Source organism: Pedobacter psychrodurus, from assembly GCF_032678585.1.
GTDB classification, from domain to species: domain Bacteria; phylum Bacteroidota; class Bacteroidia; order Sphingobacteriales; family Sphingobacteriaceae; genus Pedobacter; species Pedobacter psychrodurus_A.
On sequence record NZ_JAVTSN010000048.1, the window covers coordinates 1 to 53,832 of the forward strand.

The following is a 53,832-nucleotide window of genomic DNA, read 5'->3' on the forward strand; positions in this document are numbered from 1 at the left end:
TAACCGTTAAATAAGGTCTACCATTGATATCTTTACCGGCATCCATCACAATAACACTATCCGGATAGGCATGATTTATAGCATTCTGGAGTAAGTTCCTCAATATAATGATTAATAAATTTTCGTCGCTACACAAGTTCTTTAATCCCACAGGACCTATTTTGATGCTGATGTTTTTGGCTTCTGCTTGTGCTTTCATGGATATAGAAACACTTTCCAACAATTGGAGCACATCTATTTCCTGCATATCAAGTTCAAAATTTTCCATCTGACTTTTAGACCAGAGCAATAAATCTTCCATCGTTTCTAAAAGATGTTTTGAAGAGGTAATTAACTTTTGTTGATGAACATTGCGTTCCTCTTCCGAAATCAGACTGGCATTTTTTTGTTGGAGCTTTAAAAAAGTAAACAATTGACTTACAGGACTGCGCAGATCGTGCGAAATAATACTGAACAGTTTTGTTTTGGTTAAATTGGATTCGTTAAGTTTTGTATTAATAATATCCAATTGTTGATTCTTTTTATCCAACAGTAAATTGGCTTTTTGTTTATTCCGATAATTCAGGTAGATCAGCGATAAAGCAAATAACATTAAAACTGAAGCCCCACCCAATAACCATTTGGTCCTTTTTTCTTGTTGAAGCTGAAGGTTTTTGATTTCATTTTCCTTATTCAGTACGCCAATTTGTTGTTGCTTTACTTCATTTTGGAAACGGGCTTCCATTTCTACAATATTCTTAGATATAGATTCCGTTTTCAAAGAATCAGTATATTTTGCATAGAGAACCATGTGCGAATAAGCTGCATTTTGATCCTTTTGCTTTTTCTCTTCTATCGCCAAACTATAATATAGCCTGGCTATTACCGATTTGTTTTTATAATAAAGTGCAAAAGGCAGGGCTTCCTGATAATAAACAATTGCCCGTTTGCTGTTTTTTGTTTTTGCATAAAAATCGCCTAAAGCAATTTTTACGGTGTAGAGATCCTCTTTCTCCTTACTTAGAAAAACATTTTTCTCTGCTTCTGATAAGATCTGGAAAGCTTGTTTTAAGTTATTTTTATTGATAAACGCTTTACCCAATTCGGCCTGCGCGTCAATTAAAATGGTAATATCTTTACTTTTCTCAACAGATTTTTTTAAGCGCTGATAATATAATCTGGCAGAGTCGAGCAGATCGATAGCAATGTACGAACTCACCAAATCTTTATAAGCCGTTTCCAATCCTTCCTGATAGTTATCTAAATAATTAATCGCGTCTTTAAAATACGGCAAACTTTTACTGGGCCGGTTTAAATTCTGATAAATTTCTCCAACGGCAAGATAACCTACACCAATATTCGACTTTGATGCTGAATTATTAGTCCGGGCATAATCTATTTTCAAATATTTGATGTAAATAAGATAATTTTCCAATGCCTTTTCGAACATGCCCGCATTAAAATAATACTCTCCTAGTACAATATTTGCACCTACCTGAATCTCTTCATCAGGATCAATCTTCGCAATGGCGCTAAGCTGGTTCCGCGTAGCATTGGCTTTTTGGGTGAGCTGTTTATTGTCGTATAATCCCGCCAACCGGCGCAGCGCAAGCACTATCCTCGAATTGCTTTTTGCTTTTTCACCGTAATTTTTAGAAAGCTCATAATAATGTATGGCACTATCAATCCTATAGGTAGATTCGTAGCCTCCAGCCAAATGAAAGTTAAAAACAGATTGGTAAAACCAGTTATCTGCTGGCGTCATTTTTATTCCTGCAAGCGCCGCTCTAATCAATTCAGGATAGTTTTCTACCCCAGAAGGGATACCTTTTAGCTTATCACAGTAAATATTCCAATCCCTTAGTTTCTGGTTTTCATTTTTACCATTTGATTGTGCAAACACAAAATTCGGTAGCAGGAGCACAAAAAATATTGTCGAATACCAAACCTTTGAGCGCATAACAGATCTATTAATTGTCTTTGCCTTTCCTATTTAGCCCAGGCTTAATTCTTTTCTGGCACTTTTATAATATGTTTTCCCAATAGGCAAAACCCTGTTCGAAATCGATATTTCCCTATTTCCAATTTCGTTTACCTTGCCTTTCAAAACAGCGTAACTTCTGTGGATACGCACAAACTTCCCTAATGGTAACGATTCTACAAATTTCGATAAGGTGGTTAAAGTGAGGTGCACCTTTTTGTCCGTTACAATTTTGGTATAGTCGCCAAAGGCCTCTAAATAAAGAATTTCATTAATATCAAGTTTAATGGTACTCAAGCCATCTTTAAATACAATATCTTCTTGCTCAAAAAGCACGTCATAGGCCTCAGCCTTGTTCTTTAACTGTGTAAAATCTAAAATACGTTTCACCGTTACATCAAAGCGATCTGTTTCTAATGGTTTTAAAATGAAATCGAAAACCTTTAACAAAAAACCTTCCAGCGCATATTCAGGGTGAGATGAAATGATTACGTTAACGGTAGCCGTATCATTAATGGTCCGAATAAATTCAAGCCCGTTAATATCCGGCATATCAATATCCACAAATAAAATATCTGGCTGATGTGTATTAAAAAAACTCAAAGCCTCAATGCAATTGTCAAAACTTCCTATAAGTTTCAAATCTGAAGAACTATTTATTTCATTTTCAACAGATTTCCTATCTAAGTCAGAATCATCAACAACAATACAAGATAAGGGGATATTCATGCGATTGGCCAATTAGCTGTATAAACATAGTAAAAAAACACAGTATTTGATTTAAAAAAATCGCTGGCAAAAAATTATCCACATCACTAAATTTTACTAATTTTTTTAGTAATTTTAATGTATGCTTGGTGAAGAAGAAAAACAATATTTTAAGGGACGGGGTGCCCAGGTTAATCCACACAACAAATTTTTAAAGGATGTTTATGTAAAAGAGCATCAGGAAGGGATAGACGATTGGGAAGAAAGCGACCGTAAAACCGCTTTTATTTTTGAAAATTCGAAAACCATCGTCAATAAGGTGGATAGCCCTGATGTGGGCATGGCCTATTCCTTAAATCCTTATCAGGGATGTGAGCATGGCTGTACCTATTGTTATGCCCGCAATTCTCACCAATATTGGGGTTATAGCGCAGGGATAGAGTTCGAAAGAAAAATAATCGTCAAAAAAGATGCACCAGAGCTATTTAAAAAGTTCCTGGAGAAAAAAGGCTGGAATGCCACTACCATTTCACTTTCGGGCAATACGGATTGTTACCAGCCCGCAGAGAGAAAATTTAAACTGACCAGGCAATTGCTGGAAATAGCCCTGGCTTACAAACAGCCTATCGGGATGATTACCAAGAATTCCTTAATCCTTCGAGATCAGGATATTTTGCAGGAAATGGCTAAACTGAACCTATGCATGGTATATGTTTCCATCAATAGTTTAAATGAAGATTTGCGGCAGGTAATGGAACCGCGTACCACAACTGCAAAACAACGTTTAAGGGTAGTCGAAGAGTTGAGTAAAGCCGGAATCCCTATGGGGGTTATGGTTGCGCCACTTGTTCCCGGATTAAGCGACCATGAAATTCCTAAGATTTTAAAAGCAGTAGCCAATGCCGGGGCGATTAAAGCAGGTTATACCGTAGTGCGGCTAAACGGTGCAATTGGACAGATATTCGAAGACTGGTTGCGCAAAAACTTTCCGGATCGTTTTGATAAAGTTTGGCACATGATCCAAAGTTGCCACGGTGGGAATGTAAACGATAGCAAATTTGGCGACCGGATGCGAGGTGATGGAAATATTTCTCAAATGATCAGGGATAATTTCAGGTTGCATTGTCGTTTAAATGGCTTGAATGTAAAGGATATTATTCTAGACCATAACTTGTTTAAAATTCCAAGTAATCAGGTGAGCCTGTTTTAGTTTGGCTATTTAGCAGATTAGACTTAGTTTTAGCCCCATGAACATTGCATTAGTAAGCTATCTTGATCAAGGCGCATACGATACCACTACCGTTGAAAGTGAAGACGATAAACTTTTAGATTTCTTAAAAGAAAAAGGATTAAAAATTGAAAAGGTAATCTGGAACGATCAAAATATAAATTGGGAAGATTATTCCCTCGCAATCCTAAAATCACCATGGGATTATTTTGACCTGATTGAAGACTTTTATAAATGGCTGAACCATTTAGAGGCGAAAAAAGTGAAGTTGCTTAATCCGATTGATATAGTAAGATGGAATTCGAATAAAAAATACCTTCAAGAAATTGAAGCAGCAGGTTTAAAGGTTACACCCAGTGTTTTTATCAGCAATCAGGAAAACATAAATCTGAGTTATTTCTTCCAAAAATTTAATACCGATCAATTAATTGTAAAACCCTGTGTTAGTGGTGGAGCAAAAAACACCTTTAAGGTAACAGCTGATAACGTTGATGAAATTAATCTCAAACTCCAAAAACTTGTTCAGGAAGAAGATTTTATTGTTCAACCATTTTTGACTGAAATATTGGAAAGTGGCGAATGGTCTTTTGTTTTCTTTAATGGCAAATACAGCCATTCGCTAATCAAACAGGCCAAAGCTGGCGATTTTAGGGTACAACCCGCCCATGGCGGTTCAGTACATCCGCAAAAACCAAGTGAAGAGCTGATTGCAAAGGCGCAGCAATATGTTGCTTCATTTGCTAAAAACTGCCTTTATGCACGGGTGGATGGCACTTTTGTAAACGGAGATTTTTTACTGATGGAATTGGAACTGATAGAGCCCTTTCTATTTTTGAACACTGCCCCAGAAAATTACCACCGCTATTATAAAGCATTAAAAGATTTAATTTGAAAAGATATTATTTTTTAAACTTCCTAACTTGATTGGAAATCTTGTTTATCCCCATGCCATTATTAGCAAAACCTGATCATTTTAAACCTAAACCGATAGCTATCGGATGGCGCGGTAGCTCCCGATTTCCTTCTAATCGAGGCTACAAGAAGAAAACAGTACGGACATTAATATGATTACTGCAACTGCTTTTCAAAACAAAGCAAATTGATCAGGCCAAATAATGATATTTGATTAAAGTCTTTTCCGTTCAAGTTGGGAAACGATACCCGAAACAATTTACCTCGCTGCAAAAACCTGCACCCAGTAATGATCTGTTTTAGCAGCACCCATCTCTTTAAAAGCAGCATTCATGATATTTTTGCAATGATCTGCGCTTTTAATCCAATCGTTAAAAACCTGTGCTTCGGAAGTTTGTCCTGATGCGATATTCTCTCCAACAGCCGTCCAGGTATATCCAGTGGCTTTAACCCTTGCACCAACATTATCGCCATTTGCAGAGGTATGCGATAGCGCTTTGATCGATGCAATATACTTACTATGCGCAATTGCAGCAGAACTCAAATTTACATTCCAGCTTAGTGCACCAACAGGGGGCATAACAGTTGTTCCGCAATTACAGCCAGCTAAACGGGTGTCGTTTACGAGCTTTAACAGGGCGTCGTTGTTAATATTGGTTGCTGTGGAAATTACTGGCGGATCATCTGTTGGTGAAGAATCAGAATCAGTTCCTTTTTTACAGGATAATGCAAAACATATCGTTATGCATACCAAGGGGTAGACGATAAATTTCATATATAGTAGATAGCTTAATGAAATATACGATGATTTTCTGAAAAAAAATAATTTCCATTCATCTGTTTTATCATCCAAAATGGATCAGTTGGCTATCCAATAGATATAAAACAAAAAACTCCCAATTTTCATCGGGAGTTTTTTTGTTATTTACTCGAAGAATCTTCTTCTTGTTTTGGCTCTTCTTTTTTCTTTTCGCCCTTTTTGTGAACGATTGAAATCAACTCGGTAGTTTTATCATAATCAATTTCTAAAACGTCCCCTTCAGTTAATTCACCTTTAAGGATTTCTTCAGCAATTGGATCTTCTAAATATTTCTGGATCGCTCTTTTTAACGGGCGGGCACCAAAGTTACTATCGAAACCTTTATCAGCAATATATTCTTTAGCGTTTTCAGTTAATGCGATTTCATAACCAAGGGTATGAACGCGACCGAACAATGCTTTTAACTCGATATCGATTATTTTGAAGATTTCTTCTTTACCTAAGCTATTAAATACCACTACATCATCAACACGGTTTAAGAACTCAGGCGCAAAAGCACGTTTCAAAGCACTTTCAATTACCCCACGACTGTGAGAATCGGCCTGGTTTGTTTTCGCTGCTGTAGAGAAACCAACACCCTGGCCAAAATCTTTTAGCTGACGGGCACCAATGTTAGAAGTCATGATGATGATTGTATTTCTAAAATCAACTTTACGTCCTAAACTATCGGTTAACTGTCCTTCATCCAAAACCTGCAACAGGATATTGAATACATCAGGGTGCGCTTTTTCAATCTCATCCAATAAGATTACCGCATAAGGTTTTCTTCTCACTTTTTCGGTTAACTGACCACCTTCTTCGTAACCTACGTATCCCGGAGGCGCGCCCACTAAACGTGATACCGCAAATTTCTCCATGTACTCACTCATGTCGATCTGGATCAATGAATCATCGCTATCGAACATGAAACGGGCCAATTCTTTTGCCAATTCTGTTTTACCTACACCTGTTGGGCCTAAGAAAATGAATGAACCAATTGGTTTTTTAGGATCTTTTAACCCTGCTCTTGTACGTTGGATGGCTTTGGTCAATTTTTTGATCGCATCATCCTGACCGATAATTTTCTCAGCTACTTTATCGTACATATTCAACAGCTTTGCACTGTCTGTCTGTCCAACACGTTGTACCGGGATACCAGTCATCATCGAAACCACTTCGGCTACGTTATCTTCTGAAACCTCGTAACGTTTAGTTTTGGTTTCAGCTTCCCACTCTGCTTTGGCTTTATCTAATTCTTCAATTAAATTTTTCTCTGTATCGCGTAGTTTTGCAGCTTCTTCGTATTTCTGGCTACGTACAACCTTGTTTTTCTCTAACTTGATATCTTCAATTTTAGCTTCGATATCAATAATGTTCTGAGGAACATGAATGTTGGTTAAGTGAACACGAGATCCTGCTTCATCTAAAGCGTCAATGGCTTTATCTGGCAAGAAACGGTCAGAAATATAACGTGATGTTAAAGTAACGCAGGCTAAAATTGCTTCGTCGGTATAAGTAACACCATGATGTTCTTCATACTTATCTTTAATACGGGTTAAAATTTCTACAGTTTCATCTGGTGTAGCTGGCTCTACCATTACTTTTTGGAAACGACGGTCTAAAGCGCCATCTTTCTCAATGTACTGGCGGTATTCATCTAAAGTTGTAGCACCAATACATTGAATTTCGCCCCTTGCCAATGCAGGTTTGAACATGTTTGATGCATCTAATGATCCTGATGCGCCACCTGCACCAACAATGGTGTGGATCTCATCAATAAACAAAATTACATCTGTCGATTTTTCAAGCTCGTTCATAACGGCTTTCATACGCTCTTCGAACTGTCCGCGGTATTTTGTACCAGCCACCAATGAGGCTAAATCTAAAGTCACTACACGTTTGCCAAAAAGCACGCGAGAAACTTTACGTTGTACAATACGTAAGGCCAAACCTTCAGCAATTGCCGATTTACCAACACCTGGTTCACCGATTAAAATCGGATTGTTCTTTTTCCTGCGGGATAAAATCTGCGATACACGCTCGATTTCTTTCTCGCGGCCTACAATTGGGTCTAAACGACCTTCTTCTGCAGCCTTTGTTAAATCGCGACCGAAATTATCCAAAACCGGGGTTTTAGATTTTATATCCGAAACCTTTTTAGGTGTACTAAAGCTTTCTTCTTCGCGATAATCATCATCGCCTCCTGTAGAGGCACTGTTTGAGATATCATCTCTGAAACCATTTTTATTCACTTCAACCTCCTGTTTAAAAACATCATAAGTAACGCCATATTGCAATAAGATCTGTGAGGCGATATTATCATCATCTCTCAAAACCGATAACAATAAATGTTCGGTGCCAATTAAATCGCTTTTAAATATTTTAGCTTCTAAGTAAGTAATCTTTAAAACTTTTTCTGCCTGTTTAGTTAATGGAATATTGCCTAAGTTTACTGTAACACTCGAAGTACCGCGAACAGCATCTTCAATTGAGCGGCGCAATTTACCGGTATCAACTCCTAACGATCGTAAAATTTTTATAGCCATACCATCGCCTTCGCGGATGAGGCCCAATAATAAATGCTCGGTTCCAATGTAATCGTGCCCCAAACGGAGAGCTTCCTCCCTACTAAAAGAGATTACATCTTTAACCTGTGGTGAAAATTTTGCTTCCATAATACCTTTCTTAACAGCTACGTCCCTAAACTATAAAATAAATTATAAAAAGCGACTGTACCATTTCGTTTATTTTATCAACAATTGCGCCATATGGGTGGATAAAAGGCAGTATACATATCCCCCAACCTAAAAAATACGGTAAGAATATCGTTTCAATAAATATATATTCCCTTATATCTATCTACGTAATAACTGTTTTATAGGTTTTAAAAGGGGCTTTATTCATTACCTCCCTTTCAAATTATCATTTTGTCGGTTTATTGTAAGGATTTTTTCGATTCGAATAACTGACAATTTGTTGCTTTTTGCTAAGGCAATTTACAAGTTTTGACAGAAAAACAAAAAGAACGTGACATCATTTAACAAATTCACCAGACAATTATCAATAACCTTTAGCCCTCCACCGTTAAATACGATATAATCATTACGAAGCTAACTGCAAATAGGTTGTTTTTGTTTTGAAACACGTAAGGTTTTTCAGACAATTTGGAAGCTTTCGATCTTTGTTTCTTAACTGTTAATGGAAACTATACAAGGCTAGCATTAAGGCAATACAGACATTAAGTGAAATGCGCCATAAAAAAGTTAAACATCCTTAATGTTTCTTAACTGCTTGATGGTAATAAGGAAACCACCATTAAGGCAATAAGGACATTAAGTGAAATGTGCCATAAAAAAGTTAAATATCCTTAATCTTTCTTAACTACTTAATGGTAAAAACTACAAAATCCACGATTAAGGCAATAAGGACATTAAGTGAAATGCGCCATAAAAAAGTTAAACATCCTTAATGTTTCTTAACTGCTTGATGGTAATAAGGAAACCACCATTAAGGCATTAAGGCCATTAAGTGAAATGTGCCATAAAAAAGTTAAATATCCTTAATCTTTCTTAACTGCTTGATGGTAATAAGGAAACCACCATTAAGATCATTAAGTGAAACGTGCCATAAAAAAGTTAAATATCCTTAATCTTTCTTAACTGCTTAATGGTAATAAGGAAACCACCATTAAGGCATTAAGGCCATTAAGTGAAACATGTCATACCTCATTTAAGCTTCATTGTAGAAACTTCTCAGAAACTGTAATGGCACATCTGACGGACCGGTTTTATTACAATGAGAGATGATGTCATTTAAGTTAAAATGTCCTGATACAGATTCAAAATTCTCACTGTCAGATTCCTCAAAACCTAAACTCCAATCGGTAAAGCAGCGATCATCGTATTTACCGAACTGTAGCAACACAACCGATTCGTGGCGGTCATCCCTTTCAATTTTTGTATAAAGTTTGCGGATAGTAAGTTCATTACCCTCGAGCAACTGCATAAACCGTCCTTTACTCTTTGTGATTTGCTGCCCTTTTACATACAATAATATACCTGTAATATTATTTTCCTGATTAAAATCCCTACTCTGGTTAAGTAAAATTTTAAGATGGTCTTCATCAAACAAAATTCTTTCTACGCTACTATAAATTAAATAGAAAATTGGCGCAACATTCTTATCCTGTGGTTCCATAAAGCCAAGTAACGCTAAAATTTTGGAATATAAGAATTATTCAGCCAAACTAAATTTTATCAAAAAAACATTAATAAAATACCAAATTATTTTAAAGGAAAAACACTATTGAAAATACTGATAAGTAGCTGTCCTTAAAATAAATTGCAAAAGCCTTCCAATCCTGAAAGGCTTTATACATTAACTAATGTTTACGGTATCTACTAAGAATTAATCCGTTTATTAAAAGTAAAACATTTTCGCTCCTTAACCGATAATTATGCTCTTTTTGAAAATACTTTGATAATTACATTAGAACAGAATTAGAGTTATTGATTCATTTGTTCATTAGCCACTGGTTCATTGGTTAGCATGACTCAGAAAAAATAATCCAGACCTAACGATGTGACTATACGCCTAAACTGGGGAATCTTATTATTTATCTTATCACAATTTCAATCGTTAGAACCGCTCCACAACGAACATACACTACTAAAACGTAATATTAAACTCACAAAAACAATATAACAAACTTACATTGGTAAGGATAAGGTATTGGAATTGGTTTATTGACCACTAGTGTATGGTATGATAACATGGGAGAAATTATGCTTTTCTCTATCCCTAATGCCTATAACGCATGAGCAGATCATTACCTAACTATATCACTAACCAATTAATTGAAAAACTTATGAGAAATGCAACAAAAACATGGCTTGGCATAATGCTTGCCTTAACCGTTCTTTATTCCTGTAAAAAATCAGAGATCAATCCCAATCAAGACACCGACCTGTTCGAAGGTAAAAAAAAGGAAATGGCTGTCGCCTCACTTATTCCAGGCACTTCTTTCAGAGTGGTGGGCTACATGCCTTCCTGGGCCGGTGCTGTAAACCAAATCCAGTTCAGTAAACTTACACACGTAAATTATGCCTTTGTATTGCCTACTTCTACAGGTGGACTTCAAGCCGTAGAAAACCCATCTAAATTGCAAAGCCTGGTGAGTTCGGGTCATGCTGCTGGTGTAAAAGTGCTTATCGCAGTTGGCGGATGGAACAATGGCAACGACAGTGCCTTCGAAAGTTTTGCTGCAAATTCAAGCTACCGTACCAATTTTACCAATAACATGATCAATTTCGTAAATCAATATAATCTCGACGGGGTAGATATCGACTGGGAATACCCAGATAATGGAAGTTCGGCCAATAATTATACGCTCCTGATGCAACAGTTGAGTACCGCACTACACAACAGTGGCAAACTACTTACCGCAGCCGTAGTTTCAGAAAATGGCGGGAGCATCCAAAGCGGTGTTTTTGCCGCAGTAGATTTTTTAAACCTTATGGCTTATGACGGTGAAGGTGCCAATCATTCTACCTATAATTATGCAGTAAATTCGATCAATTACTGGCAAGGGCGTGGACTTTCTGCTGCAAAAACCACGCTAGGCGTACCATTTTACGGCAGATCATCTTCTTCTTATCTCGATTATAAGGATATCCTCGCCCAAGGTGGAAGTGCAAACTCAGATACTTATGGCAATATTGGCTACAATGGCATTCCCACGATCAAAAGCAAAACAAACTTAGCTTTCGACCGCACCGGAGGAATCATGATCTGGGACTTGAACGCCGATGCCACCGGTGGCAATTCGTTATTAAGTGCCATTTATGATAGTATTGTTGCACGTGTCAACAACGGAGGCCCGAGCATTCCATTTGGGACGGTAATTTCGCTAAAAGGTTTCAACAACAAATTTGTCAGTGGGCAGAACGGCACCGCCGCCATGACCTGTACCACTACCACAGCCACATCAACTGAAAGGTTTACCGTTATAGATGCTGGCGGTGGCAAAGTGGCCCTAAGGAGCATGGGCAAATATGTATCTTCCGAAAACGGTACTCAGGCCATTACCTGTAGCCGAGCAACCATAGGCGACTGGGAAAAATTCGACTGGGTTGTTGCGGCAGATGGAAAAGTGGCTTTGAGAGGTAACAATGGTAAATTTATTTCTAGCGAAAACGGCACTCAGGCCATGACCTGTACCCGTGCAACTGCTTCGGGCTGGGAGTATTTTTCAATTAACTAATGATAAAATGGGCCGAGCCTATCCCTCTTCTTCCTGATGGAAAATTAACGCGGAACCAATGGTTCTGCGTTAATTATTTTGCAAAAGGACTAAATATTGTTACGTCAATTATTATTCTGGCTCAGAACGCCCTTTTATTGGCTGTTTTATACCCCATATATGCAGATTTGGATCTATAGCTTTGATAAGCAAATAAAAGACTATGAAAACCATATTTGATGAAAACCTGCGAACACAACTGATTGAGCGAATCAACACGCTTAACGTAAACAGCACTGCCTTATGGGGGAAAATGAATATTTACCAAATGTTGAAACACTGTAGCACATACGAGGAAATGATGTTAGGAAAGAATCAATATCAGCGGGTATTTTTAGGTAAACTGTTCGGCAAAATGGCGCTGAAAGAATTTACCCAGGATGAAAGTCCAATCAAACAGAAAACGCCTACCCTTAGCCAGCTCAAAATCAAAGAAAAAAGCGGCGATGTAGAAAAAGAAAGAAAAAAATGGATTGCTTTACTTAATGAATACGCAAATCCTTCAGATGCCGAAATTGTACATCCTTTTTTCGGGAAACTGAGCCAAGAGCAAGTTGGCCAACTGGTTTATAAACATACCGATCATCATTTGCGCCAGTTTAATAGTTAAGAAAGCTAAGCATCTTATTTTTCACTTTCTGAAAGCTAAATTCTTCTTAATGCGGCTTAGCGTTTCTGGTGCAATACCAAGGTAAGAGGCAATAAGATTCTGTGGTATTCGCGCTATAATCTGTGGATTCGATTCTACAAGTAAAAGATATTTTTCTTCCGCACTGTGGGTGATGGAACTCATCAATCTGCGTTCTTTTGTAATCAGGCTATTTTGATAAAGTATACGGAAGTAGCGGTCCATAATGGGTACGGCAAGTGTTAAAGCCTCATAGTCACTCCGCGAAATCAAAAGCAGTTCCGAATCTTCTATCGCATCGATATTGAACAATGCAGGCTCACCGGTTAAAAAGCTGTTGAAATCGGATATCCACCAACCCTCCCAACCAAAAATACTCATGTGTTCATCGCCTTTATCGTCAACATTATAAGTACGAAGTAGCCCCTTGGATACAAAGGTCAAATGTTTGCAAACATCACCTGCCTGTAACAGATATTGTTTTTTCCTCAATTTCTTAGGAGAAAAAAAAGATTGTACAGCTTCTTGATCCTGATCGCTGAGCGAAACCTTTTCCTGAATATGTTTGAAGAGTATATCAATCATGGCGAATAAAGCTTTACGGAGTACAAAGATAAATTTTTCAATGGATGAACGCTAAATATAAACTTGATCCAGGTCAAGCGCACTATTTGACGCAGGTCAAGAGTAGGACAATCACACAAAGCTAATTTTGCTTAAAATTAGAACATCATGAGCAAAATAGCATTAGTGGTAGGTGCAAGTGGCATAGCAGGTAGTAATCTGGCCGAAAGCCTGATAGCCAAAGGCTGGGAAACCTATGGTTTGGCCCGCACACCAAATAAAGAAATAACCGGACTTAAACCCGTGGCAGCTGATCTTTTAGATATGAACAGTCTTAAATCAGCATTATTAGAAGTAAAGCCCACCCACGTTTACATTACTACCTGGATGCGCAACGATACCGAAGCAGAAAACATAAGGGTAAATAGCCTGATGGTACGTAATCTGCTAGCTGTATTGTCCGAAAAAAAGTCAGTCGAACACGTGGCCTTGGTAACCGGATTAAAACATTATCTCGGCCCCTTTGAAGCCTATGCCAAAGAAGGCTTTCTTCCCGAAACGCCGTTAAGAGAGGAACATCCGCGATTAGAAATGGAGAACTTTTATTATGCACAGGAAGATGAAGTATATGCCGCTGCAAAACGCGATGGTTTTACCTGGAGCATCCACAGGCCGCACACCGTTATCGGAAAAGCAGTAGGAAATGCCATGAACCTTGGAACCACTTTGGCCGTATATGCCACCATCTGCAAAGAAACTGGTCGAATGTTTAAATGGCCAGGCTCAGCAGCACAATGGAATGGCCTTTCGGATGTTACCGATGCAAATATATTGGCAGAGCATTTAATCTGGGCTTCAACTACTAAAACAGCCAAAAACGAAGCTTTCAATATTGTTAATGGTGATGTATTTAGATGGAGCAGATTATGGAAACGCATAGCAGCCTATTTCGATGTAGAATCCCTAGGTTTTGAAGGTAAGATTCAATCGCTCGAAAAAGAATTGGCCAATGATACTCAGGTTTGGCAACAAATTGCTAAAAAGCATAGCCTAAAAGAAGAAAACTTAAGCCGTTTGGCATCAGCGTGGCATACCGATCTCGACCTTGGGAGGCCAATCGAAGTCATGACTGATATGTCGAAAAGTAGAAAACTAGGTTTCACTATTTATCAGGACACAGAGGAATCATTTTTTGAATTATTTGAAAGACTGCGAGCAGCAAAGTTAATACCTTAAACAACTGTTTAATTTTCAGAAAGAAGAGCTTGCAATCAGATGATGCAAGCTCTTTTTATTTATGATAATACCCAACAGATTATTAGGGAATAATGTTCTTATTTATTGAATTATATTTAAATCATTATCATGTGGTTTTCAATTTTATTATACCTGGATTTTAATCTCCATTAAATCAACTCTACTGTAGTGTTTGTACAAGTTGACCATTTTTCGTAAATTAGATGTGTGAAAAAAAGACAAAATATAGAACTCGATTTTTTCATTGATAAGTTGACCAATTCTATTGAAAATGTTGTTACAGGCGATTGTTTTCAAACTGAAGTCTCATTAGTATCTACAAGTGACCTAAAAGCTATTACAAAGAAAAATAATTGGCAGTTCGATTGGAAATATGAACATAAACAACCCGAAAGAGAAGTTTACAAACTAACAATTATAGGTAATCCGGCGATTATTCAAGGAATAATGTGTATTGAAATAAAGTCTGACCATGTTTATATGCATTTGGTGGAGAATGCTCCGTTCAATAAAGGAAAAGAAAAAATGTATGCAGGTGTTGCCGGAAATCTTGTAGCTTTCGCTTGTCGGCTTTCTTTTCAACGAGGACATGAAGGAAATGTTTCCTTCTTATCAAAATCACAACTTATTGATCATTACGAAAGAACTTTGGGCGCTATCCATTTTGGAGGACGTGTGATGATTATTGAAACAAAATCCGCATTAAAATTAATTGACAAATATTTTAAAAACCTAGGATTATGAAAAAGCAAACAATTGAACCTGACTTCATTGGTGGACAAGGTGCTCTAACAAAAGAAGAAGAAATTGCATTAACAAAATATTTTGCTAATAAAAAATCCAAAAATTTAAAGCCACAAGTTGAAACGAAAACAGCTTTATCATCCAAACAACAATTTACAGCACAATAATTGGAACTATCGTTATAAGTGTTATAACATTGGTGGGTATTGATCTTTTATTGGAAGTAGTGTAATTCTAATTTCAAAATCAAAACCTTACAATCAGGATATAGCTACCCAAATTTTAGAAGTATTTATTAAGCGACTTTCTATTTTCATCAACAGCGTCAGCACCTATCCACCAAAAGCACATCTTCCATTTTACCTCTTCCATCTTCCATTTTTACCCCTATCTTTGCAACCTAATTTAATAATATGTCAGACGAAAAAATCATATTTTCAATGGCAGGTGTAAATAAAATTTACCCTCCACAAAAACAGGTTTTAAAAAATATTTACCTTTCTTTCTTTTACGGGGCCAAAATTGGTGTTATCGGTTTAAATGGTTCTGGTAAGTCATCCCTTTTAAAAATTATTGCTGGCTTAGATAAATCTTACCAGGGTGAAGTGGTTTTCTCACCAGGTTACTCGGTTGGTTATTTAGCACAAGAGCCGATCTTAGATCCAGAAAAAACAGTACGCGAGGTGGTTGAAGAAGGTGTGGCCGAAGTAACTGCTATTTTAAAAGAATACGAAGAAGTGAACGAGGCTTTCGGATTAGAAGAGAACTACTCTGATCCTGATGCCATGGATAAACTGATGGCCAGACAAGGCGAGCTTCAGGATAAAATTGATGCTTTAGGTGCCTGGGAAATCGATTCAAAACTGGAAAGAGCAATGGATGCCTTGCGTTGTCCTGATCCAGACACTAAAATTGGTGTACTATCTGGTGGTGAACGCCGTCGTGTAGCGATGTGCCGTTTACTGCTTCAACATCCTGATGTGTTATTATTGGATGAGCCGACCAATCACCTGGATGCCGAAAGTATCGATTGGTTAGAGCAGTTCTTACAAAACTACGAAGGAACCGTTATTGCCGTTACCCACGATAGGTATTTCTTAGATAACGTTGCCGGATGGATTTTAGAATTAGACCGTGGTGAAGGTATTCCATGGAAAGGAAATTACAGCAGCTGGTTAGATCAGAAAGCGAAACGTTTATCTCAGGAAGAGAAAACAGAGAGCAAACGCCAGAAAACTTTAGAACGTGAGTTAGAATGGGTACGTATGGCACCAAAAGCACGTCATGCAAAATCTAAAGCACGTTTAGCCAATTATGATAAATTAGCATCTGAAGATGGCAGAGAAAGAGAAGACAAATTGGAGCTTTTTATCCCTGCCGGACCACGTTTGGGTAATGTAGTGATTGAAGCGACCAATGTAACCAAAGCCTATGGCGATAAAGTATTGTTCGATAACTTAAACTTCTCACTTCCTCCGGCAGGTATCGTGGGGATTATTGGCCCCAATGGTGCAGGTAAAACCACATTATTCCGTTTAATCACCGGACAGGAAGAAGCAGATACCGGTACTTTCCGTGTTGGTGAAACCGTAGAATTGGGTTATGTAGATCAGATGCACAACGATTTGGATGCCGATAAAACCGTTTACGAAAACATTACTGATGGCTTAGACAATATTCAATTGGGCACCAAAGCCGTTAACGGACGTGCTTATGTATCGAAATTCAACTTTAATGGTGGCGATCAGCAGAAAAAAGTAGGCATTCTATCTGGAGGTGAGCGTAACCGTGTACACCTGGCCATTACCTTGAAAAAAGGTGCCAACGTATTGTTACTGGATGAGCCAACCAACGATATCGACGTAAATACTTTACGTGCATTGGAAGAAGCCTTAGAAAACTTTGGTGGTTGCGCCGTGGTAATCAGTCACGATAGGTGGTTCTTAGATCGTATTTGTACACACATCCTGGCTTTCGAAGGTAACTCTGAAGTTTATTTCTTCGAGGGTAACTATTCCGATTACGAAGAAAACCGCAAAAAACGTTTGGGTGATGTTGCTCCAAAACGGATCAGGTATAAAAAATTAGATTAAAGCAAAGTCCCGGTGAAAACCGGGACTTTTTTTGAGGCGCAATTTTGAAAATGGTTTGTATAGGAAACTGTAAGCCCCGAAGAAGTCAAGTTTTTTTTAAACTTGACTTCTTTTCTCACGCATTATATAGACGGCTGAAAAGGTGCAGGTCTTTGATTTTCTTTCGCCTTGCGTTTACCCCTAAAAAAGAAATACAGGTTGATAAACAACATGATGCCCAGGTAAATGGCAAAACCACCAATTTTAGAACTTAAAGCTTCAATTAAGTTGCGGTAATCTTTTGTGCTAATGGTGATCTTCATAATGAGTAGTGCAAAACCAATGTTTAGGAGATAAAAGCCTGTTTCGAAAAGTTTGTTGGTCGCATTGGCAATCTCTTCCCGCCCTTTAAAAATATCTAACATATAAACCTTACTATTTTTAAAAAGCGTTTTTGAAACATAAAAAGTCAAAAAAAGTGCAATTGGTAAATAAACTGCATAGCCGATTAAAATTTTTGTCGTTTCCATAATGAAAATTTTAGATTGTTATTTTATTAATTTATGTATGATATTGGTAAGCAAATAGATATTTAAATAATGAAGAACAGATAGTATGCAAACAATGGTTGCCACTTTTATAGCCATTACTTCTATCAGCTGTTGCGATGAAATAATCGTTTCCCACCCAACCAAAGTCATGGCGCAGTAGCCGATATTCACCAGGTAATAAGAAACCAGTAGCGATTTATTGATCTGTTGACAAAGGTCCAAATGATCGGGAATCAGTTCGGCCACAAAAATATTTCCGTTCCGGTAACATATCTTCCCTACTACTACAATAATAAATGCAATCACCGTAATAAAAATGCCGTATCCGAGTATATTGAAATCCATAACTGATCGCTTTAATTATTTAACTTTCAGGAAAAAATGAAAATATAGATTAAAAAAATAAGCCTCTTTTAAGGCATTTTTAGCATGTTATATCTCCCGCTTTCCCTTTCACGATGTAAAAGTAAATAAATGTTATTAAACTTTCAAATATTATTGAAAGTTTATAAAAATAAAAAAGGCATATCTTAAAATATGCCTGATATTTAGCTAATGGCGGTTCTTCAAAGCTTTTTTGATGGCAATCTCTGTTACACCTTCCATTATTTTATAGCCGGCAAGGTTGGGGTGAACACCATCAATGGTTAGTTCAGGGCGCTGCCCCTTCCGTTCATCAACCAGGGGTGTCCAATAATCTAAAACTGTATAGTTTCTCTCTTTGGCATAAGCTGCGATCATTTCATTTAAGGATACGATGATTTCTGCTGGTTTAATGCTTTTGTTCCAGGCATATTGGTAAACAGGAAGATATTTACAAAGTACCACTTTAATATGATGTAACCTCGCCAGTTCTGCCATCGATTTAATGTTATCCATAATTTTTTCGTTGGTAACATGTCCGGTATTTCCAGCGATATCGTTACTTCCCGCCAAAATAATTACCACTTTAGGTTTAAGGTTAATCACATCCTGCCTAAAGCGGATGAGCAACTGCGGTGAAATCTGCCCGCTTATTCCCCTATCCAGGTATGGATTATTGTTGAAATATTCGGGATCCTTTTGCTTCCAGAATTCGAAAATTGAGCTCCCTAAAAAAACAACTCTTTTTTCATTTTTGCCTGAGGGCGGTAAGAGTTCATTCTCTTTCTGGTACTTAGTGAGGGCGGCCCAATCATCGGCAAAATTTTCTTTCTTCGGTTTATTGTTTAATGAATCTGCTTTCTGATCCTGCGCAAACAGACTACCAGCAGTAATCAGCAAAAGAAAAAATAGTAATTTACTTTTCATGGTATATTGAATAGGTAAGCGAGCGAAATGCTAAACTAAATAATTTGAGTTTAATTATTTAATTCGTCTGCATTAAAGTTACCATTCGTCTTACTTTTTTTATTGCCGAACTGACTCAGGTTATAACCTAATGTGGCCTGCACAAAACGGCTGATAAAACGTGTCCTGTTTTCGGAAATCGAGTTATTGCTAATACTGGTACTAAAAAGTGCACCCTGATTAAACAAATCGTTCGCCTGGATTGAAAAAAGGAGTTTATTCCCTTTAAGGAAAGATGTATTTAATCCCATGTTCACCAACAGGGGGTTTCCGGCATAAAGGTTATATCCAAAATTTAAACTTTTAGAAGCCGATGCATTTACCCTCAAGCGTTTACTGGGAATCCAGCTCGCACTCCCATTTAAAGCCAAAACCTGAACATTTCTGATATTTTGGTTCATCACCGAATAGGTATTCGAACTAAAACTATAGGATACACTGGTGTTAAAAGAATATTTTTTTTCATTCAGGTTAAACCTAACTCCATTCGAAATATTAATTCCGCCACTTCGGTTCAGTATATTATCGGTGTAAAAAACATTGCGGCTATAAGCAATATTACCATTTATGGATAAGGAAAGTTTATTATCCAACATCCTTTTATTGAGTGAGTAATTGCCGCCAACATTGTAAATACCATTTACATTTTCGTAAGTAGTTTGCTGTTTTAAACTGTTCAGCGTATCGCGGAGGAAAACAGTATTGCTCACTACACTATTAAAGGCAAAAGTACCCGATAAACCAGCCATAATACTTAAACCCGATTTAAGGCCAAATTTATTGTAACTCAGATCAGCAGTATGGCTGGAAGTCGCTTTTAGGTCAGGATTACCGATTATCAGATTCTGCACATCGTTATTGTTTCTAATGGGCTGCAGTTTATTAAAATCAGGCGAACTGGTATAACCGTTATAACCAAAACTTAAATTCCCGTTATCTTTAATCTGATAACTTAAATTGGCAGATGGCGAAAAATTTAACTGATAATTTCTTAGTTCCTGCCCTGTATTCTGGTATTTACCGATAATAATGCTCGGCGAAAAATTAAGTCCGAAATTATAACTGATCCGCTTTGCATTGGTATTAAAACCAACGCTAAAATTCTGATTGATGAAATTCGACACATAATCCTGCCCAAGCGAATCGACAACAAAACTGTTTCCTAATGGATTGGTTACTGTTGTAGTTTGCAAGTTCTGGCTTCTGCTAACCGAAAAACGGTACGATAAATTGATAAAACTATAATTTCCCGTACTATCGTTGGCTTTTTTTAACGAGTTCGAAAACTGGATATTTCCACCAAAATTGGAGCTTGAAGTATTGTTATCTACCAATCTGTTCAGGAGCGAATCTTTAACCAATACATTAGTTGTTTCGTTATAATACCGGATGATATCGTTAATCGTACTGTTAGAATTCCCGCCGTTTGTACCAAAGTTAAAGCCCATAGATAAGGATCTTTTGTTATTGGCCAGGCGCCGCGACCAATTGATACTCCCGTTAAGATTTGGATTGCTGTTCTGCGAAGCTGTATTGGAAATGAGATCCTGTTTAATAAATCCGGTTTTTTTTGAGGTAGAGAAAGCTTCATTCTGCGTATCGGCCAATGAACCTGTAAGCGAAACATTAAAGTAATTTTTCTTTGTAGCTCCATTTAAACCAAGGTTAATGTTATTGTTTAACGACCTGGAGTTATTAGCGCTTTCCCTTAAATCAAAGATCGTCCCCTGTGGGTTAAAGGTTTCCAGATAATTGCTTTGAATCGATTTGTTGGTACCATTACTAAAATTGTAACTGCCATTCACACTAAATTCCTTTGAAATTTTATCACGGATATTCCCATTTAAGGCTCCATTATTCAATTTGGAAAACTCGTTGTTGGTAATGCCGTAACGGCCACCAAAACCAATCTGTTTTGTTTTTTTCCAAAGGCTACCATTACCGCCTAAATTATGGGCATTATTGGTTGCAGAATTCATACTTACCCCACCAAAGGCTCCTTTATCCATGCCAGGCTTGGTTACCAGATTTAACATCTTTTGTGGCGTACCTGTCTTGATCCCCGTAAAGTTGGCTTCATCACCATAATCGTCAATCACCTGAAGTTTGGCTATAATATCGGCGGGTAACTGCCTGATGTAGTCCTCCACATTACTGGTAAAAAAATCCTCGCCATTTACACGCAGCTTGGTCATTTTTTTACCCATGGCGGTAACTGCACCTTTTTCGTCTACTTCAATACCCTGCAGCTGTTTTAGCAGGTCTTCTACTTTATCGTTTTCTCTTACGGTATAGGCTCCGGCGTTATATTCAATGGTATCTTTTTTGATTTTGATCGGATCTACTTTTACCTTAACCTCTACATCTTCTAAGCGGATGGTTTCTGTTTTGAGCATGATGGGTTCCAATACTGAAGTTTTTTTCGAAGATTCTACTTCGTAAATCGAGGCAAATGGCTTGTAACCCAAAGCACTAACAATAAGATAGAACTTGTTGTGACTTACCTTTGCGAATGTGAAGTTCCCTTTCGCGTCAGCATTGGAGCGAAGGGTATCTTTATCGGTAATTAACCGGATACTTACGCCCTCAATGGGCTTTTTCAAAGAATCGATTACATTACCACTTATTTTAAACTGAGACTGAGCGAGAGCGTTAGAAGAAAGAGTAATCAGTATAAAAAATATTAAAAAGCATATATTATTGCTTTTTCTCATCCCTCGGACCTCTTTTGTAAATAACAAGACCGTTTAAAAAATTACGCAGAATCTGGTCGCCACAGGGTTTAAAATTCTCGTGGTCTTCGTTTCTAAAAATATCACCCAGTTCTGCCTTGGTTACTTTAAAACCAACCAGATCGCAAATGGTAATAAAATCTTCAGTTCTTAGTGATAAGGCTACTCTTAGTTTTTTTAAAATATCGTTGTTGCTCATTTTTTAATTATTGAATGATAGAAGGATTGAGTTAGTGAATGCTTTAAAGTTAAAGGTTGTAAAGTTGGAATGTATTAATTTGTAAAATGCTTAAAACGCTCAGTTTAGCTAACCCAGACTTCCGACTCCGGACTTCCGACTTCGGACTCATTTCAACTCGCTACTTCTAATTTAAGTTTTTTTCCTTTAATTTTTTCTCCGTTTAAGTCTTTCAGTAATTTTTCTACTTTGTTTCTTTTAACGGCCACATAACTGCTGGTATCTTTTACTTCGATCAGGCCTAAATCTTCTTTTGTTAAATTCCCTTTCTGCAAAAATAAACCAACAATATCAATTTTGTTTATTTTATCCTTCTTGCCATGTGCAATATATAAGGTTACCCAATCGCTCGCTTCTGGCAATTTATATTTCTCTGATAAAACCTCTTCTTCGATATCATCAGGCAAATATTTATAATTTTCTTCGGTGGTTAAAATGGCGTAGGCTGTCCCTTTTGCGTGCATACGGGCTGTTCTACCATTGCGGTGAATATAAGCATCTTCAGTATAAGGCAATTGATAATGCACAATATGTTCTACTTCAGGAATATCGAGTCCACGGGCGGCTAAATCTGTGGTAATTAAGATCCTGTGGCTACCGTTCCTAAATTTGAGTAAAGCTTTTTCACGGTCGATCTGCTCCATACCACCATGAAACACATCATGTCCTAAACCATTTTCGAAAAGCAAATCGCTGATGCGGTCTACCGTTTCCCTATGGTTACAAAACACCAATGTATTTTTACTGCCGATTTTACTGAGCAACCTAAACAGATAATCCAATTTATCAGCTGCTGGTACAGTTATTTTTTTAAGCTTTAAGTCAGGTTTAGCTTCGATATTTTTTGAAAAATCTACTTCAACTGGCTGGATCAATTTCACAAAAGGTGGAATCTCTTCCATTTTGGTTGCCGAAGTAAGCATTCTCTGTTTTAAAGAGAGCAGCGAACCAATGATATAAGACATGTCTTTTTCAAAACCAAACTCCAGCGACTTATCAAATTCATCTAAAACCAGGGTTTCGATAAAAGATTCGTCAAAATTCTGATGTTCTAAGTGGTAAGCCACTCTACCCGGGGTTCCGATCAGTATGGCCGGTGGATGTGCAAGGTTATTTTTTTCTATCCGTACCGCATGACCACCGTAACAGCAGTTTACTTTAAATGATGTACCCATCTGTTTAAAAACCTGTTCAATTTGAAGGGCTAATTCGCGCGAAGGTACCAAAACCAAAGCCTGTACTCCTTTAACCCCGGTTTTTAAATTGGAAAGCAATGGCAATAAAAAGGCTAACGTCTTCCCCGAACCTGTTGGCGCAATTAATATTACATCTTTACCAGTCTTAGCTGCTTTTACAGAAGACTCCTGCATCTCATTAAGCGCAGAAATATTTAATTTTTTTAAGGCATTTTCTATCATTCCGCCATAAAGGTAATCATTTCTCTTTAGGGCTAAAATGATGCCTCTGCTTAGGGTTTGAAAAATCTGTTCCTGAGTTTGCGGAGGGTAGAGAAATTTAATCTTTTATCTAACAACATGAGCATGTTGCCACGTTTAGACATGGAGGATAACACTTTTTCATTAACCGCATCAACTGAAGATAAAATCCTATCAGCCAGTTCATCCGCGAATTTATTGGCTCTGCTATTTTGCAATAATTGAAGTTCTTGAATTAATTCTGCTCTCATAATTAAGAATTTTTAATGAATGTACAAATATTAACGAGCCTATTTGTGTTTTGTTTCAATAAATTATAAGTTGATCCAAAGTATTATCACTAACTTGTTGATAACTAACTTTTTGTTAGCAAATAAACAATCTACACTTAACATATATTTAATTCTTAGCACCTATTTTTATAAAAACCTGATTACCATTCGTCCCAAAGGGATTCCTTTGGAATTAACCTCAAAAACATAAATGTATGACGTGGAAAAAATTTAGTGGTGAAATTATTCAGTCTTCCATCCTCGAAGAAGTAGAAAACGCGATTATCAGAGAAACAGAAAACGGCTATAAGCTTAAAGTTTGCATCGGTACTGATTCGCAGGTTAAAGGTGCGGTAACCGATTTTGCAACCGTGATTGTTTTGTTAAGGGAGCACCATGGTGGTTTTATGTACATCCACCAGGAAAAGAGCACACAACAGGTCAGTATTAAAGAAAGAATGTTAATGGAAGTGCAGAAATCAATCGAAACTGCTTATTCCATCTGCGACTTACTGGATATTTATGACGTGGCTTTAGAAGTTCATGCCGATATCAATACCAGCCCATCCTTTAAATCGAACAAAGCACTTAACGATGCCATGGGTTACATTTTAAGTATGGGCTTTATCTTTAAAGCAAAACCAGAAGCATTTGCAAGTTCTACCTGCGCCGATAAAATGGTGCATTAGCGAAAAGCTTTGACAAATTTCCTGGCCAAATGCTATAAATTTGTCAAAGCTGATCATTTTTCATCGTCCTCGTTTTTAACGAGGATGTATGAGAAAAGCGATTTTATCGCTTATCCATTTTCTCTGTGTGCATTAAAAATGCACTTCTCAATAATCCTCGTTGCAAACGAGGACTATACCGTTTATTTACGATTCCTGTGCGCGCTAGCCTTTCATCGCATTTTGTTAGGGATTATGGACCTCATTTTGCGTAATGCTGTGATCTCTGCGCTTTTCTTGGCATTCTTTGCGGTTAAGTCTAACAAAACCGCATATTTGCTGTTGTCTTCTTAAAATAAGAACTTGAAAACGTACAGATTAGAATTTACGCAAAAACTCCCGGTTGATTTAGATACGGCATGGGATTTTTTCTCTTCACCATTAAATTTGGCAGAGATTACGCCAAAAGATATGACCTTTGAGGTAACCTCACCGAAGATGAGCAATACTAAAATGTACCCTGGTTTGATTATTACCTATAAGGTTTCCCCTTTGTTTGGTATCAAATTAAATTGGGTAACAGAGATTACCCATGTTAAGGATAAAGAATATTTTATCGATGAGCAGCGTTTTGGCCCATTTACATTCTGGCACCATCAGCACCATTTCGAAAAAATAGATGGTGGCGTGTTAATGCACGATACCTTACACTACAGTATTGGCTGGGGGCCAATTGGTATAATTGCAAATGCAGTTCTGGTAAACAACAAAATCAACGAAATCTTTAAATTCCGCTATCACAAAGTTGAAGAACTATTTGGCAAATTATAGTCTTAAGCTTACCACTTTTTAGTGGAAATACTTTCAGTTTTCTTTTTGGCTTTCTCTACCCTATTGGTGGCTAAATATTTTTTAAACTCATCGCCAAATTTTTCAATTTTATTATAGGTGCTGTTTAGAATATCTTTCCACGCACCTGCGTTCAGTTTACCTGGAATACGCTCCAAAGGCACACCGATTTTTGTAGTGGCTACAAAATTTCCATAACGGTCTCTCTGATATGGAATAAACAATAGGTCGGTTAACCAAAATCTATATTTGCCATTACGCGCCTCAAAAACAAAATTATAACTCACTTCGCCACTCGGGTGGCCAGCAACCAAAATTGTTTTATCAATCACCATTGTCCCTTTGGCCAGGATTGAAGAATCGGTGATACTTTCTTGTACTATCGATTTTTTATACCATACATTCACAAACGATTTGGCCCTTTGCAGCAAAGTATCCTTATTTACCATTTGCGAATCTACAACCTTATAATAGATAAATTTACCGTTATCATCTTTCGAAAACTGTTTCTGTTGTGCGGACAATTGAATTGAAAAAAGGGCAAGAATAATAAAAAGAAGCTGTTTCATCTGAAATCGGTTAATCGGTAAATCTAAATATTTAAAGGTAAGAAAAAGCCGTTCCGATTTTACATCGGAACGGCTTAATAATTAACAATTTTATTTCCTTAAAAAGCGTAAACTGCCGCTAAAGAGAACTGGCCACCATTTGGTGCCGCCGCGCCACTTTTATTAAAGAAGGGTTTATCACTGTTATGGTCTAACCGCACCTCTGGGATAAAGGTTAAGCCACCTGATTTAATGTTTGCTGTAAGCGTTAGCGCTGTGAAAGAAGTAGCCGGAACCGCTCCCGCTTCTTTATACTTAAAGTATTCTCCCCTTAAACCTATAGTTACCGCATCTATCACTGCATATTGAGGATATAAAGCTCCGCCAACATAACTTCCCGGTACCGAACTATCCTTAATATCATAGTTAGCAGCATTTAAGCCTAACTTAAATTTTTCTGTAATTTGATATGCGGTTGTTAAATCGATAATGGTTCCATATCCACCAAAACCAGCACCCGATAGCGCATTGATATAAGCTGTCCAACCTTCAACCGGCGCAACCATTAACTGACCACCAACTGCAGAAACACCACGTGATGCACTGTACACATTCCAGTCGTTAAATAAACCAGCCATTAAACTTACTTTATCACTGAATTTATAAGTCGCTTTAATACCCGCATTTTGGAACGGACCATTGGTAAATAAATATGAAGTTGAATAGTTGAAGTTTCCAACCGGGGAAATTACTTCGTACCCGATAAATGTACCCATGTAACCAGCAGTCATGCTAAACTGATCCGTAAAATCATAGTTAACATATAAGTTCTGAATATTGAAAGACGAACCTCCCGAAGCAGCATCAGGAATAGATTGCGATTGTCCCCTTGGGCCAAAAGAAAGCTCACCAACAAATGAAGCTTTGCCTGTTTTTTTCTTCAAAGCAATATCAATCATACCTAATGATACCGAATTGTGATCCGTTACAAAAGATGTTTTTCCGTTTAATGGATTTTTAGCAAAATCATATTTAAAATACGTATCAACCGACCCTGAAATTTCAAGTGGTGATGTAGTGGTCTCTTGAGCCAGGGCACACGTCGTGCTGGCCATTGCGAAAATAGCGGTTAAAAGTTTCTTCATGTTTGAGCTTGTTTTGAGTTTAGATATATAAAATCCTTAAGATACTGATTCGGTTAATGGACTGTTTTTTTCGATATAGATCGCTCTTTCTTCAACCAACAAAGTACCTTGAGAGTATTTCTCGTCGTGTTGAGATGCATCAAGACCCATTTCTTCTTCTTCTTCTGATACGCGGATCGGTTGAATTAAGTTGATGAATTTGAAGATGATGAACGATACCACAAAACTGAAGAGGATTACGATTAACGCACCTTTTAACTGCGTTACAAAGAAGGCTGGGTTACCATAAAACAATCCGTCAGCACCAGCAGCATTAACTGTTTTTGTGGCGAACACACCTGTTAACAACATACCCACTATACCACCAACACCATGACAAGGAAAAACGTCTAAGGTATCATCTAAACTTGTTTTTTGTTTCCAAGAAACAACAAGGTTTGAGATTACTGCGGCAATAGCACCGATGAAAATACTAGATGGAATACTTACAAAACCTGCACCTGGCGTAATGGCTACTAAACCAACTACTGCACCGATACAAAAACCCAATACTGAAGGTTTTTTACCTCTTGCCACATCGAAGAACATCCACGATAAACCTGCAGCACCAGCCGCTGTATTGGTAGTTAAGAATGCTGAAACAGCTAAACTATTTGCGCCCAAAGCAGAACCTGCATTAAACCCGAACCAACCGAACCATAATAAACCTGTACCGATTAATACATATGGAATATTTGCAGGTGGAACTTCTTTGTGCTCCAAGTGAGATTTTCTACGTTTTAAAACCAATGCACCAGCTAAAGCAGCCATACCAGCAGAAATGTGAACTACGGTACCTCCGGCAAAATCCAATACACCCATTTTAAACAAGAAACCTTGTGGATGCCATGTCCAGTGCGCCAATGGCGAATAAACGAATATTGCGAATAAAACAATAAATAAGATGTATGAAGTAAAACGGATACGTTCTGCAACCGCACCAACCACTAAACCCGGGGTAATAATGGCAAACATTAATTGAAATACAGCAAATAAAGAAAGCGGAATGGTTAAATCTGCTCCTCCCTGAAGATGTGGTGCTCCAGAATTTACACCTTTAAAGAATAAAAAGGTAGATGGATTTCCGATAAAGCCACCAATGGTATCACCAAAGGCTAAACTAAAACCAACAACTGTCCATAAAACTGTAATAACTCCTGCTGCTACAACACTTTTAATCATTGTAGATAATACATTTTTACGGTGAACCATACCACCATAAAAGAATGCAAGGCCTGGAGTCATTAAAAATACAAGCGCAGCGGCGATTAATATGAACGCAATATCAGGTGCACTATACTTGCCTTCATCAAAATTAGGAAGAAGTGGAATAAATAGAGCGAAAATTGCGACAATCATCAATATCGCAAAAGGCGCGTACTGTTTAAAGGAGAATTTACTCATAGTTTTTAGTTTAATTTGTTTGTATTGTTTAATTATTGATTAAATGTTTGATTTATTTTTCTAAAAATACGACTTAATGTAGTTTTTACACTATTTAATTGAAATATTTTAACAAAAACGAGTGATTTTTATAAAACAACACAAAAATTAAGGTCAAAATTAAAAATAACAAAAAATAAAGACGTTTTTAATGTAAGTTTTTAATAAAAACAAAATCACATATTAACCATCATTTATATGATTTTACCTAAAATTTATAAAAAATTAGCCTAAAAAACTCCCATATAACAGAAAAACCCATGAAATTTCATGGGTTTTTAAAAAAATTTTATAAAAAATTTAACTTTTTACGAAAAATAAGCAGAACCTTGAACCACGCCTCTTTTTTCGATTTCTTTATCCATATAGGTTTGAATTGCCGATTTGTTAAGTCCCCAGTTAGGTGCAATTAACAAATCCCAATCTGAAATCCCAAAAAGTCGCTGAATAACAATATCGGGCCGTAAAAGTGGGATCAATTCGCAAAGCAGATCGGTATACTCTTCTAAAGAAAAGAGTTTAAAAGGTTCCTTTTTATACTTCGCACCCATTATAGAACCTTCTACCACATGAAGGTGGTGAAATTTCACAAACTTGATCTGAGGGAAACGGTTAATTTCGTGGATATAACCATACATCTGTTCTCTGGTTTCCCATGGGAAGCCAAAAATGGTATGCACACACAAATCGAGCTTACTGTCTTTTAAAAGTTCTACCGCGGCAACGAACTCGCCATGACTACAACCCCTATTGATCTGATCGAGAGTTTCATCATAAATAGATTCCATCCCCATTTCTAAATCTACATCGAAGCGATCGGTATAACTTTCCAATAAAGCCACCTTTTCGGCGTCGATACAATCAGGCCGTGTACCAACCGCAAAACCAACAATATCTTCGGTATTCATAGATAAGGCTTCATCGTACATCATCTTTAAATAATGTACTGGCGCATAAGTATTGGTGTTCGGTTGAAAATATACGATATACTTATCGGCCTTATAAGAAGTTTTAGCCCTTAACATGCCTTCGGCAAGCTGATCTTTAATATTTGGATTTTTACGCGAAGGCTCTGGAGTGAAAGAATCTACATTACAATAAGTACACCCACCAAATCCTTTGCTCCCATCGCGGTTGGGGCAGGTAAAACCACCATCCACAATTACTTTAAATACACGCTGCCCTTTATACTTTTCACGTAAATGCGTACCGTAATTTTTATATCCCTTTATGCCTGAATCTACTAGTGTTCCCATTTAGCTACAAAAATACGGTTTTTGTTTGAGACGGAGGATGAGATTTGAGAGATTAGACATGAGATGTGAGATTAGGCGTACAATTTGGGTTTAGGGGTTAGGGGTTAGGGGTTAGGGGTTAGGAAAAACAACATGCAATGGACCTAAGTTTACAATAACAGTTCTTTTTATTTCTTTTTTTTAAGAAAAGCAATTACAGTATTTCATGGCAATGTTAGTCCCGCCACTGGCTCATACCTGCCCGTTCGTTCAGGCGGGCTCCTGCAGGCCTTAGGCGCGAGGCCGGTATCCGCCATGTCGGGTTTAGGTTGGTTAGTTTACTGCACAGATTTACGTTAGCTAAACCCGGTAGTAGCGAACACCTCGACGTAAAGTCGGGATAAAGCGGATAAGGGGACTGTCGGAACCGATTGAAACAGAACCCTGCTTTTCAAAAAACCACTAACAAACCCTGAGCATTGTAAACAAAACAGGAGCAACAAATGCTCCTGTTTAATAATAATCTACGCCCTACTATTTAAGTCGTTCGGCTTTTAACTCGGAAAGCTGAAAGCAAAAAGCATTCGGATACGCAGCCTCGTAAGTTGGATTTTGTTTTGCCTGTTTTACAAAGAAACGCCAATACCGATAAACTGATGTTGCAGTGGCCTGTAATTTAGGAGAGGTGGTATTTGTAGCCAGGGGACAGTATTGGGCGCCAGAAAAACTGGCCACATCTGTCCAGGTCCGATCGGCATCCGTGTACACATCTCCTTCTTTAGCCCAGGTATGGTTACCCGGCGCCTGGTTTGTAGCCTGGATGATAATAGATGTGGGCATGTAATCGGTTTTCGCACTTGTACGTGTAGTATACTGAAAAGCAACGCCCTTACTCGCTTTATCTACGCCCAGATCAACAACAATCCATTGCGGAACCGTAATTTGATAACTGTTCCAGAAGGTAGTAAAAAATGTTGTAGTATTATTATCAAACAAAGCAGCCACCGAACCATCGCCAGGCTGATAGGTGCTCACCCTTACATTACCCGTATTTAAAATAATAGGCTCGTAATTACTGGAAGCCGTAGTTGTTAATTCGAATGTAGAAAGCAACGCTTTATGATCGGTTGGCCAAACACCTAATGGCAACACAAAAGGATCCTGGGTAGTTTCAGTCGTACGCACATTCCGTACAATAGATTTATCGGGACCAACAATGGTTGAATTTTTTAGGGTAAGATTTGATGCCGGCGAAAAGAAAATATAATCGATACGTTCTCTTTCATCAGCATCGGGTGCCCATGTTAAACTGCTTACGGCTTTAGCAGGATTATCGGATGGATAGGTAAAGCCGGGGTGCGTAACCGGAGATGGATAAAGACTTCGGTAGGAATCTTTAAATCCCGCAGTATTTAAAATGCTTGTGGCATCCCAATTACAAAGTACTCCGTGATGGTCGTATAGATTTGCGGTACTGGCTACCCAATCAAACATCGAAGGCTCATTGAAATCGCCACCCAGAAAAACAATAGCCCCTTTATTTTTTTCAGTATTGGCATCACTGGTAAAGGCCCTGATGGCTTCATCCCGATACGAAGCAAGGTTCATTTGAGCAACCTTCGAAACATCGGTTTCTGGCCCGTTGGGCAACTTGGCCCATGTAACTCCACTGTAACCACGGGGCAGATAACAGGCATAGTTGGTATAATCTAAATGTGCAGTATAAGCTGCAATCCGCTGCCCGTCTATCAGGGCAACCAATTTATAAATTGAACCATGATCACTGCTAACCGGATAAATACTTGCACTTTCTACAATTGGATATTTGGAAAGGATACCCGAGTCATCTGAGCGGAAAGCATAATAGGTTAAGCCTTTTGTTTTTAATGATTGTACCAACCTATTGGTAAAATCTACATTATTGTAATTCCTGACCTCACTAAGGAACACAAAATCGGCGCCTGCCCTGGCCACCTCATTTACAATTGCATCATAGCCCCCGGTTACTGAAGTACCTTCCTGCCACACGTTGATCTGAAGAAATTTCAGATCCCTAACGGTTGTTACACCATTGGGGTCGGTAACAGATGTTATTTTTTTGTTTAACGAAGCCGGTATGGTTTGAGATTCATTAAACGTGCCTTTGGCACATGCGAATAAGCTCAATGCATAGCAGAGCCACAAAATTTTGTTTTTTTTCATATTAGGTTATTATATAGCTTAGATATTTGAATTTACACATTTACAATGTAACCTGTTTATGATTGCATGAAAAAGACACGAGATTTGAGAAGTGAGACGATAGATGGTTTAGGGTTTAGGGTTTAGGGTTTAGGGTTTAGGGTTTAGGGGTAACAACATGCAATGGACCTAAGTTTACAATAACAGTTCTTTTTATTTCTTTTTTTTAAGAAAAGCAATTACAGTATTTCATGGCAACGTTAGTCCCGCCACTGGCTTATACCTGCCCGTTCGTTCAGGCGGGCGCCTGCAGGCCTTAGGCGCGAGGCCGGTATCCGCCATGTCGGGTTTAGGTTAGTTAGTTTACTGCACAGATTTAAGTTAGCTAAACCCGGTAGTGGCGAACACCCCGACGTAAAGTCGTGATAAAGCGGATAACGGGACTACCGCAACCGATTGGCACAGAACCCTGCTTTTCAAATGTGGAAATGAGATAAGAGATTTGAGAGGATAGATATGAGACCTATGTCCGCGAAGATAACTCTAGAAACAAAAAACCCCGCAGATTTTAAAAACCTGCGAGGTTACTTAATAGATTATTCGTTCAGTCCTCCTGAACTTGTTTCAGGATCTATGCTAACGTTAAGCTGCTAAATAAATTCAGCGGAATGACCGTGCGTGCTCCTTAAATTAAATCAGATTAACTTTGCTGCTCTTTTTTATTAATAAAAAAGTAAACCGGCACGCCAAGCAAAACAATTACAAGCCCAGGCCAGGTATATTGTTGTTTATAAATCAAAAGCAAAATACAAAACGCTGCACCTATTAATAGGTAAATAATCGGTGTGATTGGATATAACCAGGTTTTGTAAGGTCTTTCTAAATTAGGTTGTTTTATCCGTAAATAAATCACACCAAAAACGGTGATCATATAAAAGAGTACGATAACAAAGGAAATCATATCTAAAAGGTTACCATACTGTCCGCTTAAACATAAGGCAGAGGCCCAAATGCCCTGCATCCAAAGTGAACGCTCAGGAACCCCGTTTTTATTGTTTTTAAGCGCTGCTTTAAAAAACATGCCATCTTTTGCCATGGTTTGAAAAACCCTTCCGCCCGCCAATACGATTCCGTTAACGCAACCAAAAGTAGAAATCATCACCAACAAGGCAATTACAATCGTACCAACACCACTCCCAAAAATCTGTTCTGAAGCGGCAACAGCAACACGGTCGTTAAGGGCAAAAGCAATACTATCCCTATTTAAAGTATTCAGATAGATAAAGTTGACCAATAAATAAAGGATCATTACCGCTGAGGTACCTAAAACCATAGCACGCACTACATTTTTTTTAGGGTTTTCAATTTCACCCGAAACAAAAGTTACGTTCTCCCAGGCCACGCTCGAAAATACCGAACCTACCATTGCAGCGGCAATGCCACCCATAATAGTCATTCCAGAAATAGATTCCCATCCTGATTTCAGAAAATTGCCACTTGCATCAGTTTTGAGATTATTGAAAGCAGCCCATCCATGCCCCATGTTATCAGCCCAGAAACTGTTCTTCACCAGAAAAAAGCCTAGAATAATCAAAGCAATTAATGCGATAATTTTAGATCCGGTAAAAATATTCTGCAATATTTTACCCCCCTCAACACCCCTGGTATTAATATAAGTTAAAAGTAAAATCACACCGATGGCCAAAATCTGTATCCAGGTAATTTTATAACCGCCACTTTGAAAAATGGGTGCCGCATCATTTAATGCAGGAATGAGATAGGCGGTAAATTTACCAAAAGCAACAGCAACAGCTGCAATAGTACCCGTTTGAATTACGGTAAACAGGCCCCAACCGTAAAGAAACCCCATCATTTTACCAAAAATCTCCCGCAGATAAGTGTATTGTCCGCCTGCTTTAGGAAACATAGAAGAAAGTTCTCCATATGAAATTGCGGCAGCAACTGTCATCACCCCGGTGATTACCCAAACCACAATCAACCAATAACCAGAACCCAGGTTCCGCATGATGTCGGCACTAACAATAAAGATCCCACTTCCAATCATCGAACCCATTACCAGCATTGTGGCATCAAAAAGGCTTAATTTTCGTTTAGAAGGCCCATCTTCCTTTTCAATTTTCATTTTAGTTGAGTTTAGTTTGGGGCTAATTTATTTAAAAAAAAGAAAATAGGATGCTGTTCTGCTGTATTATTTTAAGGAGGCGAAATTTTATTTAGCTCTCTTGTGAAAATTTTAATCACAAGAAGAATATTTTATTATCTTGCTAGATATAAGTGTAGCGTTCAACGCCTAACGTTTGGCGTAAAGCGTTTGCATGAATTAAACACAAACCGATTTAAACAGTTCATCAATTAAACAACAACGTAAACAACTAACCAAATATAAATTAATTATTGACTATGGATTTTTTACAAAACAATTTAATTTACTGTATTCCGGCGCTGGGCCTTGTCGGGATTATAGTTATGATGATTAAAAGCGCCTGGGTAAATAAGCAAGATGCAGGTGATAAAAACATGCAGGAGCTTGCGGGCTATATAGCCGATGGTGCTATGGCCTTTTTAAAAGCCGAATGGAGAGTGTTGAGTATTTTTGCTGTTTTTACAGCTGCACTTTTAGCTTATTCGGGAACCATTACCGAAATTAAAGGTGTTCCCATGCATTCGAGCTGGATTATCTCCATATCCTTTATTATAGGTGCAGTATTTTCTGCAACAGCTGGTTATATTGGAATGAAATCGGCTACGAAAGCCAATGTAAGAACCACACAAGCGGCTAGAACAAGTTTAAAACAAGCATTAAAGGTTTCTTTTACAGGTGGTACGGTGATGGGTTTAGGTGTTGCCGGACTTGCAGTTTTAGGTTTAGACGGCTTATTTATCGTGTTTCTACAGATTTTCCACGTAACCAACGCCAATAGCGTAGAAATGAGAACGGCTATTGAAGTTTTAACTGGTTTTTCTTTAGGAGCAGAATCTATAGCCCTATTCGCCCGTGTTGGTGGTGGTATATATACCAAGGCGGCTGATGTTGGCGCCGATTTAGTAGGAAAAGTAGAAGCTGGCATTCCGGAAGATGATGTACGTAATCCCGCAACCATTGCCGATAATGTAGGCGATAACGTTGGTGATGTTGCCGGTATGGGTGCCGATTTATTCGGTTCTTATGTAGCAACCATATTGGCGACCATGGTATTGGGACAAGAAATTACGGTAACCGATAAATTTGGAGGCATGTCTCCTATCCTTTTGCCAATGGTCATCTGCGGATTGGGTATTTTATTTTCAATTGTAGGTACCTGGTTTGTCACTATTAAAGACGATAAATCAAATGTTCAAACGGCTTTAAACTTAGGCAACTGGTCGTCAATCCTGATTACAGCAGTAGCTTCGTTCTTTATCGTAAAATGGATGTTGCCAGAAACGCTAAGCTTACGGGGTTACGAGTTTTCGAGTATTAATGTGTTTTATGCCATTATTGTGGGTTTGGTAGTAGGTACCATTATGAGTATAGTTACCGAATATTTTACCGCAATGGGCAAAGGACCTGTAAATTCGATCATTCAACAATCGTCGACCGGGCACGCCACCAATATTATTGCAGGTTTGGCTGTCGGAATGAAATCGACCGTTATTCCGATTTTGGTTTTAGCAGGAGGGATTATGTTATCGTATCACTTTGCAGGTTTATATGGCGTAGCCATTGCCGCAGCAGGTATGATGGCCACCACAGCTATGCAATTGGCCATTGATGCTTTCGGACCGATTGCAGATAATGCTGGCGGTATTGCAGAAATGAGCCAGTTACCACCAGAGGTACGCGAACGTACCGATAATCTGGATGCTGTTGGAAATACTACTGCAGCTACAGGAAAAGGCTTCGCTATTGCATCGGCGGCATTAACTTCTTTGGCTTTATTTGCTGCTTTTGTAGGGATTGCCGGTATTACTGCGATTGATATTTACAAAGCCCCGGTTTTGGCCGGGTTATTTGTTGGCGGAATGATTCCTTTTATCTTTTCTGCTCTTTGTATCCAGGCAGTGGGTAAAGCAGCAATGGATATGGTGCAGGAAGTTCGCCGTCAGTTTAGAGAGATACCTGGCATTATGGAATACAAAGCCAAGCCAGAATATGAAAAATGTGTAGCTATTTCAACCAAAGCTTCCATCCGTGAAATGATGATGCCGGGCGCTATCGCTTTAATTACACCAATCATTGTAGGTTTTACCTTTGGCCCCGAAGTTTTAGGTGGATTACTGGCAGGTGTAACCGTTACGGGTGTATTGATGGGGATTTTCCAGAGCAATGCAGGCGGTGCATGGGATAATGCCAAAAAATCTTTCGAGCAGGGTGTGATGATCAATGGAGAAATGCACTATAAAAAATCAGAACCACATAAAGCTTCTGTAACCGGAGACACCGTTGGAGATCCTTTTAAAGATACTTCTGGTCCGTCAATGAACATTTTGATTAAATTAATGTCTATCGTTTCACTAGTAATCGCCCCATATATTGCAGTTAAGGCAATTGCCAGTAAACATAAGCTGGAAGTTCCAAAAGAAATCAGAATTGAACCAAAAATGGATAGTTTGAGCAATGCAATTATGGATAGTTTGCCAAAAATGACGGATAGTTTAGGTCATTAGTTGTAAAAACATTGATAATTTAACTGCTAAAGGGATTTTTAACCAAAATCCCTTTTACTTTTCCGTAATTTTTAATTACGTTTGGAGCTGAATTTATTATTACCAAAAAACTATAAAACACTTTAACTAAACTTTTATTTATGAATTTTAGAAAGTCTATTGACTTACTTACGCAAGAAGCACAACAAAGTGGAGAAGGGACGCTCAAGCGGACCTTAGGGCCTACCAGCTTAGTTGCATTAGGTATTGGAGCCATTATTGGTGCGGGATTATTCTCCATCACAGGTTCTGCTGCTGCAAACAATGCAGGTCCGGCAATTACCATTTCCTTTATTATTGCAGCTATCGGATGTGCTTTTGCAGGCTTATGTTATGCAGAATTTGCATCGATGATTCCTGTAGCAGGTAGTGCTTACACTTATTCTTATGCTACCATGGGCGAATTTGTAGCCTGGATCATAGGATGGGATTTAGTATTGGAGTATGCAGTAGGTGCGGCAACCGTATCGATCAGCTGGAGCAGGTATCTCGTCAAGTTTCTCGGCTACTTTGATATACATCTCCCCGCGCAGATGGTCATGTCGCCATTTGATACTGCAATTTTAGCAGATGGCACAACAGTTTCCGGAATTCTTAATCTTCCTGCCATATTTATTGTGGTATTAATGTCGTTAATCCTGATCAAAGGAACTAAAGAATCAGCTTTTGTAAACGGTATTATCGTAGGTATTAAAGTCGTAATCGTATTCATTTTTATCATTTTAGGCTGGAAATACATCAACACTGAAAACTATACACCATATTTTATCCCTGCCGATAAACCAGGTCACCTGGATTTCTTTACCAATGGATGGGGTGGTGTAATCAGGGCTGCAGCAATTGTATTCTTTGCATATATCGGTTTTGATGCGGTTTCTACAGCAGCGCAAGAGGCGAAAAACCCTAAAAAAGACATGCCAATTGGTATTCTTGTTTCTTTGGTAATCTGTACCGTATTATACATCTTGTTTGCACACGTAATGACGGGTGTGGCCAACTATGATCTGTTTAGCGGTCAGGATGGAATTGCTCCTGTAGCGGTTGCTATCGATAACATGGGCGCGAAAAATGCTGCCGGTGTAGTCACTCCTGCTTATCCTTGGTTAAACAAAGCCATTATCCTGGCGATTTTAGGTGGTTATTCATCAGTAATTATGGTGATGTTAATGGGCCAATCGAGGGTATTCTTCTCAATGAGTAAAGATGGTTTATTGCCAAAAGTATTTTCTAGTGTTCACTCTAAATTTGGTACACCATCAAAAAGCAATTTATTATTCATGGTTTTCGTGAGTTTATTTGCTGCATTTGTACCAGCCCGTGTGGTAGGAGAAATGACCAGTATCGGAACTTTATTCGCCTTTATCCTGGTATGTATCGGTATCGTAATCTTAAGAAAACGCATGCCTGATTTGCCTAGAGCGTTTAAAGTGCCTTTGGTACCTTTAATTCCAATCCTTGGTGTTGTGGTATGTTTAGGGATGATGGTGTTTTTACCATTAGATACCTGGGTTCGTTTATTGGTATGGATGATTATCGGTATTAATGTTTACCTGTTTTATGGAATTAAAAACAGTGCGTTATCAGACAATAAGGTTACTACTTTAATCAGAAGCAATAAAGTGGTATCGTATGTTGGTTTAATTTTAGCTGTACTATTGGTAATTGTAGCGTTAATACACCACCATTTATCGTTACAAGCTGCAGAATTAGATCCTAAAACAACGGCTGATTTTGGATTGTATTATTTCTCTTTGGCTTTTGCTATTCTACACATCATTATTTATGCTTTCAGAATAATGAGTGCAAAATCTATTCAAGCTAAATAAATAAGCGTTTATTAATCATATTTAAAGCCCCGACTAAAAGTCGGGGCTTTTTTTGTGTTAAATAATTGTTAATAAAACTACCTTTGCAAAAAATCGATAACATGAACCGCCATTTTGCCAGATATAAAAGGGTATATTTTCTGATCATCGCATTTCTGCCGTTGTTTTCTTCCATAGGCTATGCGCAAAGAACCATTAACGACGTAATGGATTCTACAACGGTTAATCATTTGCTCATTATATCAAAGAAGTACGGCTCATTATCGTTTAGCGGATATTTACAGCCACAATTCCAGGTGGCACAATCAAATGGTACACAGGCTGAATATCAGGGTGGAAATTTTGGCGAGTTTACCAATAACCGGTTCAGGTTACGACGCGGTAGATTAAGGGCCGACTATATGCTTTTAACCGACGATGGTGCTCCCTCCACCTATTTTGTACTTCAGTTTGATGGTACTGAGCAAGGCGTAGCTGTAAGAGATTTCTGGGGCCGTTATTATGAAAATAAATGGAAACTATTCGCCGTTACCATGGGACTCTCAGGCCGTCCGTTTGGGAATGAGCTGCAATTATCTTCTTCGGTTAGAGAAGCACCTGAGCGTGGCCGGATGTCGCAGATTTTAATGAAAACAGAGCGTGATCTTGGCGTTACCTTTAGTTTAAATCCCCGCTGGAAGGATGCTAAACTCAAGAACTTTGTTTTCGATTTCGGTATTTATAACGGACAGGGTTTAGCGGGCGCAGGAGAGTTTGACAACAGTAAAGATTTTATCTTCAGGTTAAGCCATAAAACCTATGCCTTTAACAACTTTACTATCGCAGGTGGCATAAGCACCTTACAGGGTGGCTTAAACCATCGTTTGCCGGTAAGTTACAAAATGGACCGATCCAACGATCAATGGAGGATGGTGAAGGATTCGTCGGTTAACACAATCAATAAGGTTGCTCCCCGGAGGTATTATGGCGCCGACATCCAATTGGCGTCTAAAACTAAAAGCTGGAAATCGGAATTAAGGGCCGAAGTGGTATCGGGTCTTCAAACGGGTACTTCAACTACCTCAACAACACCTGGTTCCTACCCTGTTGATAGTAAGTCGGTGGCGCTGCCCTATTATACCAGAACCTTTAATGGTGCTTACCTCACTTTCGTACAAACATTAAATAGTACAGATAATCAATTGATCTTAAAATACGACTGGTACGATCCAAACTCGAAAGTAAAAGGCCTTGATATTTCCAGCGACCGCGGCCTATCTCCTGCCGATGTGCGTTTTGATACTTTTGGCTTTGGTTTTTTACATCATTTTAATCCTCATTTCAAGGCTGTGCTCTATTATGATATCATTAAAAATGAATCGACTCAAATTGAGGGTTATACTGCTGATAGAAAAGACAATGTGCTTACTTTAAGAACGCAGTTCTATTTCTAATAAATAATGGTTCAATTGAGGAATTGAAACAAATTCCGCTACCTTTGATTAAAATTGTCCCGCTATGAAATTCGATTTTATGACGTTCAACTTAAGCCAGATCCTATCGACTACGATGGTGCTCTTTGCTATTATCGATATTTTAGGGGCTATCCCTGTGGTGATCGAGCTGCGTAGAAAAGCAGGCCATATCGAATCGGAAAAAGCATCTCTTGTGGCTACAGGATTAATGATCCTCTTTCTATTTGTAGGAGAATCGCTCTTAAAAGTAATCGGATTGGATGTAGAATCTTTTGCCATTGCGGGATCATTTGTAATCTTCTTTATCGCCATGGAAATGGTTTTAGGGTTAACCATATTTAAAGAAGAAGCACCAGAAACCGTTTCAATTGTTCCCCTGGCTTTCCCTTTAATTGCTGGTGCAGGAACAATGACTACCCTGCTTTCGCTAAAAACAGAGTACCATACGCAGAATATATTGGTGGGTATTATCCTCAACATGTTGTTTGTGTATTTCGTATTGAAGAATACAAACAGACTGGAAAAACTTTTCGGAAAATCGGGTTTGAACATCCTGCGCAAGGCCTTTGGGGTAATTTTATTGGCCATAGCGATAAAGCTGTTCAGGAACAATACAGGGCTTTAGGGGTGGATGATGTGAGATGGGATATGGATGATGTAGATTAAGACGAGAATACGATATAAATGACATTCCTTCCATCAATCTGTAACAATAATTCCGTATATTCATCTAACAATAAAGCTCAAGATAATGAACAGCTTTGAAGAATATACCTTAATTATTGGAGCAGTAGCCGTTTTAATTGAAGCGGTGAAGTACTTCAGAAAGAATTTCAAATCCTGGTTTGAACACACTTAGGTTTAATTATAGTGTTGTCACCTTTATATGTAGCGCACGAGAAAGGTATGCAGTAAACCAAGCCTAATATTAGCTTACCGAATGTAATCCATTTTAACGTCTATTTTGCAACAAAGATGCTGAAACAAGTTCAGCATGACGATCGCTCGGGAAAATGGTACTAACAATGGCAAATTAATAAGCCACCTGATCTTAAAATCCTTTAATCCTGATTAATCCTGGCTCTTCCTATCCGATCCTACAATCATTTAATCCTGATCAATCCTGGCTCCTCCTATCCGATCCTACAATCATTTAATCCCGATCAATCCTGGCTCCTCCTATCCGATCCTACAATCATTTAATCCCGATCAATCCTGGCTCTTCTTAATCAACCTCGCCACAAACATCGTATCGGCATTATTTTCATAACCCTTGATCAATTCCATTTTTTCCAATTCTAATGGTAAGGTGTCGATCATATGCTGCACAACCGCTGTATTTTCAGCTTCAAAAGCAGAGCAGGTAATATAGATTAAAGGTTTACCGGGTTTCAAGTATTTCACAATGTTTTGCACAATACCTTTCTGAATTGCCGCAAACTGATTGATTTTACGTTCTTCGAAAAAAGTAAGCATTTCGGGCGTCCGGCCCCATGTTCCTGAACCGGTACAAGGCGCATCTAAGATAATTCCGTCAAACTGATAATGGTGCAAAACCTGATCATTGTTCTGCAAAAGATCCAGTTCTTTTTTATGGTATTTTTTAATTCCCGCCAAGCGGAAACGTTCATCCAGGTTCAAGAGTACGCTTTCCCGTAAATCCGAAACCAAAAGTTCGATTACCGGCTCAAAACTGTGCAATAGTAAGGTTTTACCGCCAGATGCAGCGCAGCAATCCCACCATTTGTCCCATTTATTTGGCCTAAAATATTCGCCGGTATGTTGCGAAGATAAATCCTGAACCTGATAACTCCCCTCTTTTAAAATCGTTTCCAATTTAGTCCCATTAGGTAAAGCCAGCGCAGTTTCGGAAATCGCTTTAACCGCAATGTTTTCTTCTTCCAGTTTAGAAATGATTGCCGGAGCATCTTCTACTGCCACCCTGATAAAAAGATCAGGTTGTTTAAAGAAAGAGGTAAAAAATGCTTCTTTATCCACATCACCAGAAAGTGCGGTGTTAAAAGGATATACCTGCCCCAGATCAAAGTCAGGATATTTAGCTTTAATCAGCGCTAATTTCTCTTCAAGAGGCAAATTAATGCGCTCTTTTAAGTCGGGCAGGTTTTTCTCTACAATGAGGCTAAGCGTATCATGGCACAAGAAATCGGCAATGCTCAAACGTTCTTCAGGCTGAAGTGCAGATAAGGCTTTCCCTAGTCTAAAAAAGCTATAAATATGACGTGTGGCCCATCTTCTATCCGATGAACCCATTTGTTTATGTTGCTTAAAATAAGCCGGCAGAAAGCGATGTAAAGGCAAACTTCCATCGTAACTACTTAAAATCTGTTCAAAGGCTCTTAACTGATGGTCTGCTCTCATGCAATAATTAAAATGGAAGAAATTTCTGGATTACTCAACTGGGCTTAGCGCAAAGTTTTTAAACTTCAACAGCATTAAACTCGTGTTAATATAGCCTAATTTTTCGTCATGGATAAATGAAAAATTATTATGAAGTCCTTTGTATTTTTCCTTTACGATATAGTCTTTATAATCTTCGCCGTAGGTGACCAATAACTTACCGAAATAATAACCAATATCGAATCCCTTAAAGGCATATTCCCCGGGCTCAAAACCATATTTATAACGGTATTTTTTGATAAAAGTAACTACATTACCGCTTTTGTAATCTATTTTATAGGATGAGCTGATAATGGTATTCAAATCTTGCAGTTTATCGGTAGGATAATTCTGTTTTACCCAGTTGGGGTGCCCAAATAGATTGATACCATATCCTCCGGTAGGCAAATTTTTCAACTTATACAATTTTTCTATTGTTGGCAATACAAAAGTACGATCGGATGAGGTAACCACCACCACGTACTGTTTGCCTTTGATCATTTTGGTTTCAAAGGTATAAGCTGAGGCATACTCTTGTACCAAAAACTTGGTATTACTCTGCAGATAACTTCTAATCGGTGCAGCAAATTGTTCATCTTCCGTTTTCTTTGGATTAATGAGGACTACGATAGTGTTCGCCGGATTAAAGCTTTTAGCGATATAAGAAGCAATTTTTTTCCCATGCAAACCAATATTGTTTACAATCGAAACCAGATTCGGATTATTAAACTCGGTAGGCTCAGTAGCCGCTAAAGGAGAAACAATAGTCGCATTATTCTCTTTTGAATAATTGGATATAAATTTCAATCCTTCGGGAAAAACGGGGCCAATAATTAAGTTGCTCTGTTTAAACCGCTCATTTTTATACAAGGTGGAGATATGCGCATTATCATCCTGCGTATCAAAAACATTCAGTTTAAAATTTAAACCTTGTGCCGCTGCAGAATCCAGTCCCAATTTAAAACCCTGATAAAAATCGATTGGCATGGCATATTTCTCGATTTCGGCTTTTGTAGCTGTTTTTAAGTTCAGCTCATCCAGCTTAAATGGAACAAGTAAGGAAACACTGGCTTGTGAAAACTTTTTGATCGGCTTTTTATCAGCAGGCTTTTCTTTTTCTTCAGGTTTCTTTGTTTCGGGTTTAGGGGTCCTGATTTTAGGCGAACAAGCACCCAAAAACAAAGTAAACAAAACTGGCAACCAATAAACCTTCTTGAAATTCATACCTATCATTTTTAACAAAATATGCTAGCAAAGTTTATTCCACCTTGCTAGCATACTATTTATTTTATACAGTTTGAACTGAAAACTCCAAACTGAAAACTCACAACTGAACTATTCCCACTCGATCGTTGCTGGCGGTTTAGAGCTGATATCGTACACCACTCTGTTGATGCCTTTCACTTTATTGATGATTTCGTTAGAAATTTTAGCCAACACTGGGTAAGGCAAATGACACCAATCCGCTGTCATACCATCAAGTGATTCAACCGCTCTTAATGCAATTACATTTTCATAAGTACGCTCATCACCCATTACACCAACAGATCTAACCGGTAAAAAGATTGCACCAGCCTGCCATACCTGATCGTAAAGACCTGCTTCTTTCAAATTATCGATATAAATTTTATCGGCATCCTGTAAGATAGCTACTTTTTCCGGGGTTACCTCACCAATAATACGGATACCCAGGCCTGGTCCTGGGAAAGGGTGACGGCCTAAAATAAACGACTCTAAGCCTAAAGCTGTACCTACTCTTCTTACTTCATCTTTAAATAAAGTTTTAAGTGGCTCTACAACTTTTAGTTTCATGAAATCGGGCAAACCGCCTACATTATGGTGCGATTTAATGGTTGCCGATGGACCTTTAACCGAAACCGATTCGATAATATCAGGATAGATTGTACCTTGTGCCAGCCACTTCACGTCTTGAATAAGGTGCGATTCTTCGTCGAAAACTTCGATAAACACACGACCAATAATTTTACGTTTTGTTTCCGGATCTTCTACCCCGGCCAACTGGCCCAGGAATTTATCCTTTGCATCAACGCCTTTAATGTTTAAGCCGAAATCTTTGTACTGCTCTAAAACACTTTCATATTCGTTTTTACGCAATAAACCATTATCAACAAATATACAGTGCAGGTTTGTGCCGATGGCTTTATGCAAGAGTACCGCTGCAACACTGCTATCAACACCTCCCGAAAGGGCTAAAACAACTTTATCATTACCAACAGTAGCTTTAATATCGGCGATGGTCGTTTCAACAAAAGCAGCAGAAGTCCAATCCTGGCTACAGCCACAGATATCAACCAAAAAGTTTTCTAAAAGGATTTTTCCATCAATGCTGTGCGTTACTTCAGGGTGAAACTGAATGGCATAAGTATCAGAGTCTTTGATGTGATATGCGGCCACTTTAACACTATCGGTACTGGCAATCAGCTCAAAGTTTTCAGGAATATCGGTAATGGTATCGCCATGACTCATCCAAACCTGTGAGTCGATGTTGATCCCTTTAAATAATTTATTCTCCTGGTTGACAAAATTTAAGTTGGCACGGCCATATTCGCGGGTTGAAGAAGGCTGAACAGCACCACCAGAGTGTTGGGCAATGTATTGTGCACCATAACAAACAGCCAATAATGGATATTTTAAATGGTACTTCGATAAATCGATTTGAGGAGCATCTTCCTGACGAACAGAGTATGGGCTACCCGAAAAGATAACACCTTTTACATCCTCGGTAATCTCAGGAAGATTGTTATATGGATATATTTCACAGTAAATATTTAGTTCGCGAACCCTACGAGCGATGAGTTGTGTAAATTGCGAACCAAAATCGACGATAATGATTTTTTCTTGCATCCGCAAAGGTACCAATTAGATATGAGATTTGAGATGGTAGATTTAAGATTTTTGGTGGAAAAAGCTAAGCGCCTGGAGCGTGGCGGTTAGGTTGGCCTACAGTTAACCGATTTAAACAATTAACCTATAAACCAGTAAACGAATGACAGATGAGCTAATGATAACAACTACCAAATCACTTTCAAGCCTGCTGATTGGTATTTATTGATGTCTTCATCTTTACTAATTAAGGTTATATCTTTTTGGATAGCCTGCCATATCAACATCTTATCAAAAGGATCACGATGCCAGCTGGCATTTAGCTGATGATAATTGGCCACATCGCCTGGCAAAAGAGGCAAAAGCTTGTATCCCGCCTCGACTGCAAGTTCAGGTAAAGCTTCTGGTATAATTTTTAAAATATCTAATTTATTCATTGAATGTTTCAAAGATATTTCCCAGAAACTAATTGTGCTAACAAGAATTGTATTTTTCTTATTCTTTAAAATCTCCAAACATGTCTCTGAGAGTTTAGTTGAGTACATTAATGCCCATACTAGCACATGAGTATCTAAGAGATATGTCATAGGCCCAAAAACTCCTCTTCCGTAATTTTAAAATCATCTTTGAATATTATTTCTGCTTTCCCATCGAGCATGCCTATTTTACGCTCGTTATTTTCTTCCAGATCAGGAACAAAATAACCAATAACCTCTTTTTTTCTTCCATAAGTTACTGCAATACCAATACCTGCTTTAACATCTTCAAGAACTTCAGAAAAGTGAGCTTTAAATTCCCCAACCGACATTGTTTTCATCGCTAATAGTTTTATAATCAAATATAAACAAAACTTGTCAAGTTGTCAAGATGTATTTAGATGATGTATTTAGATGACTTTCAGTTAACCGATTAAGCCATATAACTAAAAACCCGAAAGCTCGAAGTCAGTACCCCCTTCTTATACTTACGAAGTTATGCCCCACGCTACCCATGTTAAACTTTTTAAGGCGCCGCGCGATTCACCAATGAACCAATGACAAATAAACCAGTACCCCCTAAGATTCCATTAAAACTACTTCCACCCCAAACTTCCGTAAAAAATCTACACCTTCATCGCTGGGTAAACCTTTGTAGGCCGCATATGATTTCGAATAATACACCAGTTTAATACCAGAAGACAAAATTAACCTGGCGCAGGCAATGCAGGGCGACAAAGTAGTGTATAATGTACAACCTTCTATCTTCGACCCGTTTTTAGAGGCATACAGGATGGCGTTTTCTTCGGCATGTAAGGCCAAAGAGCAGCTTCCCTTACTATCGCGTGCACAACCATGCTCTGGCCATTCTTCATCGCAATTGTGTGTACCTGCCGGCGGACCATTGTAACCGATAGAAATAATTCTGGTATCTTTTGTTAGTACAGCACCAACATGTGCACGCACGCAATGCGAACGGGCAGCCAGATCGGTGGCCAGGTTCATAAATATCGAATCGAAGGAGGGTTTGTTAGTCATGTATAAAATTAAAAAAGCCACAGCGAATCGAATCGCTGTGGCTGCAAAAATACTTTATTAAAAATTAATGTCCGCCAGAAATTTTCTGGTCGAAGTTAATTCCCTGTGATCTTAATATGCCGGCAACTTTCCAGGCATAAAAGGCCAGGTAAGCAAAACAGATAATACCTACTATATAACTGTATTGGATACCTGTAAATTCTGATACTGCTCCCTGAGCCCAGCTAATAATACCACCGCCCATAATCATCATAATTAAGAAGCTACTGCCCTGACTGGTGTGTTTACCTAAACCGCTTACGGCTAAGGTAAATATACAAGGCCATAAAGTGCTACAGAACAAACCAACACTGGTAATGGCATAAACACTCACCATTCCTTTGGTAAGCATCCCGATAAGCAAGGCCGCAATACCTATTGCAGAAAAGATTAACAACATACGTGCAGGATTACCTTTACTCGCCATATCGGCAGCAATTAATACCAAAATAATTAAACCATATACATAAAATGGAGCAAGATCATGTTTGGCAATCGCATTTACGGCTAAAAAGATCCCAAAGGCCAAATAGGGCGCGATAAACCTTAATACTTTTTGTGTACTTATATTATCGGTAAAAGCTTCAACAGCGCCAGTCCAACGTCCGATCATCATACTTGCCCAATATAGAGAGATGTAAGGAGCAATATCTTTAATCGCAAAGCCTAAATCTTTTTCCATATAGGCCGGCAAGTTACTTGCCGTAGACACTTCTACACCTACATAAACGAAGATGGCAATCATACCCAAAACGAGTTGAGGATATTGTAAAGCAGAGCCCTTAATCGATTTAGTATCATCAACAACAGCTTCAACCAAAGCTGGTCGATCAGGTAACGACGACAACTTCAAGAAAACAGCAACTGCAATAAAAGCAACACCTAAAATCAGGTAAGGAATTTTAACACTTTCGATGCTGATATCAGTACTTGCGTTGGCAGCCGAACCAAAAATGGCAAAACTCACAATAAGCGGTCCGATGGTTGTACCAAAGTTGTTGATACCACCAGCGAGGGTTAAACGCTGCGAGCCTGTTTTAATCGGCCCTAAAGCAATCGCCAATGGATTGGCCACTGTTTGTTGTAATGAAAAACCCAATGCCACGATAAATAAACCCGAAAGCATTAAAGGAAAGGAGTGCAGGTTTGCTGCAGGGTAAAACAATAAAGTTCCAAGTGCAGAAATAACCAAACCTAGTGCCAACGAATTTTTGTAACCCAATTTGTTCACTATATCCTGTCCAATAATCACAGAGATACCGTTATAAATTAAAGCACCTACGGTATACGCAATATAAAATGCCAGCGAAACCAATTGACTTTCGGCTTGCGACAAATCAAAAGCTTTTCTAAATACCGGTATTAAAATATCATTACTGGCGGCCACAAAGCCCCAGAAAAAGAATACCGTGACCAAAGGAATAAACTGCCCCCACTTGGTTTGTGTTTGTTCTGAACTCATTTTTTAAATTTAGTTTTTAGTGGCTCTAAACATAAATAAAAAAAACAATAAACAGCACATCTAAACAAAATTAGTGTACAACGCACACTATGCCTTTAAAACAACAAAAAACCGGATGCGTGTTTAGCGCCCGGTTTTTATTCTTTATCTTGGTTAAATTGGGTTCACCAGGTTTTTTCACCCTTTTTCATCTTAGCTATCGTTTTTTGATAAGTGGATTTTTCAGTTTCCGGAACCAAGTTCATGGCTTTCTCTTCCCACTGAATGGCCTCCTTTGTTTTACCCGACTTGTGCAATAAATTGGCATAAATAACAATAAAATTAGGGTCTTCACTTTTTGCACCTTCAACAACCGGTTTTATCCAGTTTAATGCCTCTGCAACGCAAGCCGGATCATCGCAGTGCTGAAATACCGACCATGCAAAACTATTTAAAGTATTAACATCGACCTCATTTCCATATTTACGCATATAACTTAATACGGCCACCTGAAAGGCTGGCCATTTGTTTGCATATTGGTACCAGCCAGCCCTAAACAGCGCAAAACCTTTAGCTAAATCTACAGATGGATATTTCAGCTTCGTTTTTGCCTCCAATTCGTCGACATTTATTTCTGGTTTACTGCCCACCAAATTGTAGGCCTCTTCTTTCATAATGATAGGGCTCAATATTTTGTCAGCCATCCCCTTACCTAAAACCGCATCAACTTTATCCGGAGCTTTCAACATGACCTCAAAACCCTTACTCTTGCTGCTTATGGTAAATTGTTTCAAAAATTCCAGATTTTCCTTAGTATATAGATCTTTTTGAGTAGCCAAATATTCTGCCATTAATTTATCCGAAGTACCATAATCAGCAGCTGAAGCAGCTGCAGCAGCATATAATTTTAGAAATGCCGGATCTTTTTCTCCGGCCGCATACTTTTTAACGAGTGTGAAGTATTGCGTTTCAGGTTTAAGCGCTTTATTTGCCTCGGCAATTAAAACATCTGCCTCACAACTACCAACAATTTGATGAACCAGTTCGCCATCAGGGGAAAATATCAAAAAGGTGGGGTAAAGTTTAATTTTATACTTTGCGACAATACTTGCGGCATCAGCATACCAGGCCTTTACTTCCGCATTATCCTTTGCGGTTTTATCCATTTGGATTGCAATATTTACAAAGTTCTGATTTAAAAAATCGCCTACTTTTTGTTGTGGAAAAACCTCGTCTTTCATTTGCCTGCAAGGCCCACACCAGGTGGTAAAACAATCTACAAACAGGTATCTGTTTTCCTTTTTTGCTTTTTCCTTAACTTGTGCCCAACTCAGATTATGTTCAAAGCGGGTACCACCTTCTTGTGCAAAAACTGCGAAAGGTAACATTAGCATTAAAAAAAATAATCTTTTCATTGTTTCAGTTGATTAGGGTTTTAAAAAAAACCGGTTGATTATTTCACTGATTACCAGGTTTTTTCACCCTTTTTCATCTTATCCAAAACGTTACGATAATTGACTTTTTCAGCTTCAGGTGCTAAGTTTATCGCTTTTTCTTCCCATTGAATGACCTCTGCTGTTTTGCCCGACTTGTGCAATAAGTTGGCATATGTAGCCATAAAAGCAGGGTTTTTACTTGTTGTACCATCTACACTTCGTTTGCTCCAGTTTAAAGCTTCTACAACACAGGCCGGATCGTGGCAGTTTTCAAATACCGCGGCTGCTACAAAATTTAAGAAATAAGGCTCTGCTTCATTGCATATATACGCATATAATTTAACGCTGCTGTCTGAAAGGCTGGCCAATTTTTTGTATAATCATAAAACTGAACCCAAAACAGACTAAATTCTTTAACTAAATCTACCGAGGGGTATTTCAGTTTCGTTTTTGCCTCAAATTCATCCATATTTATCGCTACTTTACTCTCTATTAAAGTAGCTGCCGCTTCAGTCATGATCACATATTTCAATATTTCATCTGCCCTTCCCTTACCTAAAACAGCATCAACTGTATCCGGATCTTTCAAAATCAACTCAAAACCTTTACTCTTGCTGCTTTTGGTAAACCGGCCTAAAAATTCCAGGTTTTCTTTGCTATATAAATCTTTTTGGCTAGCCACATAATCTTCTGCAGCTTTATTTTTAGTATCGTCATCGCCAGCCTCAGCGGCTGCAACAGCAAGTGCTTTTAAAAATGCCGGATCCTTTTCTCCTGCCTGGTACTTTTTAACGCGTGCAAGGTATCGAGTTTCAGGTTTAAACGCTTTATTTGCATCAGCAATAAAAGCATCTGCGTCTTGGCTACCTGCCATTTGATGAACCAGCTCGCCATCGGGAGAAAAAATTAAATAGGTTGGGTAAGCGACAACTTTGTACGCTTTGGCAATAACTGCGGCATCAGCATACCAGGCTTTTATTTCCGCATTATCCTTTGCGGTTTTATCCATCTGCACTTCAATATTTACAAAGTTCTTGTTAAAGAAATCGCCTACCTTTTGTTGCGCAAAAACCTCGTTTTTCATTTTCTTGCAAGGGCTACACCAGGTGGTAAAACAATCTACAAACAGATATTTGTTCTCCTTTTTAGCTTTTCCCTTAGCCTGTGCCCAGCTCAGATGCTGTTCAAAGCGGGTACCGCCTTCCTGTGCAACAGCTGCGAAAGGTAACATCAGAATTAAAAAAAATAATCTTTTCATTGTTTCAGTTGATTAATGTTTAAAAAAATGGAATAAGTATTTTCAGTGCTTACCAGGTTTTTTCAGCCTTTTTCATCTTATCCAAAACATTACGATAATTGACTTTTTCAGCTTCTGGTGCTAAGTTTATCGCTTTTTCTTCCCACTGTATGGCCTCTTCGGTTTTACCAGCCTTATGTAATAAATTGGCATAGGTATCTATAAAAGAAGGAACCCCACTTTTTGTATCTTCTACACTTCGTTTGCTCCAGTTTAAAGCTTCTGCAACGCAGGCCGGATCGTGGCAGTTTTTAAATACCGTAAATGCCAGGTTATTTAGGGTATTAACATCCACATCATTCCCATATGTACGCATATAACTCAATGCGGCTGTTTGAAAAGCTGGCCAGTCTTTTTTATAATATTGATACCACTGCACCCTAAACAGCGCAAAACTTTTAGCTAAATCCACTGATGGGTATTTCAGCTTTGTTTTCGCTTCCAATTCGTCGACATTTATCTCTGCCTTACTGTTTGCCAGATTATAGACCTCTTCATTCATGATGACAGGAGTGAGCATATTACTTGCTTTCCCCTTTCCTAAAATCGCATCAACTTTATCCGGATTTTTCAAAATCGCCTCAAAACCCTTACTCTTGCTGCTTGTGATAAAGCTGCCTAAAAATTCCAGGTTTTCTTTGGTATATAAATCTTTTTGACTGGCCAAATATTCTGCTACCACTTTATCCCTGGTGCCATCATCGCCTGCATCAGCGGCCCCGGCTGTAAATGCTCTTAAAAATGCCGGATCTTTTTCTCCTGCCGCATACTTTTTAAGGAGTGTGATGTATTGCGTTTCAGGTTTAAACGCTTTATTTGCTACCGCAATAAAATCATCTGCCCTACGACTCCCTACAAATTGATGAACCAGTTCGCCATCAGGCGAAAATATCAAATAGGTTGGGTAAGCTTTAACTTTGTACTTTTCGGCAATACTTGCGGCATCAGCATAAAAGGCCTTTACTTCCGCATTATCCTTTGCGGTTTTATCCATCTGCACTTCAATATTTACAAAGTTTTTGTTAAAGAAATCGCCTACTTTTGGTTGCGGAAAAACCTCGTTTTTCATTTGCTTACAAGGCCCACACCAGGTGGTAAAACAATCTACAAACAGGTATTTGTTCTCCTTTTTGGCTTTTTCCTTCGCTTGTGCCCAGCTCAGATGCTGTTCAAAGCGGGTACCACCTTCCTGTGCAACAGCTGCGAAAGGCAGGATTAGCATTAAAAAAAATAATCTTTTCATTGTTTCAATTATTATGGTTTATAAAAAAATGAATACCAGACAAAAAAAATGCGATGTACATTTTCTTTGTAATCTTAAAATAATTGGGATGATTATTTTCTACTCTTAAATTATACCCAGGGATGTGGTATGAAGAGATCTTGAATTATTAATACTAAGCCAATATTTGATTTGAGAATATTGGACAGGATAAATATAACAATTATATGGAAAACAAAAAAGAAGCGTTAACAGTATTTATAGTGGTAAACAATATTTAACAATTGTTCATTTAACAAAATAGATTACATTATTTCATATATGTTTAACTATAAAATTGCATATTCGCAATTCGTAAACACAAAAATGCATGTTTGAAGCCATTTTATTAGGTATTGGGGCAGGGATTATTTCGTCGTTTTTAACAGGGCCTGTATTTTTTGCAATGATCAAAACCAGCATAGAAAGGGGCTTCAAAGCTGGGTTTTCTTTAGCCGTTGGCGTCATTATCAGCGATATCGTCCTCATCGCACTGGTCCTTTTTGGCAGCCAGTTTTTCGATTACAAAGCAGAATTTGATAAATATGTAGGCTCCATTGGTGGCCTATTTTTGTTAGCGGTGGGTATCTATTATCTCGTTTCTAAAATCACCGTGCATTACGACAGCAGTACCTTGCAAAAGGTAAGTAAACGGGGCTACGTAATTAAAGGATTTTTAATGTGTATCCTCACCCCTTCTACCCTCATGTTCTGGATTATCGTAAGCGGTATTATCTCCGTGAAGCTCAACAACATGCTTAACGAAAAATTAGTCTGCTTTTTTATCGCCATGGCCACACAACTCAGTATCGATGGCGCAAAGAGTTTCTACTCGAGTAAACTCCGTTATAAAATAAAAGAAGATGCCTTAAAAAAACTGAATAAAATTGCAGGTGTGGTGATTATCTTTTTTGCTTTCTGGCTTATCATTAAAACGTATCTTAAGTTTTACGCATAGGCTTTTTGCCACAGAATTCACAGCGGATTGTTAGCCACGGAGACGCAGAATATTCTTAAGTTTTGTCACCCTGAGCGGAGTCGAAGGGCTGTTTTCTTGATATGAAACTAATCAATTTGTGCCTTCGTGCCTTAGTGGTCAAACCAAATAGATAATCAAGTATTGTTACCTTGAGTGTAGTCGAAGGGCTGACTAAAGATTTATCAAACACCCATTTTTTTTTTTGAAAAGCAGATGCGGTGCTACTATCATCGTCAGTCCTGCCAATGCTCCAAGTCCTCGGCAAATGAAGAATTTGCCTCCGGGCTTTCCGCGAATGTCAGGTTTAGATAGGGAAAGATTGTAGCGCTTTTTAATGGTTACCCTGAGCGGAGTCGAAGGGCTGTTTTCTTGATATGAAACTAATCAATTTGTGCCTTTGTGTCTTGGTGGTAAAACCAAATAGATAACCAAGTATTGTTACCTTGAGTGTAGTCGAAGGGCTGACTAAAGATTTATCAAACGCCATTTTTTTGTTTTTTTTGAAAAGCAGATGTGGTGCTACTATCATCGTCAGTCCTGCCAATGCTTCAAGTCCTCGGCAAATGAAGAATTTGCCTCCGGGCTTTCCGCGAATGTCAGGTTTAGATGGAGAACGACAGTAACATCTTTTAACGTACATCAAGCTATCTCCAACTCAAACATAAACTTTCTTTGTGCCTTTGTGTCTTGGTGGTAAAACCAAATAGAAAACCAGATATTCTCACCCTGGGGTATAATTTATTGCATAAAAATCAATATAAATGACAGGAGATAATGGGGGCAAGTCGACTCAAAGTA

General features: G+C 38.3%; 45 protein-coding genes. 15 read left to right on the forward strand and 30 right to left on the reverse strand.

Translation table 11 applies throughout. From position 1 onward, the window contains the following. Both R2S57_RS24635 and R2S57_RS24640 read right to left on the reverse strand, forming a co-directional pair. On the reverse strand, window positions 1-1,939 hold a 1,939-nt coding region (locus R2S57_RS24635; RefSeq protein WP_316847578.1), incomplete at its 3' end, for a hypothetical protein. 33 nt (window positions 1,940-1,972) lie between these two features. Next, a complete protein-coding gene (locus R2S57_RS24640) occupies window positions 1,973-2,689 on the reverse strand; it encodes a LytTR family DNA-binding domain-containing protein (protein ID WP_316847579.1) in 717 nt (238 codons plus the stop codon). A 121-nt stretch (window positions 2,690-2,810) separates the two neighbouring features. Here R2S57_RS24640 and R2S57_RS24645 point away from each other — a divergent pair, with 121 nt between their 5' ends. Then, a complete protein-coding gene (locus tag R2S57_RS24645) occupies window positions 2,811-3,878 on the forward strand; it encodes a PA0069 family radical SAM protein (protein ID WP_316847580.1) in 1,068 nt (355 codons plus the stop codon). 37 nt (window positions 3,879-3,915) lie between these two features. Then, window positions 3,916-4,788: a hypothetical protein gene (locus tag R2S57_RS24650; protein ID WP_316847581.1), complete on the forward strand. Its 873-nt coding sequence runs from the start codon at window positions 3,916-3,918 to the stop codon at window positions 4,786-4,788. Between the two features lie 279 nt (window positions 4,789-5,067). On the opposite strand, the gene R2S57_RS24655 is transcribed toward R2S57_RS24650, so the two are convergent. The 3 genes from R2S57_RS24655 to R2S57_RS24665 form a co-directional block, all read right to left on the reverse strand. Next, the gene (locus tag R2S57_RS24655) at window positions 5,068-5,583 is read right to left on the reverse strand and encodes a CAP domain-containing protein (protein ID WP_316847582.1); all 516 of its coding nucleotides are present in this window, start codon (window positions 5,581-5,583) and stop codon (window positions 5,068-5,070) included. A gap of 146 nt (window positions 5,584-5,729) precedes the next feature. Further along, window positions 5,730-8,282: an ATP-dependent Clp protease ATP-binding subunit gene (locus R2S57_RS24660; protein ID WP_316847583.1), complete on the reverse strand. Its 2,553-nt coding sequence runs from the start codon at window positions 8,280-8,282 to the stop codon at window positions 5,730-5,732. Window positions 8,283-9,336: 1,054 nt separating this feature from the next. After that, window positions 9,337-9,804: a BLUF domain-containing protein gene (locus R2S57_RS24665; RefSeq protein ID WP_316847584.1), complete on the reverse strand. Its 468-nt coding sequence runs from the start codon at window positions 9,802-9,804 to the stop codon at window positions 9,337-9,339. A gap of 670 nt (window positions 9,805-10,474) precedes the next feature. On the opposite strand from R2S57_RS24665, the gene R2S57_RS24670 reads away from it, so the two are divergent. Then, complete coding sequence (locus tag R2S57_RS24670; RefSeq protein ID WP_316847585.1) at window positions 10,475-11,869, forward strand: glycosyl hydrolase family 18 protein; 1,395 nt, start codon at window positions 10,475-10,477, stop codon at window positions 11,867-11,869. Between the two features lie 202 nt (window positions 11,870-12,071). Further along, window positions 12,072-12,518, forward strand: coding sequence for a DUF1569 domain-containing protein (locus R2S57_RS24675; protein ID WP_316847586.1), 447 nt, complete (start codon window positions 12,072-12,074; stop codon window positions 12,516-12,518). A 21-nt stretch (window positions 12,519-12,539) separates the two neighbouring features. Here the strand turns inward: R2S57_RS24675 and R2S57_RS24680 are convergent, their stop codons facing one another. After that, window positions 12,540-13,121, reverse strand: a complete 582-nt coding sequence (locus tag R2S57_RS24680; protein WP_316847587.1) for a Crp/Fnr family transcriptional regulator — start codon at window positions 13,119-13,121, stop codon at window positions 12,540-12,542. 147 nt (window positions 13,122-13,268) lie between these two features. Here R2S57_RS24680 and R2S57_RS24685 point away from each other — a divergent pair, with 147 nt between their 5' ends. The 4 genes from R2S57_RS24685 (at window position 13,269) to ettA (ending at window position 17,194) form a co-directional block, all read left to right on the forward strand. Beyond that, the gene (locus R2S57_RS24685; protein WP_316847588.1) at window positions 13,269-14,336 is read left to right on the forward strand and encodes an SDR family oxidoreductase; all 1,068 of its coding nucleotides are present in this window, start codon (window positions 13,269-13,271) and stop codon (window positions 14,334-14,336) included. Window positions 14,337-14,564: 228 nt separating this feature from the next. After that, window positions 14,565-15,101, forward strand: a complete 537-nt coding sequence (locus tag R2S57_RS24690) for a hypothetical protein (RefSeq protein ID WP_316847589.1) — start codon at window positions 14,565-14,567, stop codon at window positions 15,099-15,101. Then, entirely contained in the window at window positions 15,098-15,268 is a 171-nt protein-coding gene (locus R2S57_RS24695) for a hypothetical protein (RefSeq protein ID WP_316847590.1), read from the forward strand. The genes R2S57_RS24690 and R2S57_RS24695 overlap by 4 nt, the downstream gene beginning before the upstream one ends. Window positions 15,269-15,514: 246 nt before the next feature. Then, window positions 15,515-17,194: an energy-dependent translational throttle protein EttA gene (gene ettA, locus R2S57_RS24700; protein WP_316847591.1), complete on the forward strand. Its 1,680-nt coding sequence runs from the start codon at window positions 15,515-15,517 to the stop codon at window positions 17,192-17,194. 122 nt (window positions 17,195-17,316) lie between these two features. Here the strand turns inward: ettA and R2S57_RS24705 are convergent, their stop codons facing one another. The 7 genes from R2S57_RS24705 to R2S57_RS24735 all read right to left on the reverse strand — a co-directional run bounded on the left by R2S57_RS24705 (window position 17,317) and on the right by R2S57_RS24735 (window position 23,710). Further along, window positions 17,317-17,703 carry a hypothetical protein gene (locus tag R2S57_RS24705; RefSeq protein ID WP_316847592.1) on the reverse strand — a complete coding sequence of 129 codons (387 nt, stop codon included), beginning with the start codon at window positions 17,701-17,703 and terminating at the stop codon, window positions 17,317-17,319. Between the two features lie 18 nt (window positions 17,704-17,721). After that, window positions 17,722-18,069, reverse strand: coding sequence for a hypothetical protein (locus tag R2S57_RS24710; RefSeq protein ID WP_316847593.1), 348 nt, complete (start codon window positions 18,067-18,069; stop codon window positions 17,722-17,724). A 207-nt stretch (window positions 18,070-18,276) separates the two neighbouring features. Next, on the reverse strand, window positions 18,277-19,014 hold the full coding sequence (locus R2S57_RS24715) for a GDSL-type esterase/lipase family protein (RefSeq protein ID WP_316847594.1): 738 nt from the start codon (window positions 19,012-19,014) through the stop codon (window positions 18,277-18,279). 50 nt (window positions 19,015-19,064) lie between these two features. After that, window positions 19,065-21,767, reverse strand: a complete 2,703-nt coding sequence (locus tag R2S57_RS24720; RefSeq protein ID WP_316847595.1) for an outer membrane beta-barrel protein — start codon at window positions 21,765-21,767, stop codon at window positions 19,065-19,067. Further along, on the reverse strand, window positions 21,751-21,984 hold the full coding sequence (locus R2S57_RS24725; protein ID WP_116251425.1) for a DUF1456 family protein: 234 nt from the start codon (window positions 21,982-21,984) through the stop codon (window positions 21,751-21,753). The genes R2S57_RS24720 and R2S57_RS24725 overlap by 17 nt, the downstream gene beginning before the upstream one ends. 152 nt (window positions 21,985-22,136) lie before the next feature. Further along, window positions 22,137-23,441: a DEAD/DEAH box helicase gene (locus tag R2S57_RS24730; protein ID WP_316847596.1), complete on the reverse strand. Its 1,305-nt coding sequence runs from the start codon at window positions 23,439-23,441 to the stop codon at window positions 22,137-22,139. A gap of 50 nt (window positions 23,442-23,491) precedes the next feature. Continuing rightward, window positions 23,492-23,710 carry a hypothetical protein gene (locus R2S57_RS24735; RefSeq protein ID WP_316847597.1) on the reverse strand — a complete coding sequence of 73 codons (219 nt, stop codon included), beginning with the start codon at window positions 23,708-23,710 and terminating at the stop codon, window positions 23,492-23,494. Between the two features lie 236 nt (window positions 23,711-23,946). Here R2S57_RS24735 and R2S57_RS24740 point away from each other — a divergent pair, with 236 nt between their 5' ends. Both R2S57_RS24740 and R2S57_RS24745 read left to right on the forward strand, forming a co-directional pair. Continuing rightward, on the forward strand, window positions 23,947-24,420 hold the full coding sequence (locus R2S57_RS24740; RefSeq protein WP_116251422.1) for a ribonuclease H-like YkuK family protein: 474 nt from the start codon (window positions 23,947-23,949) through the stop codon (window positions 24,418-24,420). Window positions 24,421-24,762: 342 nt separating this feature from the next. Further along, a complete protein-coding gene (locus R2S57_RS24745) occupies window positions 24,763-25,230 on the forward strand; it encodes an SRPBCC family protein (protein ID WP_316847598.1) in 468 nt (155 codons plus the stop codon). 8 nt (window positions 25,231-25,238) lie between these two features. Here the strand turns inward: R2S57_RS24745 and R2S57_RS24750 are convergent, their stop codons facing one another. The 6 genes from R2S57_RS24750 to R2S57_RS24775 form a co-directional block, all read right to left on the reverse strand. Next, on the reverse strand, window positions 25,239-25,817 hold the full coding sequence (locus R2S57_RS24750) for a DUF4468 domain-containing protein (RefSeq protein ID WP_316847599.1): 579 nt from the start codon (window positions 25,815-25,817) through the stop codon (window positions 25,239-25,241). Window positions 25,818-25,915: 98 nt separating this feature from the next. Continuing rightward, window positions 25,916-26,941: a porin gene (locus tag R2S57_RS24755; RefSeq protein WP_316847600.1), complete on the reverse strand. Its 1,026-nt coding sequence runs from the start codon at window positions 26,939-26,941 to the stop codon at window positions 25,916-25,918. A gap of 36 nt (window positions 26,942-26,977) precedes the next feature. Further along, entirely contained in the window at window positions 26,978-28,384 is a 1,407-nt protein-coding gene (locus R2S57_RS24760) for an ammonium transporter (RefSeq protein ID WP_316847601.1), read from the reverse strand. Between the two features lie 347 nt (window positions 28,385-28,731). Continuing rightward, window positions 28,732-29,679, reverse strand: coding sequence for a TIGR01212 family radical SAM protein (locus R2S57_RS24765; RefSeq protein WP_316847602.1), 948 nt, complete (start codon window positions 29,677-29,679; stop codon window positions 28,732-28,734). Between the two features lie 513 nt (window positions 29,680-30,192). Then, the gene (locus R2S57_RS24770) at window positions 30,193-31,860 is read right to left on the reverse strand and encodes an endonuclease/exonuclease/phosphatase family protein (protein ID WP_316847603.1); all 1,668 of its coding nucleotides are present in this window, start codon (window positions 31,858-31,860) and stop codon (window positions 30,193-30,195) included. Window positions 31,861-32,539: 679 nt separating this feature from the next. Continuing rightward, the gene (locus R2S57_RS24775) at window positions 32,540-33,982 is read right to left on the reverse strand and encodes an APC family permease (RefSeq protein WP_316847604.1); all 1,443 of its coding nucleotides are present in this window, start codon (window positions 33,980-33,982) and stop codon (window positions 32,540-32,542) included. A gap of 278 nt (window positions 33,983-34,260) precedes the next feature. Between R2S57_RS24775 and R2S57_RS24780 the strand changes: the two genes are divergently transcribed. From R2S57_RS24780 to R2S57_RS24795, 4 genes are all read left to right on the forward strand, one after another. Then, window positions 34,261-36,507 (forward strand): sodium-translocating pyrophosphatase, encoded by a 2,247-nt coding sequence (locus tag R2S57_RS24780; RefSeq protein WP_316847605.1) that lies wholly within the window; start codon window positions 34,261-34,263, stop codon window positions 36,505-36,507. 140 nt (window positions 36,508-36,647) lie between these two features. Then, window positions 36,648-38,372 (forward strand): amino acid permease, encoded by a 1,725-nt coding sequence (locus tag R2S57_RS24785; RefSeq protein ID WP_316847606.1) that lies wholly within the window; start codon window positions 36,648-36,650, stop codon window positions 38,370-38,372. Window positions 38,373-38,473: 101 nt separating this feature from the next. Next, a complete protein-coding gene (locus R2S57_RS24790; protein ID WP_316847607.1) occupies window positions 38,474-39,805 on the forward strand; it encodes a porin in 1,332 nt (443 codons plus the stop codon). A gap of 79 nt (window positions 39,806-39,884) precedes the next feature. Next, entirely contained in the window at window positions 39,885-40,451 is a 567-nt protein-coding gene (locus R2S57_RS24795) for a MarC family protein (RefSeq protein WP_029274105.1), read from the forward strand. 584 nt (window positions 40,452-41,035) lie between these two features. On the opposite strand, the gene R2S57_RS24800 is transcribed toward R2S57_RS24795, so the two are convergent. From R2S57_RS24800 to R2S57_RS24850, 11 genes are all read right to left on the reverse strand, one after another. Next, window positions 41,036-42,205, reverse strand: a complete 1,170-nt coding sequence (locus R2S57_RS24800) for an RsmB/NOP family class I SAM-dependent RNA methyltransferase (RefSeq protein ID WP_316847608.1) — start codon at window positions 42,203-42,205, stop codon at window positions 41,036-41,038. A gap of 30 nt (window positions 42,206-42,235) precedes the next feature. Continuing rightward, on the reverse strand, window positions 42,236-43,447 hold the full coding sequence (locus R2S57_RS24805; protein ID WP_316847609.1) for an amino acid ABC transporter substrate-binding protein: 1,212 nt from the start codon (window positions 43,445-43,447) through the stop codon (window positions 42,236-42,238). Window positions 43,448-43,558: 111 nt separating this feature from the next. Next, complete coding sequence (gene guaA / locus R2S57_RS24810; protein WP_316847610.1) at window positions 43,559-45,088, reverse strand: glutamine-hydrolyzing GMP synthase; 1,530 nt, start codon at window positions 45,086-45,088, stop codon at window positions 43,559-43,561. A 167-nt stretch (window positions 45,089-45,255) separates the two neighbouring features. Further along, window positions 45,256-45,654: a type II toxin-antitoxin system VapC family toxin gene (locus R2S57_RS24815; protein WP_316847611.1), complete on the reverse strand. Its 399-nt coding sequence runs from the start codon at window positions 45,652-45,654 to the stop codon at window positions 45,256-45,258. Further along, a complete protein-coding gene (locus R2S57_RS24820) occupies window positions 45,651-45,884 on the reverse strand; it encodes a prevent-host-death protein (RefSeq protein ID WP_316847612.1) in 234 nt (77 codons plus the stop codon). Before R2S57_RS24820 ends, R2S57_RS24815 begins: the two co-directional genes overlap by 4 nt. Window positions 45,885-46,122: 238 nt before the next feature. Next, window positions 46,123-46,581: a dCMP deaminase family protein gene (locus tag R2S57_RS24825; protein ID WP_316847613.1), complete on the reverse strand. Its 459-nt coding sequence runs from the start codon at window positions 46,579-46,581 to the stop codon at window positions 46,123-46,125. 64 nt (window positions 46,582-46,645) lie between these two features. Continuing rightward, a complete protein-coding gene (locus R2S57_RS24830; protein WP_316847614.1) occupies window positions 46,646-48,082 on the reverse strand; it encodes an MFS transporter in 1,437 nt (478 codons plus the stop codon). Between the two features lie 164 nt (window positions 48,083-48,246). Beyond that, on the reverse strand, window positions 48,247-49,476 hold the full coding sequence (locus R2S57_RS24835) for a thioredoxin family protein (RefSeq protein WP_316847615.1): 1,230 nt from the start codon (window positions 49,474-49,476) through the stop codon (window positions 48,247-48,249). Window positions 49,477-49,526: 50 nt separating this feature from the next. After that, on the reverse strand, window positions 49,527-49,865 hold the full coding sequence (locus tag R2S57_RS24840) for a hypothetical protein (RefSeq protein ID WP_316847619.1): 339 nt from the start codon (window positions 49,863-49,865) through the stop codon (window positions 49,527-49,529). Next, entirely contained in the window at window positions 49,793-50,755 is a 963-nt protein-coding gene (locus R2S57_RS24845) for a thioredoxin fold domain-containing protein (RefSeq protein ID WP_316847616.1), read from the reverse strand. The genes R2S57_RS24840 and R2S57_RS24845 overlap by 73 nt, the downstream gene beginning before the upstream one ends. 49 nt (window positions 50,756-50,804) lie before the next feature. Next, entirely contained in the window at window positions 50,805-52,037 is a 1,233-nt protein-coding gene (locus R2S57_RS24850; protein ID WP_316847617.1) for a thioredoxin family protein, read from the reverse strand. Between the two features lie 349 nt (window positions 52,038-52,386). Here R2S57_RS24850 and R2S57_RS24855 point away from each other — a divergent pair, with 349 nt between their 5' ends. Next, window positions 52,387-53,013, forward strand: a complete 627-nt coding sequence (locus R2S57_RS24855) for a LysE family translocator (protein ID WP_316847618.1) — start codon at window positions 52,387-52,389, stop codon at window positions 53,011-53,013. Window positions 53,014-53,832: the final 819 nt, after the last annotated feature.

Coding starts and splice junctions, on each gene's coding strand:
- R2S57_RS24770 (WP_316847603.1), bottom strand. CDS start 31,860: ATGAAAAAAAACAAAATTTTGTGGCTCTGCTATGCATTGAGCTTATTC.
- R2S57_RS24720 (WP_316847595.1), bottom strand. CDS start 21,767: ATGAGAAAAAGCAATAATATATGCTTTTTAATATTTTTTATACTGATT.
- ettA (WP_316847591.1), top strand. CDS start 15,515: ATGTCAGACGAAAAAATCATATTTTCAATGGCAGGTGTAAATAAAATT.
- R2S57_RS24710 (WP_316847593.1), bottom strand. CDS start 18,069: ATGGATTTCAATATACTCGGATACGGCATTTTTATTACGGTGATTGCA.
- R2S57_RS24785 (WP_316847606.1), top strand. CDS start 36,648: ATGAATTTTAGAAAGTCTATTGACTTACTTACGCAAGAAGCACAACAA.
- R2S57_RS24800 (WP_316847608.1), bottom strand. CDS start 42,205: ATGAGAGCAGACCATCAGTTAAGAGCCTTTGAACAGATTTTAAGTAGT.
- R2S57_RS24765 (WP_316847602.1), bottom strand. CDS start 29,679: ATGGGAACACTAGTAGATTCAGGCATAAAGGGATATAAAAATTACGGT.
- R2S57_RS24730 (WP_316847596.1), bottom strand. CDS start 23,441: ATGATAGAAAATGCCTTAAAAAAATTAAATATTTCTGCGCTTAATGAG.
- R2S57_RS24830 (WP_316847614.1), bottom strand. CDS start 48,082: ATGAGTTCAGAACAAACACAAACCAAGTGGGGGCAGTTTATTCCTTTG.
- R2S57_RS24675 (WP_316847586.1), top strand. CDS start 12,072: ATGAAAACCATATTTGATGAAAACCTGCGAACACAACTGATTGAGCGA.
- R2S57_RS24790 (WP_316847607.1), top strand. CDS start 38,474: ATGAACCGCCATTTTGCCAGATATAAAAGGGTATATTTTCTGATCATC.
- R2S57_RS24735 (WP_316847597.1), bottom strand. CDS start 23,710: ATGAGAGCAGAATTAATTCAAGAACTTCAATTATTGCAAAATAGCAGA.
- R2S57_RS24755 (WP_316847600.1), bottom strand. CDS start 26,941: ATGAAGAAACTTTTAACCGCTATTTTCGCAATGGCCAGCACGACGTGT.
- R2S57_RS24650 (WP_316847581.1), top strand. CDS start 3,916: ATGAACATTGCATTAGTAAGCTATCTTGATCAAGGCGCATACGATACC.
- R2S57_RS24835 (WP_316847615.1), bottom strand. CDS start 49,476: ATGAAAAGATTATTTTTTTTAATGCTAATGTTACCTTTCGCAGTTTTT.
- R2S57_RS24795 (WP_029274105.1), top strand. CDS start 39,885: ATGACGTTCAACTTAAGCCAGATCCTATCGACTACGATGGTGCTCTTT.
- R2S57_RS24655 (WP_316847582.1), bottom strand. CDS start 5,583: ATGAAATTTATCGTCTACCCCTTGGTATGCATAACGATATGTTTTGCA.
- R2S57_RS24740 (WP_116251422.1), top strand. CDS start 23,947: ATGACGTGGAAAAAATTTAGTGGTGAAATTATTCAGTCTTCCATCCTC.
- R2S57_RS24805 (WP_316847609.1), bottom strand. CDS start 43,447: ATGAATTTCAAGAAGGTTTATTGGTTGCCAGTTTTGTTTACTTTGTTT.
- R2S57_RS24670 (WP_316847585.1), top strand. CDS start 10,475: ATGAGAAATGCAACAAAAACATGGCTTGGCATAATGCTTGCCTTAACC.
- R2S57_RS24780 (WP_316847605.1), top strand. CDS start 34,261: ATGGATTTTTTACAAAACAATTTAATTTACTGTATTCCGGCGCTGGGC.
- R2S57_RS24760 (WP_316847601.1), bottom strand. CDS start 28,384: ATGAGTAAATTCTCCTTTAAACAGTACGCGCCTTTTGCGATATTGATG.
- R2S57_RS24660 (WP_316847583.1), bottom strand. CDS start 8,282: ATGGAAGCAAAATTTTCACCACAGGTTAAAGATGTAATCTCTTTTAGT.
- R2S57_RS24640 (WP_316847579.1), bottom strand. CDS start 2,689: ATGAATATCCCCTTATCTTGTATTGTTGTTGATGATTCTGACTTAGAT.
- R2S57_RS24725 (WP_116251425.1), bottom strand. CDS start 21,984: ATGAGCAACAACGATATTTTAAAAAAACTAAGAGTAGCCTTATCACTA.
- R2S57_RS24820 (WP_316847612.1), bottom strand. CDS start 45,884: ATGAAAACAATGTCGGTTGGGGAATTTAAAGCTCACTTTTCTGAAGTT.
- R2S57_RS24815 (WP_316847611.1), bottom strand. CDS start 45,654: ATGACATATCTCTTAGATACTCATGTGCTAGTATGGGCATTAATGTAC.
- guaA (WP_316847610.1), bottom strand. CDS start 45,088: ATGCAAGAAAAAATCATTATCGTCGATTTTGGTTCGCAATTTACACAA.
- R2S57_RS24645 (WP_316847580.1), top strand. CDS start 2,811: ATGCTTGGTGAAGAAGAAAAACAATATTTTAAGGGACGGGGTGCCCAG.
- R2S57_RS24825 (WP_316847613.1), bottom strand. CDS start 46,581: ATGACTAACAAACCCTCCTTCGATTCGATATTTATGAACCTGGCCACC.
- R2S57_RS24685 (WP_316847588.1), top strand. CDS start 13,269: ATGAGCAAAATAGCATTAGTGGTAGGTGCAAGTGGCATAGCAGGTAGT.
- R2S57_RS24845 (WP_316847616.1), bottom strand. CDS start 50,755: ATGAAAAGATTATTTTTTTTAATTCTGATGTTACCTTTCGCAGCTGTT.
- R2S57_RS24750 (WP_316847599.1), bottom strand. CDS start 25,817: ATGAAACAGCTTCTTTTTATTATTCTTGCCCTTTTTTCAATTCAATTG.
- R2S57_RS24775 (WP_316847604.1), bottom strand. CDS start 33,982: ATGAAAATTGAAAAGGAAGATGGGCCTTCTAAACGAAAATTAAGCCTT.
- R2S57_RS24680 (WP_316847587.1), bottom strand. CDS start 13,121: ATGATTGATATACTCTTCAAACATATTCAGGAAAAGGTTTCGCTCAGC.
- R2S57_RS24665 (WP_316847584.1), bottom strand. CDS start 9,804: ATGGAACCACAGGATAAGAATGTTGCGCCAATTTTCTATTTAATTTAT.
- R2S57_RS24850 (WP_316847617.1), bottom strand. CDS start 52,037: ATGAAAAGATTATTTTTTTTAATGCTAATCCTGCCTTTCGCAGCTGTT.
- R2S57_RS24705 (WP_316847592.1), bottom strand. CDS start 17,703: ATGGAAACGACAAAAATTTTAATCGGCTATGCAGTTTATTTACCAATT.
- R2S57_RS24715 (WP_316847594.1), bottom strand. CDS start 19,014: ATGAAAAGTAAATTACTATTTTTTCTTTTGCTGATTACTGCTGGTAGT.
- R2S57_RS24855 (WP_316847618.1), top strand. CDS start 52,387: ATGTTTGAAGCCATTTTATTAGGTATTGGGGCAGGGATTATTTCGTCG.
- R2S57_RS24695 (WP_316847590.1), top strand. CDS start 15,098: ATGAAAAAGCAAACAATTGAACCTGACTTCATTGGTGGACAAGGTGCT.